General features: G+C 65.4%; 57 protein-coding genes. 21 read left to right on the forward strand and 36 right to left on the reverse strand.

Features of this window, described 5'->3' with window-relative positions; translation table 11 throughout:
• The 5 genes from P3W75_RS09795 to P3W75_RS09815 form a co-directional block, all read left to right on the forward strand.
• A partial coding sequence (locus P3W75_RS09795) for an acyl-CoA dehydrogenase family protein (RefSeq protein ID WP_276227181.1) occupies window positions 1-1,049 on the forward strand: 1,049 nt, incomplete at its 5' end.
• 17 nt (window positions 1,050-1,066) lie between these two features.
• On the forward strand, window positions 1,067-2,518 hold the full coding sequence (locus tag P3W75_RS09800; protein WP_276227182.1) for an MFS transporter: 1,452 nt from the start codon (window positions 1,067-1,069) through the stop codon (window positions 2,516-2,518).
• A complete protein-coding gene (locus tag P3W75_RS09805; protein WP_276227183.1) occupies window positions 2,511-3,056 on the forward strand; it encodes a GNAT family N-acetyltransferase in 546 nt (181 codons plus the stop codon). Before P3W75_RS09800 ends, P3W75_RS09805 begins: the two co-directional genes overlap by 8 nt.
• Before the next feature lie 15 nt (window positions 3,057-3,071).
• Entirely contained in the window at window positions 3,072-4,901 is a 1,830-nt protein-coding gene (locus P3W75_RS09810) for an ABC transporter ATP-binding protein (RefSeq protein ID WP_276227184.1), read from the forward strand.
• A 21-nt stretch (window positions 4,902-4,922) separates the two neighbouring features.
• Window positions 4,923-5,930, forward strand: a complete 1,008-nt coding sequence (locus tag P3W75_RS09815) for an aldo/keto reductase (protein ID WP_276227185.1) — start codon at window positions 4,923-4,925, stop codon at window positions 5,928-5,930.
• A gap of 250 nt (window positions 5,931-6,180) precedes the next feature.
• Here the strand turns inward: P3W75_RS09815 and P3W75_RS09820 are convergent, their stop codons facing one another.
• From P3W75_RS09820 to P3W75_RS09980, 33 genes are all read right to left on the reverse strand, one after another.
• The gene (locus P3W75_RS09820) at window positions 6,181-9,162 is read right to left on the reverse strand and encodes a hypothetical protein (protein WP_276227186.1); all 2,982 of its coding nucleotides are present in this window, start codon (window positions 9,160-9,162) and stop codon (window positions 6,181-6,183) included.
• Window positions 9,152-9,367, reverse strand: a complete 216-nt coding sequence (locus tag P3W75_RS09825; protein WP_276227187.1) for a hypothetical protein — start codon at window positions 9,365-9,367, stop codon at window positions 9,152-9,154. Before P3W75_RS09825 ends, P3W75_RS09820 begins: the two co-directional genes overlap by 11 nt.
• Window positions 9,364-9,594 carry a hypothetical protein gene (locus P3W75_RS09830; RefSeq protein WP_276227188.1) on the reverse strand — a complete coding sequence of 77 codons (231 nt, stop codon included), beginning with the start codon at window positions 9,592-9,594 and terminating at the stop codon, window positions 9,364-9,366. The genes P3W75_RS09825 and P3W75_RS09830 overlap by 4 nt, the downstream gene beginning before the upstream one ends.
• 8 nt (window positions 9,595-9,602) lie before the next feature.
• Window positions 9,603-10,424 (reverse strand): phage BR0599 family protein, encoded by an 822-nt coding sequence (locus P3W75_RS09835; RefSeq protein WP_276227189.1) that lies wholly within the window; start codon window positions 10,422-10,424, stop codon window positions 9,603-9,605.
• Window positions 10,414-12,117, reverse strand: a complete 1,704-nt coding sequence (locus tag P3W75_RS09840; protein WP_276227190.1) for a hypothetical protein — start codon at window positions 12,115-12,117, stop codon at window positions 10,414-10,416. Before P3W75_RS09840 ends, P3W75_RS09835 begins: the two co-directional genes overlap by 11 nt.
• A gap of 2 nt (window positions 12,118-12,119) precedes the next feature.
• Window positions 12,120-13,031, reverse strand: coding sequence for a hypothetical protein (locus tag P3W75_RS09845; RefSeq protein WP_276227191.1), 912 nt, complete (start codon window positions 13,029-13,031; stop codon window positions 12,120-12,122).
• Entirely contained in the window at window positions 13,031-13,870 is an 840-nt protein-coding gene (locus P3W75_RS09850; protein ID WP_276227192.1) for a hypothetical protein, read from the reverse strand. Before P3W75_RS09850 ends, P3W75_RS09845 begins: the two co-directional genes overlap by 1 nt.
• 5 nt (window positions 13,871-13,875) lie before the next feature.
• Window positions 13,876-18,078 (reverse strand): phage tail length tape measure family protein, encoded by a 4,203-nt coding sequence (locus P3W75_RS09855; protein WP_276227193.1) that lies wholly within the window; start codon window positions 18,076-18,078, stop codon window positions 13,876-13,878.
• A 228-nt stretch (window positions 18,079-18,306) separates the two neighbouring features.
• A complete protein-coding gene (locus P3W75_RS09860; protein ID WP_276227194.1) occupies window positions 18,307-18,816 on the reverse strand; it encodes a DUF6631 family protein in 510 nt (169 codons plus the stop codon).
• The gene (locus P3W75_RS09865; RefSeq protein WP_276227195.1) at window positions 18,816-19,574 is read right to left on the reverse strand and encodes a hypothetical protein; all 759 of its coding nucleotides are present in this window, start codon (window positions 19,572-19,574) and stop codon (window positions 18,816-18,818) included. Before P3W75_RS09865 ends, P3W75_RS09860 begins: the two co-directional genes overlap by 1 nt.
• Window positions 19,575-19,577: 3 nt before the next feature.
• Window positions 19,578-19,790 carry a DUF7210 family protein gene (locus P3W75_RS09870; protein ID WP_276227196.1) on the reverse strand — a complete coding sequence of 71 codons (213 nt, stop codon included), beginning with the start codon at window positions 19,788-19,790 and terminating at the stop codon, window positions 19,578-19,580.
• Window positions 19,787-20,242 carry a phage tail terminator protein gene (locus P3W75_RS09875; RefSeq protein WP_276227197.1) on the reverse strand — a complete coding sequence of 152 codons (456 nt, stop codon included), beginning with the start codon at window positions 20,240-20,242 and terminating at the stop codon, window positions 19,787-19,789. Before P3W75_RS09875 ends, P3W75_RS09870 begins: the two co-directional genes overlap by 4 nt.
• Window position 20,243: 1 nt before the next feature.
• Entirely contained in the window at window positions 20,244-20,759 is a 516-nt protein-coding gene (locus tag P3W75_RS09880; protein ID WP_276227198.1) for a gp436 family protein, read from the reverse strand.
• Window position 20,760: 1 nt separating this feature from the next.
• Complete coding sequence (locus P3W75_RS09885; RefSeq protein ID WP_276227199.1) at window positions 20,761-21,114, reverse strand: DUF7681 family protein; 354 nt, start codon at window positions 21,112-21,114, stop codon at window positions 20,761-20,763.
• Complete coding sequence (locus P3W75_RS09890) at window positions 21,114-21,833, reverse strand: hypothetical protein (protein ID WP_276227200.1); 720 nt, start codon at window positions 21,831-21,833, stop codon at window positions 21,114-21,116. The genes P3W75_RS09885 and P3W75_RS09890 overlap by 1 nt, the downstream gene beginning before the upstream one ends.
• A 46-nt stretch (window positions 21,834-21,879) precedes the next feature.
• Window positions 21,880-22,812, reverse strand: coding sequence for a phage capsid protein (locus P3W75_RS09895; protein WP_276227201.1), 933 nt, complete (start codon window positions 22,810-22,812; stop codon window positions 21,880-21,882).
• 11 nt (window positions 22,813-22,823) lie between these two features.
• A complete protein-coding gene (locus P3W75_RS09900) occupies window positions 22,824-23,204 on the reverse strand; it encodes a capsid cement protein (RefSeq protein ID WP_276227202.1) in 381 nt (126 codons plus the stop codon).
• Window positions 23,205-23,207: 3 nt separating this feature from the next.
• Window positions 23,208-24,440, reverse strand: a complete 1,233-nt coding sequence (locus P3W75_RS09905; protein WP_276227203.1) for a peptidase — start codon at window positions 24,438-24,440, stop codon at window positions 23,208-23,210.
• 215 nt (window positions 24,441-24,655) lie between these two features.
• Window positions 24,656-25,264, reverse strand: a complete 609-nt coding sequence (locus tag P3W75_RS09910; protein WP_276227204.1) for a phage virion morphogenesis protein — start codon at window positions 25,262-25,264, stop codon at window positions 24,656-24,658.
• Window positions 25,261-26,511: a phage minor head protein gene (locus P3W75_RS09915; protein WP_276227205.1), complete on the reverse strand. Its 1,251-nt coding sequence runs from the start codon at window positions 26,509-26,511 to the stop codon at window positions 25,261-25,263. Before P3W75_RS09915 ends, P3W75_RS09910 begins: the two co-directional genes overlap by 4 nt.
• Entirely contained in the window at window positions 26,511-27,983 is a 1,473-nt protein-coding gene (locus tag P3W75_RS09920) for a DUF935 domain-containing protein (RefSeq protein WP_276227206.1), read from the reverse strand. The genes P3W75_RS09915 and P3W75_RS09920 overlap by 1 nt, the downstream gene beginning before the upstream one ends.
• Window positions 27,983-29,686 carry a hypothetical protein gene (locus P3W75_RS09925; RefSeq protein WP_276227207.1) on the reverse strand — a complete coding sequence of 568 codons (1,704 nt, stop codon included), beginning with the start codon at window positions 29,684-29,686 and terminating at the stop codon, window positions 27,983-27,985. Before P3W75_RS09925 ends, P3W75_RS09920 begins: the two co-directional genes overlap by 1 nt.
• 1 nt (window position 29,687) lies before the next feature.
• Window positions 29,688-30,263 (reverse strand): DUF3486 family protein, encoded by a 576-nt coding sequence (locus P3W75_RS09930; RefSeq protein ID WP_276227208.1) that lies wholly within the window; start codon window positions 30,261-30,263, stop codon window positions 29,688-29,690.
• A gap of 5 nt (window positions 30,264-30,268) precedes the next feature.
• The gene (locus P3W75_RS09935) at window positions 30,269-30,577 is read right to left on the reverse strand and encodes a hypothetical protein (protein WP_276227209.1); all 309 of its coding nucleotides are present in this window, start codon (window positions 30,575-30,577) and stop codon (window positions 30,269-30,271) included.
• Entirely contained in the window at window positions 30,567-30,956 is a 390-nt protein-coding gene (locus P3W75_RS09940) for a hypothetical protein (protein ID WP_276227210.1), read from the reverse strand. Before P3W75_RS09940 ends, P3W75_RS09935 begins: the two co-directional genes overlap by 11 nt.
• A gap of 3 nt (window positions 30,957-30,959) precedes the next feature.
• Entirely contained in the window at window positions 30,960-31,565 is a 606-nt protein-coding gene (locus P3W75_RS09945) for a lysis protein (RefSeq protein WP_276227211.1), read from the reverse strand.
• Complete coding sequence (locus P3W75_RS09950; RefSeq protein ID WP_276227212.1) at window positions 31,552-31,728, reverse strand: hypothetical protein; 177 nt, start codon at window positions 31,726-31,728, stop codon at window positions 31,552-31,554. Before P3W75_RS09950 ends, P3W75_RS09945 begins: the two co-directional genes overlap by 14 nt.
• 23 nt (window positions 31,729-31,751) lie before the next feature.
• Entirely contained in the window at window positions 31,752-31,988 is a 237-nt protein-coding gene (locus tag P3W75_RS09955) for a hypothetical protein (protein ID WP_276227213.1), read from the reverse strand.
• Window positions 31,985-32,614 carry a transglycosylase SLT domain-containing protein gene (locus P3W75_RS09960; protein WP_430765357.1) on the reverse strand — a complete coding sequence of 210 codons (630 nt, stop codon included), beginning with the start codon at window positions 32,612-32,614 and terminating at the stop codon, window positions 31,985-31,987. Before P3W75_RS09960 ends, P3W75_RS09955 begins: the two co-directional genes overlap by 4 nt.
• Before the next feature lie 2 nt (window positions 32,615-32,616).
• Window positions 32,617-32,913 (reverse strand): putative holin, encoded by a 297-nt coding sequence (locus tag P3W75_RS09965; protein ID WP_276227214.1) that lies wholly within the window; start codon window positions 32,911-32,913, stop codon window positions 32,617-32,619.
• A 606-nt stretch (window positions 32,914-33,519) separates the two neighbouring features.
• Entirely contained in the window at window positions 33,520-34,017 is a 498-nt protein-coding gene (locus P3W75_RS09970) for a hypothetical protein (RefSeq protein WP_276227215.1), read from the reverse strand.
• Between the two features lie 46 nt (window positions 34,018-34,063).
• A complete protein-coding gene (locus P3W75_RS09975) occupies window positions 34,064-34,681 on the reverse strand; it encodes a hypothetical protein (protein ID WP_276227216.1) in 618 nt (205 codons plus the stop codon).
• Between the two features lie 3 nt (window positions 34,682-34,684).
• Window positions 34,685-35,098, reverse strand: a complete 414-nt coding sequence (locus P3W75_RS09980) for a helix-turn-helix domain-containing protein (RefSeq protein ID WP_276227217.1) — start codon at window positions 35,096-35,098, stop codon at window positions 34,685-34,687.
• Between the two features lie 109 nt (window positions 35,099-35,207).
• Here P3W75_RS09980 and P3W75_RS09985 point away from each other — a divergent pair, with 109 nt between their 5' ends.
• Entirely contained in the window at window positions 35,208-35,417 is a 210-nt protein-coding gene (locus tag P3W75_RS09985; protein WP_276227218.1) for a DNA-binding protein, read from the forward strand.
• Between the two features lie 260 nt (window positions 35,418-35,677).
• Here P3W75_RS09985 and P3W75_RS09990 read toward each other — a convergent pair whose 3' ends face one another.
• A complete protein-coding gene (locus P3W75_RS09990) occupies window positions 35,678-35,962 on the reverse strand; it encodes a hypothetical protein (RefSeq protein ID WP_276227219.1) in 285 nt (94 codons plus the stop codon).
• Window positions 35,955-36,239: a hypothetical protein gene (locus P3W75_RS09995; RefSeq protein ID WP_276227220.1), complete on the reverse strand. Its 285-nt coding sequence runs from the start codon at window positions 36,237-36,239 to the stop codon at window positions 35,955-35,957. The genes P3W75_RS09990 and P3W75_RS09995 overlap by 8 nt, the downstream gene beginning before the upstream one ends.
• A 120-nt stretch (window positions 36,240-36,359) precedes the next feature.
• Here P3W75_RS09995 and P3W75_RS10000 point away from each other — a divergent pair, with 120 nt between their 5' ends.
• From P3W75_RS10000 to P3W75_RS10070, 15 genes are read left to right on the forward strand one after another with little or no spacing between them, the layout of a single operon-like run.
• A complete protein-coding gene (locus P3W75_RS10000) occupies window positions 36,360-36,848 on the forward strand; it encodes a hypothetical protein (protein WP_276227221.1) in 489 nt (162 codons plus the stop codon).
• Window positions 36,841-37,071, forward strand: coding sequence for a hypothetical protein (locus tag P3W75_RS10005; RefSeq protein ID WP_276227222.1), 231 nt, complete (start codon window positions 36,841-36,843; stop codon window positions 37,069-37,071). The genes P3W75_RS10000 and P3W75_RS10005 overlap by 8 nt, the downstream gene beginning before the upstream one ends.
• Window positions 37,068-37,379, forward strand: a complete 312-nt coding sequence (locus tag P3W75_RS10010) for a helix-turn-helix domain-containing protein (RefSeq protein ID WP_276227223.1) — start codon at window positions 37,068-37,070, stop codon at window positions 37,377-37,379. The genes P3W75_RS10005 and P3W75_RS10010 overlap by 4 nt, the downstream gene beginning before the upstream one ends.
• A 15-nt stretch (window positions 37,380-37,394) precedes the next feature.
• On the forward strand, window positions 37,395-38,360 hold the full coding sequence (locus tag P3W75_RS10015) for a hypothetical protein (RefSeq protein ID WP_430765358.1): 966 nt from the start codon (window positions 37,395-37,397) through the stop codon (window positions 38,358-38,360).
• 3 nt (window positions 38,361-38,363) lie between these two features.
• Window positions 38,364-40,139 (forward strand): DDE-type integrase/transposase/recombinase, encoded by a 1,776-nt coding sequence (locus P3W75_RS10020; RefSeq protein WP_276227224.1) that lies wholly within the window; start codon window positions 38,364-38,366, stop codon window positions 40,137-40,139.
• Window positions 40,139-41,317 carry an ExeA family protein gene (locus P3W75_RS10025; RefSeq protein ID WP_276227225.1) on the forward strand — a complete coding sequence of 393 codons (1,179 nt, stop codon included), beginning with the start codon at window positions 40,139-40,141 and terminating at the stop codon, window positions 41,315-41,317. The genes P3W75_RS10020 and P3W75_RS10025 overlap by 1 nt, the downstream gene beginning before the upstream one ends.
• A gap of 1 nt (window position 41,318) precedes the next feature.
• Window positions 41,319-41,645, forward strand: a complete 327-nt coding sequence (locus tag P3W75_RS10030) for a hypothetical protein (RefSeq protein ID WP_276227226.1) — start codon at window positions 41,319-41,321, stop codon at window positions 41,643-41,645.
• Window positions 41,642-41,929 (forward strand): hypothetical protein, encoded by a 288-nt coding sequence (locus P3W75_RS10035; protein ID WP_276227227.1) that lies wholly within the window; start codon window positions 41,642-41,644, stop codon window positions 41,927-41,929. The genes P3W75_RS10030 and P3W75_RS10035 overlap by 4 nt, the downstream gene beginning before the upstream one ends.
• On the forward strand, window positions 41,929-42,591 hold the full coding sequence (locus P3W75_RS10040) for a hypothetical protein (RefSeq protein WP_276227228.1): 663 nt from the start codon (window positions 41,929-41,931) through the stop codon (window positions 42,589-42,591). Before P3W75_RS10035 ends, P3W75_RS10040 begins: the two co-directional genes overlap by 1 nt.
• Window positions 42,584-43,216: a DUF3164 family protein gene (locus tag P3W75_RS10045; protein WP_276227229.1), complete on the forward strand. Its 633-nt coding sequence runs from the start codon at window positions 42,584-42,586 to the stop codon at window positions 43,214-43,216. The genes P3W75_RS10040 and P3W75_RS10045 overlap by 8 nt, the downstream gene beginning before the upstream one ends.
• 1 nt (window position 43,217) lies before the next feature.
• Window positions 43,218-43,619, forward strand: coding sequence for a host nuclease inhibitor protein (locus P3W75_RS10050; protein WP_276227230.1), 402 nt, complete (start codon window positions 43,218-43,220; stop codon window positions 43,617-43,619).
• 1 nt (window position 43,620) lies between these two features.
• Window positions 43,621-44,334 (forward strand): HNH endonuclease signature motif containing protein, encoded by a 714-nt coding sequence (locus tag P3W75_RS10055; protein WP_276227231.1) that lies wholly within the window; start codon window positions 43,621-43,623, stop codon window positions 44,332-44,334.
• On the forward strand, window positions 44,324-44,536 hold the full coding sequence (locus P3W75_RS10060; protein ID WP_276227232.1) for a hypothetical protein: 213 nt from the start codon (window positions 44,324-44,326) through the stop codon (window positions 44,534-44,536). The genes P3W75_RS10055 and P3W75_RS10060 overlap by 11 nt, the downstream gene beginning before the upstream one ends.
• Window positions 44,536-45,114, forward strand: coding sequence for a gp16 family protein (locus tag P3W75_RS10065; RefSeq protein WP_276227233.1), 579 nt, complete (start codon window positions 44,536-44,538; stop codon window positions 45,112-45,114). Before P3W75_RS10060 ends, P3W75_RS10065 begins: the two co-directional genes overlap by 1 nt.
• Entirely contained in the window at window positions 45,111-45,479 is a 369-nt protein-coding gene (locus tag P3W75_RS10070; RefSeq protein WP_276227234.1) for a Mor transcription activator family protein, read from the forward strand. The genes P3W75_RS10065 and P3W75_RS10070 overlap by 4 nt, the downstream gene beginning before the upstream one ends.
• A 388-nt stretch (window positions 45,480-45,867) precedes the next feature.
• On the opposite strand, the gene P3W75_RS10075 is transcribed toward P3W75_RS10070, so the two are convergent.
• On the reverse strand, window positions 45,868-46,933 hold a 1,066-nt coding region (locus P3W75_RS10075), incomplete at its 5' end, for a sigma-54 interaction domain-containing protein (protein ID WP_276227235.1).

The following is a 46,933-nucleotide window of genomic DNA, read 5'->3' on the forward strand; positions in this document are numbered from 1 at the left end:
CCGCCGACCGCCTGCTGTGCTTCCGCATCCCCGTCGAGTACGGCGGCGCCGGCGCCAGCGTGCGCGACACCGCGCAGTTCGTCATCGACCTGGCGGCGGTGGACTCCAACGTCGCCCAGGCGCTGCGCCCCAGCTTCGCCTTCATCGAGGGCCTGCTCGCCCGTGGCGACCAGGCCGAGCAGCGCCGCTGGTTCCCGCGCTTCCTCGCCGGCGAGGTGTTCGGCAACGCCGGCTGGGAGATCGGCGGCGCCAACGGCGCGGTGAGCGCGCGCCTGCGCCGCGACGGCGAGGCCTTCCGCGCCAGCGGCAGCAAGTTCTACAGCACCGGCTCGCTGTACGCCGACTGGGTCAGCGCGGTGGCCCTGGACGAGGACGACAAGCCGGTGTCCTTCGTGGTCCCGCGCGACCGCGAGGGCCTGGAACTGCTCGACGACTTCGACGCCATGGGCCAGCGCCTCACCGCCAGCGGCACCACGCGGCTCAACGACCTGCTGGTGCAGCCCGGCGAAATCCGCCCGCGCGTGGTCGAGGAAGGCCAGCGCTCGATCGTCACGCCCTTCCTGCAGCTGTTCCTCGGCGCGGTCGAGGCCGGCATCGCGCGCAACGCGCTGACCGACGCGGTGGTCTTCGCCCGCGAGCACGCGCGGCCGATCAAGCACAGCAGCGCGCAACGCTCGGTGGACGACCCCTACGTGGAATTCGCCGTGGGCGAGATTTCCGCCCGCGCCCTGGCCGCCGAGGCGGTGATCCTGCGCGCCGCCGAACGCATCGACGAAGCCTGGGCGGCCGGTCTCGAACATGACGCGGTGAACCTCGCCGCCGTGGACGTCGCCCAGGCCCAGTACATCGCCGTGGAGTCGGCGCTCAAGGCCGCCGAACTGCTGTTCGACGTCGGCGGCGCCTCCACCACCGGGCGCCAGCACAACCTCGACCGCCACTGGCGCAACGCCCGCACCCTGGCCAACCACAACCCGCGCCACTGGAAAGCCGCGGTGGTCGGCGCCTGGCGCCTGAAAGGCAGCGAGCCGCCGACCTCCGGGCTGTTCTGATGGGCCCTTCGTCGCCCATGCCGAACACCTTGCGTAGCGGCCGCCTGGTGCCGATGATCACCGGCGCCGCGCTGTTCATGGAGCTGCTCGACAGCACCGCGGTGCTCACCGCGCTGCCGCAGATGGCCGCCGACTTCGGCGAGCCGGCGGTGCGCATGAACCTGGTGGTGTCGCTGTACCTGCTGGCGGTGGCGCTGTTCGTGCCGGTCAGCGGCTGGGTCGCCGACCGCTTCGGCCCGCGCCGCGTGCTGCTCACCGCCATCGGCCTGTTCATTTTCGCCTCGCTGGCCTGCGCGGCGTCCACCTCGCTGCTGCAACTGTCCCTGGCGCGCCTCGCCCAGGGCGCCGCCGGGGCGCTGATGGCGCCGGTGGGGCAGGTTTTGCTGCTGCGCTGGTCGACCCCGGAAACGCTGCTGCGCAACATGGCCGCGCTGGCCATCCCGGCGCTGGTCGGGCCGCTGCTCGGGCCGCCGCTGGGCGGCTTGCTGGTGGACCTGCTGTCCTGGCACTGGATCTTCCTGGTCAACCTGCCCATAGGCGCGCTGGGCATCGTCCTGATCCTGCGTTTCGTCCCGGACTTCGCCGGCGATCCGCAGCGGCGCCTGGACCGCCGCGGCTTCCTGCTCAGCGGCTGCGCCCTGGCGGCCCTGGTGTTCGGCTTCGAGGCGCTCGGCCATCGCCTGCTGCCGCTGCCGCTGGTGGCCGCGCTGCTGGCCGCCGGCGCCTGCGCCGCGCTGGCCTACTGGCGCCACGCCCGGCGCCACGCGGCGCCGCTGATCGACCTCGGCCTGCTGCGCATTCCCACCTTCGCCACGGCGATCTGGGCCGGCAACCTGTTCCGCCTGGGCAGCGCCGCCCAGCCGTTCCTGATGGTGCTGATGCTGCAGCTGGGCTTCGGCCACGGCGCCCTGGACGCCGGCCTGCTGACCCTGGCCGGCGGCGCCGGGGCGCTGAGCGTGAAGTTCCTCTCGGTGCGCATCGTCCAGCGCCTGGGCTTCCGCCGCACCCTGGTCGGCAACGCCCTGCTCTGCGCCCTGTCCATCGTCGGCTGCGCCCTGCTGCGCGCCGACACGCCCTGGTGGCTGCTGGTGGCGTTGCTGTACCTCAGCGGCCTGCTGCGCTCGCTGCAGTTCAGCACCCTCGGCGCGCTGACCTTCTGCGAGGTGCCGCGCGAGCTGGCCAGCCGCGCCAGCAGCCTGTCGGCGATGTCCATGCAGCTGGCCATGAGCCTGTCGGTGGGCCTTGCGGCCAGCCTGCTGGCGCTGGTCATGCACGGCCACGGCCACCTGCAGCCGCAGGTCGAGGACCTGTCCCTGGCGATGCTCGCCGGCGCCCTGCTGTGCGCGGTCTCGGCCCTGCCCTTCGGGCGCCTCGGCGAAAGCGCCGGGGCCTCGGTCAGCGGCCGCGCGCGGCCCGCGCGGGCGACCGCCACATCCCCTCTACACCCCAAGGAGACGTCCCATGGCTGAGTCCACCCCCACCCCGGCGCTGATCCGCGAGGCCCGCGAAGGCGACGCCCGGGCCATCGCCGAAGCCCACGTGCAGAGCTGGCAGGCCACCTACCACGGCCTGCTGCCGGAGGCCTACCTGCAAGGCCTGGCCGACAATCTGCAGCGCCGCGTCGACTTCATCGACAACGCCATCCGCAACGGCGGCCGCGACATCCGCGTGGCCGAGCGCGACGGCGTGGTGCTCGGCTGGAGCTCCTTCGGCGCCAGCCGCGACGACGACGTCGAGCCCGGCACCGGCGAGCTGTACTCGATCTACCTGGTGCCGGCGGCCTGGTCCGCCGGCATCGGCAGCGCGCTCTGGCGGGCTTCGCGCCAGGCCCTGGAGGCGGCCGGCTTCGCCCGCGTCACGCTCTGGGCACTGGACGGCAACGCCCGCGCCGAACGCTTCTACCGCGCCGCCGGCTTCACCCCGCAAGCCAGCAGCTCGCGGGTTTTCGAGGAGGACGGCACGGCCTTCCCGGTGACCCGCTACCTGCTGCCCCTGACCCACGCCTGAAGGACCCGATCCGCCATGAGCCATACCCCGGACGACCATCCCGGTGAGCGCCAGGCGCCCGCCTGGAACATCCGCTACCTGCCCGAGGCGCCGGTGCGCTTCGTCACCCATTTCGTCAGCCAGTACCGCTGGGCCTACCTGGGGATACTGCTGCTGCAGATCGCCGCGGTGATCTGCACCGTGCTCATCCCCTGGAGCCTGGGCCAGGTCACCCGCCTGGTGAGCGCAGGCACCCTGCCCCACGCCCTGCCCCACACCCTACTCGGCCCGGTGGCCGGCTTCGCCGTTCTGGTGGTGCTGGAGGTGCTCTTCACGCGCAGCGCCAACACCATCAACATCCGCGTGCTGCCGCGCCAGCGCGCGCGGGTCACCTACACCGTCTACGCCTACCTGCAGCAGCACTCGCACCGCTTCGTCAGCAACGAGTTCGCCGGCGCCCTGGCGCACAAGGTCTCGGAAGTCGCCATGGGGGTGAACCAGACCATGAACATCCTGCTCTTCGACCTGATCCCGCTGCTGATCACCCTGACCCTGGCCAGCCTGGTGCTGGCCAGCGCCTCGGGGCTGCTGGCGGTGTTCATGCTGGGCTGGTCGGTGCTGTTCATCGGCACCTCGTTCTTCCTCGCCCGCCGCAGCCACCCGCTGGCCCAGCAGTACTCGGCGGCGCGCAGCACCAGCACCGGCAAGGTGGTGGACGCGGTGACCAACCTGAGCAACGTGCGCCTGTTCGCCCGCCACTCCCACGAGCTGGACTACCTCAACGGCTACCTCGCACGCGAGCTGGCGGCGGCCGGCCGCTCGCTCGGCTACATGGAGAAGATCCGCTGGTTCCAGAACGGCTGCGGAATGCTCCTGAAGATCGGCATGCTGCTGCTCACCCTGTGGCTGTGGCGCGCCGGCACCATCAGCATCGCCGCCTTCGTCATGGCCACCAGCATGGCGCTGCTGATCATCAACGACGTGGGCAACCTGTCGCGGCGCTTCCTGGAGTTCTTCGAGGCCACCGGCAACATCGCCAACGGCGTGCGCACGCTGATCCATCCCCACGAAGTGGTCGACCGCGAGGGCGCGCGGCGCCTGGAAGTCACCCAGGGCAACGTCGAGTTCCGTGGCGTGCGCTTCGGCTACCACCCCGGGCAGGCGATCTTCGAGCGCCTCGACCTGCGCATCCCGGCCGGCCAGCGCGTCGGCCTGGTGGGCTTCTCCGGCTCGGGCAAGTCGACCCTGCTGAACCTGCTGCTGCGCCTCTACGACGTCGACGACGGCCAGGTGCTGATCGACGGCCAGGACATCCGCGAGGTGACCCAGCTGTCGCTGCACCGGCAGATCGGCCTGATCCCCCAGGAGCCGGGGCTGTTCCACCGCAGCATCCGCGAGAACATCCACTACGGGCGCCTGGACGCCAGCGCCGACGAACTCGCCGCGGCCATCCACGGCGCCGGCGCCAGCGCCTTCATCGAGCGCATGGAACAGGGCTACGATTCGCTGGTGGGCGAGCGCGGGGTCAAGCTCTCCGGCGGCCAGCGGCAGCGCATCGCCATCGCCCGGGTGCTGCTGAAGAACGCGCCGATCCTGGTGATGGACGAGGCCACGTCGAGCCTGGACTCGATCACCGAACGCTTCATCCAGGACCAGCTCGACACCATCATGCAGGGCAAGACCGTCATCGTGGTCGCGCATCGCCTGTCGACGGTGGCGCACCTGGACCGCATCATCGTCTTCGACAACGGCCGCGTGGTCGAGGACGGCAGCCACCAGGAACTGCTGAAGAAACGCGGCCAGTACCACCGCCTGTGGAGCCGGCAGTCCGACGGACTGTTCCAGGAAGAAGCCCAGGCGGTCTGAATTCCCCAACCGGAGACACCCATGAACTACCGTACCCTCGGCCGCTCCGGCCTGCTGGTCTCGCCGCTGGCGCTGGGCAGCATGATGTTCGGCGGGCAGACCGACGCCGCCACCTCGAAGCGCATCATCGACCAGGCGCTGGAGCGCGGGATCAACTTCATCGACAGCGCCGACGTCTACAACGACGGGCGCTCGGAGCAGATCGTCGGCCAGGCCATCGCCGCGCGCCGCGACGACTGGGTGCTGGCCTCCAAGGTCGGCATGGGCCCGGCGGACGCCTGGCCGAACCGTCGCGGCCTCGGCCGCAAGCACATCAGCGCCTCGCTGGACGCCAGCCTGAAACGCCTGGGCACCGACTACCTGGACCTCTACTACCTGCACCGCGAAGACCCGCAGACGCCGCTGGAGGAAACCGTCGCGGCCATCGGCGACGCCATCGCCCAGGGCAAGGTGCGCCACTGGGGGCTGTCCAACTACCGCGGCTGGCGCATCGCCGAAGTGGTCCACGTGGCCGAACGCCTCGGCGTGCCGCGGCCGATCGCCAGCCAGCCGCTGTACAACCTGGTGAACCGCCAGGCCGAGACCGAGCAGTTCACCGCCGCCGAATTCCACGGCCTCGGCGTGGTGCCCTACAGCCCGCTGGCGCGCGGCGTGCTCAGCGGCAAGTACCTGCCCGGCGTCGCGCCGGACGCCGAGAGCCGCGCCGGGCGCCAGGACAAGCGCATCCTGGAGACCGAGTGGCGCCCCGAGTCGCTGGAAATCGCCCAGCGGGTGAAGGCCCACGCCGAGGCGCGCGGCGTCGGCGCGGTGCAGTTCGCCATCGCCTGGGTGCTGCACAACGCCCTGGTCAGCGCCGCCATCGTCGGCCCGCGCACCGAGGAGCAGTGGCAGGACTACCTCAAGGCCCTGGACGTGCGCCTGGACGCCGACGACGAAGCCTTCGTCGACGCCCTGGTCACTCCCGGCCACGCCTCCACCCCGGGCTACAACGACCCCACCCACTTCGTCGCCGGCCGCCGGCCGCGCTGAAGTGCGTTCGTAGGAGCGAGGGGGACGCCTAGTTCTTGCTCGCGAACGGCGCTTCCCGGTTGTTGTAGCGCCGCGCGAAATTCATCGACCTGATGCGCGATAAATCCAGCGTGGCGTTCCTTTCATAGGTGGAAAAGGAATTTCAGAATAGCCCTGCAGGTTCGGCCTGGACATCCCAGCCGAAGATAAGCACCTCCCTCGCGTCACTCCCCTTACCAACGGCACCCTCTCTTCAAGATGGACAGCCTCTTCAGGCTGCTGGCGGCGCCGTTCGATACGGATGGCCGGCCGGAAGGCTACTGGAGAGCCCCCACGCCCATGCCAGGTACCCCTCCAGCTTCTGTCGATCGGAGTCGGACAACGCACCCTGGATGTAGATGACCTCGGCGTAGTCGCCCAGGGACTGCGCCGTGCCATCGCCGACGTGCCCGATAACGACCTGGGAGCCATTGGTCGCCGAAGTATTGCCTGGGGTTTGGAAGCCCGTGAGGACCGTAGGTACACCGTTCAGGCTGAGCGTCGCCTTAGCCCCCGCGTAATCGTTCACGCCGACCATCACCTGCCATGCCGTGCCCTTGTTGCTGGTGTCGTTGACTGTAACGTTTCCATCAGTATCCAGCCGCCGGCCACCAGCGTAGCGCGCACCCGTTGCCAGGAAGCCGGCCGATAGGAGGATACGCGCCTGGGTTGGAGCTGCATTTCGCGCAGCGACGAACATGTGGTTGCCCACGCTCACCGCCGCAGCAGCTGGGTAGTTGCGATGTACGATCGCCGCAGTCAGGCCACTGACGTTGTTGCTCGCCGCCAGGATATCGGTCGCGGTGCAAATGAAGCTCCCCAGCCGCTCGCTGTCAGACCGCCACACGGTTCTGCCTGCGAGGCCACCGCTCACCAGCTTTGCACGGTTCGCCACGGTGCCACCGTAGACCGTGAAGGCATTGCCACGCCCCGAAAGGTCTGCCAGCCCGGTCAGCTCGCTCCCGCTCACGGTGTTCGCCGGGTTATCCGCCTTCACCCACAGTCGAAGGCCAGTCAGTGACGCCGGCGTCCACAATGCCGCGCCCGAGGTGTAATTGAAGATGTGCGCGTGCCGCTGCAGCGCCTGCAGGCCGCCACGCTCGGACCAAAGCTCAAGCTGGACGTTGCCGGAATAGGTCGTACTGAGCGCAACCGAAGTACCAGAAAGGCCACTGGAGCTGGCAAGCACGTCGCCAGTATCCGCCCGAGTCAGACGCGCCGAGTAAGTGGTCCCCGACTCGGGGCCGATGTTGCCGACCGTTGTATCGACGACCTGGTCCGCCTGAGCGACGCGGTCTCTGTGAGCCCAGGAAACAGTCAAGGTACTCGAAACGCTAGCCGGGTAGGACTGGCCCGCGATCTTGAACTGTGCAGGCGGATAGGGCCGACCCTGGCGCCCCTGGAGCGTCAGCGAGTCGGTCCCAGCCAGCGCCGGGTCGAGCTGGGCCTGACTCGTGTTTGTGAGCAGCTTTGCCTGCAGGGTGACGCCCAGCGTGTACGCGGCCTCGTCGATATTCTCGAAACCGCTGTGGAACCAGATGCGAGCGCCCGAGGAATGGCCAGCGGGCACCGAGTCCAAGCAGCCACGCGCGAGGGTGAGCACCGCCGTGTCGTAGTTGACCGCATCGACACGCACCACCTCGTCGTCGACCATCGCGGCCATGCCAACCACCACCTCGTCGAGGCGACTGGCGCCGGTGAGCGTCACAATGGACGGGCCCGGCTCCTTCGCCAAAGCGCCCGCAAGCGCTGCGCTTGGGCACCAGTCTCCGGTCGCCCGCTCAACGAAGGTGCCAGTGGTACCGACACGATCGGTCAGCTCGTAGCTCATGGAGAGCGAGGTCGGAGCGACAGCCAGGGCGGCCATGTAGGTTGCCGTCGGATCAATCTGGGCCAGGTTCGCGGGATCGGTGTTGCCGGCCAGGGAAGCGTATGGCACCTCGATCAGGCGCCGCGTGGTGATCGCGCGGGCCTCACGATCAGGCGGCAACCAGCCGGTGGGCGGCACTGCGATATTGCCGGTCAGTGGCAGCCCGAACACGTCCTGCAGGACGGTGACCTGCACGCGCCCATCGGTCAGCGTGCCATCTTCGAACCGGCCGACGCGGACCACAGTCTCGGGAATACCTCGCCGCACCGATCGCACACGGAACGGCTGACCAGGCGACAGGTTCCGGCCCCGCCGGTCCAGGACGATCTTGAATCGCTTCAGGCCGGCGGTCGCCAGGCGCAGATCCCGCTTCAGCAGTCGTCCGGCAATGTCGCCGGTCGGCGCTCCTGGATAATCGACGACCTGAACCGTCTGGCCGCCATCACGCGCCGCCACGGCACTGTTCACGCCCCGGACCTGCTTGGTCTTGCCATCGATCGCGTCGACGTACTTGACCACCATGATGCTCGGTACCGAGGTGCTGTCGTTGCTGCTGGCCTCATCGCGGGTGATGTCCAGGAGCCCGCTGTCTTCGTCGAACAGCGGCAGGCTGGAGACGACGTAGTCATCGCGCAGCAGGCGAATGCTGAGCAGCGCCTGGCGCCGATCGAGGTAGATCTCTGCGCTGACATGGCTGAGCACTGAGTCACGGAAGTTCTTCAGCGTGTCGCTGCGCTTCCATTCCAAGCACAAGCCGAGGCCCTCGCTATAGGCGGTATCGGCTGCGGCGCGCCACGCGGTGTCATCCAGCCGAGCACGTGGAAGGCCCCGGAAGCGCTTGCCGGTGTAGATCAAGTAGAGGATGTGGATCGGGTTCATCGCCTTGATCTGGCCGTCTGCCAGCCAGATGAACTGCTTTTCGGGGTACCAGGCGCTGTCCGGCGCCCACAGCCGCTCGCCGCCGCGCCGCAGGAACTTCCATGGTTTCGGGTAGGGATTGTTCGAGCAGACCAGGCCGGAGAAGAAGGCCGTGGCCTGCCCCCGGAATGCCGGAACGATGCCGCCCAGCTGAGACAGCATTGCAACCAGCTTCGGCGCTGGCACCTGGTCTTCGTCGCCAAACATCACGTCAAGGGTGCCATCGATGCCGCCTTCGCCCTTGTCTCCGCCGAACAGGTTTGGCGCGTTAATGCGGATCTGGCCGTTGCTGGTGATCGAGCCTTTCCATGCAGACTTGTCGCTCGCCTGGATCTCGCAGATCTCGTCGAGTGGCAGCCCGAGGCCTTGATGGATATCGAAGCCATAGCGAAATCCGGTCGTCTGGCTCCTGCTGCTACTGCCCATCGCTGACCTCCCGAGCATGCTCGACCAGGAGCAGCGCGAGGCCATCGCCAGTGTCCACCAGCAGTTGCTCGTCAATGCCGTTCTGGACGAAGTCCATCCAGTCGAGACCATGCTCGCTGAAGAAGTCACGAGCCTTGCCATGGCAGTAGCCCTGCCGACCATTCCAAGTGGGAACGGTGTGGAGATGCTGGATGGTCACAATCATTTCTTCGACCCCTTGGTGCGAATGGCCTTGGTCCGGTAGTTGCCGACGGTGATGACGAACCAGCTCTCGGACCAGCACTGGCCGAAGACGGCGCCCTTGTCCTCGCCCTCTTCGCAGAGCGGGAAGTCGATGTCCTCGAACGCAGTCGGCTTGGGCGCCTTGGGTTTGGGCGCCAGAGCGGCCTGAAGGATGTAGCTGGCAACAAGAATTGCGACTTGTACCCACATGGTTCACCTCAGAAGACCTGGTTGCCGTCATAGGGAGATTCGCCCTGCAGCTGCGGCTCGCCCCGGAAGTTTGGCTCGTTGTTGAACTTGTCACGGCAGGTCGCGGGCAGGTAGTCGCACCCTGGGTACAGGCGCAGCACCCCCGACGTCGGCATGCCAGAGGTGCCGGCCAAAATCGTCAGGCTGCTGCCCTGATGCTGCTCGATGTGGCGCCGATCGTAGTTCCCGCTCCCTACTGGCCACTCGGCGAAGCCGCCGGTGAAATAGCCGTCTGGATAGGCAGCTGCCGCGCCCGCTGAGATGACCGAGCCAGTCGAACCCTGGATCGGCGCGGACACCATGTACTGGCTCAGGATAACCTTGCAGCGGCTATCGCCCAGCACCGCTATGCAGGTTCGGCTGTAGCAGTCCGTCAGGCCGGGCTGCTGCATGCTGGCTTCGAAGGTGACGCAGGTAATGGTGGAGGAGTCGACGTTCGGCCAGTTCACGCCGGCGATCGAGCCCATCCAGCTCACCAGCGCCTCGTCGTCACCGAAGTGCATGTCGTAGATCACCAGCTCGATCTCGTCGCTCGGCGGCACGCCCCGGAAGAGCTGCGCGACCTCCAGGTCCGCAGGCCCGGTAATGGTCTGTTTGTCCGCCTCGGGATCTCCTGACTGAATGATCCCCGAGTCGATGATGCCGCCACGCACGGTGCGGAAGATCTGATTGTTCCAGGTGATGTCGCGGTCGCTTGTGTTGTAGAGCCAGCGCATCACCCCTCGGCTGAATTGGTATAGGCGAACCGGTTGCCCGGCGGCCAGTGATTGCTCGCGAGCGTCAAAACTCATCGTCGCGGACTCCTCGGAAGGTCAGCGAGCTGCTCGCGACCCCCTCGCTGTCGGTGATGTGCTCGATCTCCACCGTGTCGCTGTTGCCACGGCTGTAGGTCATCCAGCAGATTCGGGCAACCTGACTGGGCAGGACCAATCGTCCCAACGCGGAGTCGATGGCGATGCGCTCGATGTCCTGGTCCAGCTCCGTGGCGTTGGTGATGCGGCGATAGAAAATGGAGCCGTCGAACAGCTCGATGCGGATATCGCGCCGGCCGGGACGGGCCTGGCCGAATCGGGTGTAGCCGATGTTCGCGACGTCCAGAGTGGTCGCCACATCGGCCACTTGCGCAACAAGAGTCAGATCATCAGCGTGGGTCGGAACCCACATTGCCGCCTGACGACCGCGCAACGCGTACACCATTGAGCGCCACGCGGCCCTGGCCGCGCGCCCCATTTCGAGCCAGCCATAGCCCGTCACCGGGAAAGCACGGTCTGCAAGATCCGTGGTCAGCGGGATCGCAAGACCGCTATCGAGCTGGCTCAGACTCGCCTCCATCGAGCTGGTCAGATCGTTGCCCTCATCCGGCCGGGCTTCCAGGACTGGCCGACCTCGATAGACAGCGCTCGGCAGCAGCTCCGGCCAGTCGCTCACCTCAACGACCAGGAAATGGACCTGGGCCCCCTGTGCTCGATCCGTAAGGCGGGTCAGCGCAGGCCGCTCCATCAGCTGCGCAGCGCGCGCCGGGTAGAGTCGAGAGCCCACCGGCCAGTCGCGTTGCGTCGAACGTACCAGGTCGATGCCGCCGGCATCGATGTCCAGGATCTGCACGACCTCATACACCAACGCGGACTCGCCACGGATCATGGCCATGCCTCCCACCTGGAAATCCAGGTAAGCGGTGCTGCAGGCGATCCTGAAGCTGGCCGCCGGCAGCGGCTGCTGCAGGAGCTGGATGTCCGGCCAGATCGGCAACGCCCAGATTCGCGTTCCCCAACCAAACAGCGCCAGGTCCAGCATCTGCCGCTCGCGGCCTTCGGCGTACATCTGGGCTTCGAACTCCCGGCGCGGTGCCAGCCGAAGCGCTCGCCGCTGCTCTACGCCCGTATCGCTCGCCAGGATATCGGTCAGAGAGCTGAGCCGCTCGGTGATGCTGTCGCCCCAGTCCGGGGCGAATGACCAGGCCACAATGCGGTTCGCAGTGACCTCGATGCCAACTTGGGCACCATTCTCGAATGACCAGGTGATTTCAGTGTCGAGCACCGGCTCGCCGTCTGGCGTCACGCTCAACTGCCAGGTGCGCTCTTGGATGGCGGCAAAGGCCAGGGGCGGAGCGGGCTGGCCGCTAACCTGGATGCCTTCGCCCAGGCCGCCGATCGCATCCAGTGTCCGTGGTTCGAGATAGGCGTTCCACAGCGTCACCGGAAATACCTGGGTAGAGACCAGGTTTCCCAGGTCAGCCCGCTGTGGGCTGATGTGGACGCGGTAGTACCAGTCGTCGATGTGAGCGCGCATGCGCTGGCCGCTGAGCGTCCTGGGCGCGGTGGATACGGGCCAGTGGGTTGTCGGCGCCGCATTGCCGGGGGACTGTCCTGCCTCGGACTCGCCGGGCTGCTCGATGAAGACGAACGAGTAAAGGTCACCGGACCATGCCGGACTGTCGATACCACCTTGGGTCGGCAGCACGTGCTGTGCGGAAACGACAGCCACCGTCAGGGGCCCTCGTAGCGGATGGCCCAGCCGAATGTCCCGGAATGCGTGACCGGGGTAGTCGAGGCGGGGCTGCCGTCGCGGCTGATCGTGTTCTTTTGATAGAAGGGGTACACCTTCCAGCGGTCATCACCCAGGGTCACGATCTGGCCTGGCGCATAGTTGTCGACTCGGGTGTAGCGAGCGTGGTCCAGGTCCGCAACCATGCTGACTTTGCTTTCCAGTCGTGTCTTGTAAGCCCGCGCCGGGATCAGCACTGCCTCGCTGTTCCAGGCGTTTGGCAGCACACTGATCAGCGGCGCCATAGCCGCAATTCCCGGACGTAGCCCTTCGTTGCTTGCAGCCCCCAGCGACCAGCCGCCCGCGTCCAGATTGCTGTGGATGTAGTAGTTGCGCGACGCCAGACGAACGGTATCCAGACTGTTGGTCATCCAGAACAGCGCCGGGCAGGCCCAGTCCTGAGACGTACTGGCAGCGCCACCAAAGGTCGCCCCCATGCCGATTCCGTTGACAGCACTGGTCGGGCCAAGGGATGCCGCAACCCACATGCCGGTACCTGGCAGACCTTGGACCGTCGACTTACCGAATGCACACCACTGGTAGAAGTTCACGTTGTAGTTCGCCACCAGGTAGACCTCGGCGTCGAACACGAAAATTTCGTAGGCGATCGGGAAGCTGATGGCCACGCCGCCCAGTGCACCAATCCGCACCACGTTTGGCATATCGCCTGCGCTGGCGCTGGTTCGGCCCAGCAATGTCAGGTAGCCGGAGACGATCTGCAGCCGGAGAAACATCGTCCCTTTGCTCAGCATCTCGGTGCTGCTGTTCCAGCTCCACCCCTCTGCAGTGCATGCATCGACTAGCACCGAGCGCAATGCGCTCATGTCGCTGGCCATCCCGTTGTAATAGGCCATCAGGCGTCGAGCCTCATTGCGTAGAAGTTGGAAAAGCCGGTGCGGCCGACGTCCTGGATCACAACGTAGGTGATGCCGCCCAGCACCACGGTGTTCTCGACCGCGTTGTTGAAGCCGGTGATGTAGTAGATCCCATCGAGGGCTCCCCAGAGGTTGGCCGCGTTGTCGTTCAGCTCGACTGGCAGCAGTTGGACGATACCGCCCGTATCACGCATCTGCGTGGCACCGGCGAGGACATCGTTCTGGTAGGGGTAGCAGTACGGTGCTTTCCAACCGTCGTTGGTTCGCAGCCCCATGCCGGCCCGGTTGCCCCGGTAGGGCATTGCGTGGGCGGTATCCGAAAATCGAGTGGCGGCAGCGCCATCGAGCATGCCGGCGCACACGACGGGGTATGGGTACTGGCTCGGGCGACCATAGGGCAACATCTTGCCGATGTAGGCGCTCTCGTAGACTGGCGTACCGACCTTCATGGCCAGCGCCAGGCGCTGGTCGTTCATGGTCATCCAGTAGTCGATACGGTTGTTGTGTGCAGGAACGCCCGAAAGCCGCGCCCCAGGCTGGGCGTCGAAGGAGTTGCTGGCGACGTAGCCGGTGAACACGCCGGCGAGCAGGTTGTAGTAGTCGGCGTCGACGTTGTGGTAGGTGCGGAAGCCCATGAAGATCTCTTCCTCACCGCTCAGGCCCGGGGCTTTAAGGATCAGCTCGCGGTTCGTCAGCGAGGTGTCGTAGCGCAGTACCTGGTAGCCGTTGTCGGCCGCGAAGTCGCGGATGCGGGCAAGCATGTTGTAGTGGGCGAGCGTCCCGCCGGCGTTGTCCACGTAGTCGATCGAGTAAGGCATAGGGCTTATCCCAGCTTGAGGATTGAGCGGAACCGAGATGGGTCCCGCGAGATCTGCACGTAAAACTTCTCCAGCCCGGCCTCGCTGAACGCCGAGTCCTGAATGCGCCCTGGGTCGTCGACCAGGTAGAAGTGCTGGTCGCTCTTGAGAGTGGCGTTCATCGAGCTGGCCGGCTCGGCGATCCCGCCGGCGGGCATCGTCGGGCGTGGCATCGCCGGTGCCGGCACGCCGGCCAGGCCGCCAGTGGCGTGGCGTACACGCATCGACCAGTCATCCAGGGCGGACATCCCGTAGGCGTTGAAGTTGTGTAGGAAGTCCAGCGCACCGGGCTGCTGAACCACAGCGGCGCGAGTCACGAACTCGTAGTCGGAGAGCGCGGCAGGGATGGAGTCGCTGGTCGTGGTTCCAGGGCCGCGCACGTGGCCGCCCGTCGAGGCAAAGAGCATCGCGGCGCCAGTACTGGCGCCGGCATCTGCCCCGAAGATCGAGGTGAAGATCGAGGACATGCCTGCACCGCCGCCAGCACCGCCGAACAGGCTGGAGAAGATGCTGCTGAACATGTCGGCGCCGCCGCTGAAGATCGAGCCCAGGGCGCTGGAGAAAATGTCGCTGCCAGCACCTGACGCCGAGGTAATCGCATCGCCCATGGCTGCAGCGCCGCCCGCCGATGCGGAGCTGATGGCATCGGCAGAGGCCGTGGCTGCATCGGCACCTGGCCAGCTCACAACGTCGGTAGGCGCGCCGAGACCATCTACGATGCTCTGAATTCCACCATCGGTCGCCCCGCCAGCACCCGCCACTGCCTTAGAGCCGCTGGCAGCAGCCAGTGCGGCGGCAGCGGTGGAAATGGCAGCGGCTCCCGTCACCAGCGTGGCGCCTGCAGCTGACAGCTGAGTCGCCGAGGTGGAAACAGCGGCAGCGCCGACGGTCATCGACGTGCTGCTGGACTCGTCGCTGAACAGCTTCGTCAGCTTGTCCGACGCCATCTGGGCCAGCGTCTGCGATGCCAGGCCGGCCATGCTGCGCGCGATCCCCTGCAGGAAGCTGACGGCGGCTTCCTTCAGGTTCTCGGTTCCGGTGGCCAAGCCTTCCAGGGCGCTCTGCAGGCCATTCTCGATGCCGCTCTTGAGCGACTGCTCCCACTGGTTGCTGGTGGTGCGCAGCTCCTGCAGGCGCGCCTGCAGGTCCTTCACGCGCTCGATCGCGTCCGGGTTGCCGGTGGCCAGCGCCAGAGCCTGCATCTGCGGCAGCAGCTTCTCCACTTGGTCGGCCGTAGCCTTGTGGAGATCGAGCAACTGCTGGCGAGCCCCCAGCTCGCTGATCAGACCAGCCTGTTGCTGAGCCTGGACCGACTGCTCCTGTCGGGATTGGTCGGAGAACACGCGTTCGATTTCACTGCTGACCTGGTCGAGCTGGGCCTTGGCCTGGCTGACGTTGATCAGGCGCTGCACCAGGTCGGCGCCGGCGGTGTCGCTGCGGGCCTGCAGGCGCTTCAGCAGCTCACCATACTGCTGCTCGATCTTCAGGCTGGCCGCCGCTGCCTGTTGCCCCTGTGCGTCGAGGAGCTGGACCTGGGCGTTGGCCAGTTGCTTGGCGTCTGCGTCAGCCTGGCGCTTCTGCTCGTCTGCGGCGAGGACAGCCAGCGCCGCCTCGGCACGAGCGCGCAGGGTGCCGGTCAGCCCCTTTTCGGCCAGGTCGTAGGCACGGGTCTCGGACGTTGACTGGCCCTGGGTTGCGGCCTGGCGTTCCAGGCCACGGACGAAGTTCTCCTGCTGATCGGCCGATTGCTTGGCCTGGCGAGCGGCTGCCTCCGCCTCCTGGCGGGACTTGCGTTGCGCCGCTTCGTGGTCGCGCTCGGCCTTGGTGGCGGCGTCGACCGCGGCCTTCTTCTCGTCGGCGGCCTTGGCGGCGGCGAGCATGGCCTGGCCCTGGCTGCTCGTTTCGGCGATGCCCTGCTGCTGCATCACCTGGTGCGCTTTTTCGGTCTCGGTCAGCTTCGACAGGCTCTCGACCTGAGCCTCGGCGGACTTGATGAAGGAGTCGGCGGCGGCCTGGCGCTTAGCCTCGGCCGCCGAGTCGACGGAGTTCTTGGAAGCCTCGGCCGCGGCCTGCTGTTTCTTCTGCAGAGCCGCCAGCTGGCTGCTGAGCTGATCGATCTGCTGCTGGGTGTCGGCCGAGGGTTCAAACCCAGTGCCCACCGTGCTCTTCAGGTAGGCGATCTTGTTGGTCAGCTCGGTGATGCGCTGGGAGTCGTCGGTGATACGGCCGATGTTCAGGAGGCCATCCCAGGTCTCGGTGGCCGCGGTCTTGATTGCCCGCCAGGAGCGCTCGATGGTGCCCAGGTTCTCGGTGATCTGCGGGGCGCGATCAGCGATCATCGCCGCGTAGACGCGCATTGCCTCCGTGGCGGCCGCCTGCTCACCCTGCTGCAGCTGCAGGGTGCGAATCTGTTCCAACTGGGCGGCAGTGAGGAAGTGCTGGGTCTCGTTGAGCTTGAGGATGGCGGTGATCGGGTCCTTCGCCAGACCGGCGAACTCTTCGACGGTCTCGGAGACGGCCTTCCCGATTGCCACGCGCATCTGCTCGGCGGCCACCGCCACCAGCTGGATCTGGTCGCCGGCGATCTTGCCGCTGCCTGCTACCTCGGTAAGCGCCGCCGCAGCGCTCCCCTGCGACACGTCACGCATGCCGTCCATTTCGCGGGCCAGGGCGGCCAGCTGGCCAGCGGTCACGCCGGCGTAGTTGCCGGTCAGGATGAGGGCCTTGTTGTACTCGTCGGCCTCGGCACTGCCCTGGTGCCATGCCAGCGCGACGGCGCCCGCGCCGGCGGTGATGGCGGCGATCGCGACGGTCAGCGGGTTGAGCAGCGAGACCAGGGCGCGGGCGGCGTTGCCTACGCCGCCGAACGAGTCCTTGATCTGCCCGCCTTGCTGGATCGCCACCATCCACAACGGCATGCCGCTGGCCAGGCTGGTGGTGACGTCGGTGAGCTGCATGGGCAGCTGCCGCATGGCCTGCTGGTACTGGCCGGCGGAGATCCCGGCCGTGCGCATGCCGTTGCTGGACTCATCCAGGCGCTGCCGCTGCTCGCGCAGCTTGGTGTTGAACTCGTCGAAGCTTTCCGCATCGAGCAGCTTGCCCTGGAACCCCCGCAAGCGTTGCTCCAGATCGTCGAGGCGCTCCAGTTCGCGGATGGTTGGGTCGATCTGCCCCAGGAGCTTGCCGAGTTCCGCTTCCTGTTCGCGCAGCGCCTGAGTCGCGGCCTCGGCCGAATCCGCAGCCTGCTGCTCGGCCTCCGCCTGCTGAACGAGAGCCCGCTCGGCGTTGTGGTAGAGGTTGGCCGCTTCCGTCTGCGCCCGGGCATTCTCCTGCCAGTTTGCATTGACGTTGGCCAGCGTTGCACTGAGTTGCTCGTTGCTGACGGCGGCGGCATCGACCGCTGCCTTTTGCTCCAGGCTAGCCGCGACCATTCCGCGAATGCGCTCGGACTGCTGATCGGCCGTCTCACCGACGACCGCGAGCTGACGGCTGGTCGCAGCAGCCTGGTCCATCACCACCTGCAGGATCTGGTCGAGCTGCGAGGCAGCAGCCTGAGCACCGGCAGTTGTCGCCTGCAGCGCCGTCTCGATGGTGCCGATGGAGGCAGCGGCCGAGGTGCCGCTGCTGCCCAGCTCGTCCACCGCCGCCGCCGCGCTGCCGATCTCCGCGGCGCCCTGTTGGCCCGCCTGGCCGACACCTTGTAAGGCGGCCTGAGCGGTCGAGAGCGAGGACGTTGCTTCGGCGCTATCGGCTGCCAGGTTGTCGATGGCGACCGCAGCTGCGGTTACCTGGCCGGCGCCTTGCTGGCCACTCTGCCCGACGCCCTGGAGAGCGCTCTGCACGGCAGCGAGACCAGCGGCCGCCTGCGCACCGTCGGCGGCGAGTCCGTCCACGGCTGCAGCAGCAGCGTCGATCTGCGCAGCGCTCTGCTGGCCGCCTTGCGCCACGCCCTGCAGGGCGTTGTCGATGGCCACCAGGGCAGTGGCTGCTGCTGCGCTGTCGGCCTGCAGGGCATCGACCGCGCGACCGGTTTCGGTCAGATGAGTGTTGGTTTGCTGGGCGGCGTCGCCGACTTCGACCACGGATTGCCCGAGGCCTTCGAGGGACTTCTGCCCATCGGCGAGGTCAGCGCGGACGCGCAGCGCGAGATCGAGTTCTTTGCCGGCCATGTCGGATCACATCAAGGGGGATGTGCTGCATGGTCTCGCGCGCGCGCGAGTGGGTCTTTTCGGCTGGACGAAAAAAAGCTCCAGGAGGTCAGTCCTGGAGCTTCTTCAGCATACCCTCTGCGGTCTTGCCGCCAACGTAGGCTCCGTTGGCATCGAGGAGGTTCTCAGACCGTTCTACTCGTCTGCGCCGAAGTTCGGCCTCGTAGAGCAGCAGGACCTGACGCTCGGTCAGTCGACCGATGGCGGCTGCGGTTCCATACCCTCCGGCAATGAGGACTGCGTAGACGTCCGCCCAGCGCGCGCTCTTTCCACCGCCGCGGCCGCCTCGGCCCTTATCCGGTCCACCACCGCGCCGACAAAGAAAGGGCCGTTTACGGTCCACCAGGCATACAGCAGCATCTGACCTTGGCGCGAATCCAGCTGGCGAATCCACTCCAGCTCGACGTCGGCCGACTGGGCTATCAGCTGGGCGACTAGCTCGTAGTGCGTGCCGAACACGACCATGATCTCTTCGAGCGGCGGTAGCTCCTGGCGGCCTTTGACCAAGGCATAGAGATCGTCCAGGAAGGGCTGCATCAGAGGTCGAAGGCCGAGCCCCTCGACGAACCCGTACTCGCGAACGGTGACGCTGCAGCCGGCGATCGACAGCGTGCGATCGGGATGCAGCACCTGGAGATCATCGGCCCCGGCCTTCTTGGCCGGGGACGACTTCGCGGGGGCAGCGACCTTCCTGGCCATCAGCTATCCGCCTTCAGGACGAAGCGGCCGAAGCCACCCAGCTCGTCGTCGGCAGCGTTCAGCTCGTCGTAGAGCACGCTGCCGGAGAGCTGGAAGTTGCCGTAGTCGTCGTTGATGAAGGCCAGGTCGCTCACCGGGTCGAACTTGCAGCGGTACAGCGTGACGACCACCGGCTCGTTGGTCTCGGTGTTGACGCCATCCAGCAGGATGTAGCGCTCCGGCGGGGGCGCGGTGAACATGGTGAAGGCCTCGGCCGCCTCGGTCGCGTAGGCGGCCTTGATCGGCTGGGTCTTGCCGGTGATGTTGAGCAGCTGGATCAGACCGGCAGTCGCCGACTCGACTTTGTAATCGGTGCCCGCCACCAGAGTGGCCGGAGTCGGGTTGCTGTCGGTCAGCACGACCGAGGACACGAACTGGCCATCGAGCTTCACGAAATCATCAGCGGCCAGGCCAGTCTCGAAGACTTCGCCGGTCACGGTGTCCGCCGCCAGCTGCACCTGCGACGCCCAGATCGCAAGAGCGATGTTCTTGGGCAGCCATTCGTCGAAGGTGATGTCCAGCTGTGCAGTGGTGCCTTTCTGCAGACGACCGTACTGCAGGCGCTTGCCCGAGAAGGACTCGGTCTTGTTGGTCGCGTCGGTGGACAGCTTCAGGCTCAGCGCCGGCACGTTGCCTGCCCAGATGGGGCGGCTGAGTTTGCCGTTATCCAGGCGCTCGCCGGCCCAGACTTTGCCCTGGAACGAAAACAGCTTCGACATGGGTTACTCCTTGGCGGCCGGAGCCGCGTCCTGGCTCTCGCCGGCGATCTTCTTGTGCCGCTGCAGGAACTCCTTCTCGATCGAGTTGACCTCGATCTCATCGCCTGCCTGGCGCTTCTTGCCAGCGTGTTTGTGGGGGGCGATGAGCTTCACCGTCTCCAGTTTCGGCTCGTCGGCAGGCGCTTCGGCCTGCGTTTTCTTGGTGGAGGTGTTCATGAGGTTCTCCCGATGGAGTGTTGCGTCAGATAAATGTCGGTCCAGACCAGTGTGTTGCTGTCGTAATCGACGACCTCGCCATGCACCAGCTGGCAGTCACGAGCACCGGTGAGCCCTTCCGGCACCCACCCGATCAGCTCGTCGCGCACCTTGCCGAGGACAGGGTGCAGATCATCCGCGGCGTTCTGGCCCTTGCTGTCGCGGTAGTTGCGGACGGCGACGACCACGCCGAACTTCACGGCCACCATCTGCCGCTTGGCAGCCCCGGGCGCACCAGATTGCCGAGGGATAGGGGTTTCGACGGCCAGAATCACGTAGGCACTGGGAGTCCTGAAGTCTCGAACCGTTTTGATGGCGGCGAAGTCAGCAGCACCGCCAACGCTCTGCAGCTCCGGGACTTTTTCCTTCAGCCTGGCGATGACCAGGTTGTGGTCGAACGGCGCGCTGGACATGTCAGAAGTCCTTCAGCGTGTCGAGACTGAAAGTGCGACCAGGAGTGGTCACCTGCGGCGCGCCGCTCGACGGCGTGGCCACCGGATCGTCCTGGCCGAGGCTGAACTTGCCGTCGGCGGTGAGCTGCAGGAACTTCACTGCGTCCCGGTAATCGCGGACGATCGGGTCCTTGTCTTCACCCGGGCCCAGCCGGTCCTTGTGCAGCAGGTAGCGCGCGATCGCCCTGGCCCAGCCGGTGACGATGCCGTAGCGCTGCTGCAGCGGCAGGTAACCGCGCTGCTGCAGGAAACCGTCGATGTAGGCCTGGGCGTCGTTGACTGCGCTGACGATCACGTCCAGGGCCTGAGCACCGATCTCGATGTCCTCGGGCGTCCAGTCGCTGAGTGGGTCACCGCGCAGCATGGCGTCCAGGAGGTCGGCGTCGACGGCGTGGAAGCGCCGAGGAGTCGCCACCTGCGACAGCTCCTCGGGGCCCGGCCGGTCGGCCAGTTCCGGCAACGTGATGTACAGCGACACCTCAGCAGCCCTCCGGCTGAGCGACGGCACGTACCAAGGCCATGATGCCGGTCTGGATATCGGTCTTGCCCAGCGCGGCCCAGCGCAGCGGCTCAGCTGCCAAGAAGCGCCTGAACTCGATGCACTCATCGGTGGCGCCGGTATGTTCGTTGTAGGGAGTGCCGTTGAACTCCCTTCCAGCGACGGAGCGAATGGCGGCCGCGCGTTTGCCTTCCAGGTCAGTACTGAGCCTACCGGCCAGTTCGGCCTGCAGCGCGAGCAGTTCGGCGCCTTTGACCTTGATGCGGTTCATCAGGTCGACTTCTTCCTGCGACAGCTCGCGGTAGCCGGCGATCTTGCGGTGCTGGTTTTCCATCACACCACCTCCGGTGCGATGGCGCCGATGGCCAGCAGCTGGCGAGCGTGCTCGTCGTCATCGAACTGGATGAGATCGCCGAGGGCGTAAGACTCGTCGTTGTGATCGAGGCGCTCACGCCGAACGATGTAGCGACTGGTGTCGGCCGTGCCGCGCTGAATAGCCTCCATCGCAAGTTCGGCGCGAGTGAGGTCCATGCCGATGAACTGAGCGCCACCCAGGCCAGGGGGTGCCAGGTGCAGGCAGGCAGCGGCAAGCTCGACCAGGTCTTCCGTCGACAGCTCTTCCAGGTACGCCAAGGAGCCATCGGTGAGCAGCACCTGGTAGCGGCCATCCTCACCGGCGAGATGCGGCGGTGCATCGCTGGTGACAGCCGAAGGAGAGCTGGACGAACCGTCACCATCACCGATGTCGGCCAGATCATCGCCTTCATCGACCAGGACCTTCTCGGCCTGGATCGCGGCGACGAGCTGTTCGATCGGCAGCGAGTCGGCGCCGTCGATCTCCAGGTCGGTGGCCATTTTGCGCAGATCGGCCTCGGGCAGCTCGGCCAGGGGGACAACCGTACCGTCCTGGAGCTGGACGCCTGCCAGTTGGCCCTCGACCAGTTGGGACTGACTTTGCTCAGTAGCGCCGACCTGAGACGCTGCAGCCGACTCTACCGACTTGGCCGGGGTGTTTTCTTTCGATGCGCGAGGTGCGCGAGGTGCTTTTGCCATGGAAGAGGACTCCATGGGCGGCCGGTGCCAGCCGCCCAGGTCAAGGTCAGGAAGCGGAGACCGCGTTCTCGAAGAAGTAGCCCAGGTCCGATGCCGAGATCAGTTCCTTCACCGACTCACCGACACGTACACGCTGACCGCCTCGCAGACCGATGTCCGGGTCCGGGATGGAACCGGCGATGCGACCACCCCATTGCGCGGTGAAGCCGAAGGTGGTGCCGTTGCGGGAGTCGGCCAGGCGATCGCGGTAGATAAAGGAAGCGTGCGGCCCCCAGGCGCGAGCCAGGACCGGGTTCTGACCGGGCTTGGCGGTGTTGATACGGGCTTCACCGACCAGGAGCTGTTCCAGCTCCAGGAGATCCTGCAGGAACGCCAGCGGCACCATGCCGTCGTCCCCCAGGCTGCCGTTGTAGGCCTTCACGATCTTCGGGTGACGACGCAGCATGGTGGCGGTGCGGCGACCGAGCACGCCGATGTTCGGGCGCATGACCAGGCTGTCCAGGGCATCGGTGATCACCGGCAGCGGGCTGCTGGTGGGGTCGCTCCATTGGGCAGTACCGGAAAGGGTGGTTTTGTTGCCAGCGGCATAGCTGCTGTTGCTGAACACAAGGCCGGAGGTACGCACCTCGCGATCGAGGATGATCAGGTTGGTGACCTGTTCGGCGGCACGCCCCAGGGGGTTGTAGTTGGCGGGGGCGTTGTCGATGTCGGCCTTCGGTACCGGCGAGTCCAGGCCATGGTCATCGGTACTGGACGGCACGTCGGTGGCATCGAACTCCACTTCGTTGGGCTTCGACTTGCGGCCCACCAGGGTGCTCGGGACGGTGAAGCCATCGGCCAGGTCGTACTTCCAGTACTTGAACTCCTGCTTGCCCACCAGTACGCGCGGCAGCACGTCGTCGGCGATCATGCGGCCGTTGCGGTAGGCGATAGCGATCGCCGTCAGCTCGGGGTCAATGGGGAACGGTGCGTTGCTCATGAAGTGCTCCTTTAGGCGCTGACCGGCAGCACGGCCGGGGCGATGAGGACGGAACCGATGTCACCGAGCACACCGCTCTCTTCGGCGAAGCCGATGATGTAGGTGGTGGCGATGGGCGGAATGGTCGCGGCGATCGCTCGCCCCTGGGCATCGGCCGTCAGCGGATTGCCGCGGGTGACGTTGCCGCCGTATTCCACGGGCGCGAGACCGCCGCGAATGACATCGAACGGCTGGCCGTCGGCGGCGGGAATGTCGGTACTGACGCCGATCGGCAGAGCGGTGCTGGCCGAAGCCTGGGCTGCCAGGCCATCGGAGGTGCCATTCACGCAGAGGCGGCGCGCGGCGACGGCGCCGACGGCGCGCTTGGCGGTGGTGAGTCCGGGGATGTTCATGGGCTACTTGGCTCCCTTTGTGATGTGGCCGACAGCCTCGGTCGCGCTGATGTGGTTCCCAGCAGCGCGTTGTTCGGCCTGGTAGGTCTGGGCTCGCGCGGCGATGGCGCCGGCATCGGCGAAACCGAGATTGGCGTCGCCGCCCGACTTCTCGGAGAAGTCGACCTGCTTGGGCAGCGAGGTGAGCAGCTCGCGCAGCACGTCGTCGGCCGGCTTGCTGACCTGAGCTTCGCCTTCGGCGAACTCCAGCGGCGATTCGGTGGGCAGGTTGAGCAGCAGCTCGATCACCGGCGCCTTCTGGCGAGGCAGCAGCTTGCCGGCGACGACCAGGCTCTCGGCGAACTCGGTGACTTCGTTGCGATGCTCTTGGGCTTGCTGCTTAGCCACTTCCGCCTCGCGGGTGGCCAGCTGTTGCTCGCGCTCGTCGAGCAGGCGTTGGCGCTCCTGGAGCGCAGCTTCATCAGGCATGGTCGGGTCCTGCTGTGGTTGATGGGTGGCCCGTTCGGCATCTGCCGCCGGCGAGGCCTTGCCGCCATCGATGGCGGCAGCAGTAGACTCGGCCGCAGCGGCGGCAGATGCCGCTGTGGCGTCATCGCCTTCCGTGGTGTGGTATTCGGAGAAAGAAGCGAGGGATTGGTCGGGGGAGTCGCGGCGCAGGTCTTCCTCTATAGAGGAGAGCTGCCACTGGGGGATCAGCTGGTCGGCCTTCTCGACGCCTTCGCGCTCCACGAACCAGTCGCGCACGCGGCGCAGCACGTCGACCATCGACGACCAGGCATAGGATTCGCTGAACTCGACCGCCAGCGCGCCATCGTTCTCGGAGAACTCCAGGGCGGCATCGGGGATGCCTTTGATGGCCGGCGGCACAGCGCCGAGGAAGCCGATGTGGCGCAGGTAGTGCTTGCCCGGTACAGGGTTGCCCGGCGAGTTCGGCAGATACAGCGAAGCGCTGCGCTTCTTGTACATCTTCCGGTTCGCCGCCTCGGCGAACTCCGGGACCACCTGGTGCGGTTCGGCGTAGAGCATGCCGTCGCGCACTTCCAGGCTCTTGGCCCAGCCGTAGGCTGGAGCATTGAGCTTCGGGTGGCCAATGACGAGCGGGGCCTCATGCAACGCCGGATTGTAGGTCTCGGCGATTTCGCGCAGATCGGCCTCGGTGAATTCCACCGGGCGACCGTCGAGAGCGACGTGACTGCCGGCAGGAAGGATCGGGAGAGTGGCGGTTGGCTTGTTCATGCCGCCAGAGTGAGGCGGCTTGCGCGGGGAATCTTTTCGGGTGGCCGAAATTCGATTTAGGCGGGGTGGCGGGCTTTTTCTACGAAACCACGCCCGGGTTGATGCTGGCAAGCCTGCCAGGGCGATTTATAAACGCCCCAAACGGCGCGAACGGCATCCACGACGGGCAAGGGTAGCCCCGAAGGCCTTACAGGGGCTCTACGGGGCTCGTATCGCTAGATTCCCATTGCGGTCGTGATCAGGGTCATTACGCGCTGCAGCAGCGTGCCGTCGTCGGTGGCGGACGTGCCCAACCAAGGGCGGGCCGGCATCGTGATTTCGTGCGCAGCCACTTCGTAACTCCGCTCCACGTAGCGCTTGTGGGCGCTCGTGCCACTGCTCCGGGCAAACACGGCCAGATTGGCGTGGTCGGCCTGGCGCAGCAACGCCCCCTTCGCGTCCGTACGCAAACGCAGTGTTCCGCGCGAAGCGGCGCGCTGGATCGTGCCGCCAAACTGGTGGATGGCGCCATAGGGTCGGTCGGTACCGAACAGCAAGGTATCGCCGTCGACCTGGCCGCGCAGATCATTGCTCAGCTGGCCGCTCGCGACGAGGATCTTGTCCTGGTTCCGCTCTTTGCTGCGCAGATAGCGCGGCGACAAGGCCTTCCATGGCACACCGTCAGGCGAGGTTTTCGCCTTGAATCGCGCTCGGTGGATGCGAAGCAACGGATCGATCAGGTCCGCCAGGACCTTCTCTGGTGCTCCCAACACGGCAGCACCGGCGCTGAGCGCCTGCGTCACCTGCAGGTGATCGAACTCCAGCTCGATGCGCACGCCACTCATAGACCACCCTCCACAAGTACGAGCTGGCCGGCTGCGACCTGTTGGCCGAGCTGCTCGACGTCGACCAGCGCCCCCGACTGCACCGTGTTGCTGCGCGCAGCACCCTGCAGCGCGCAATTGACCTTCATCGCGACCTTGGCGCCGGCGCGGCCGGAGTCGAACACATAGATCAATGTGCGGGTCGCGACATCGAGGAGCACAGCCTCGGGCTGAGAAATCATCTGCGGCAGCTGCGCCAGTTCGGCGAGCGTCAGCACGGCGGATAAGGTGCTGCTCTGCGGCTCAGCCTGAGCCGCCTGGACCATTGGTACCAGATGCCTGTCCTCCATGCTGACCAGAGCGGTTTCCGCGTCGGCGCCGGCCTTGGCCATGGCGGTGACCGTCTCGGGGCTGAGCGTGCCGACATTGCGGGCGGCGCCCTGGACGACCGGCTCGGCTGCCACCTCATCCATCCAGTTCGACCAGGAGCCCTGCAGGGCCTCCTCGACGCTGTCTTCGTCCAGCAGCTGCTTGTTCATCCGGGCCGCCGGCTCGGCCGGCAACGGCGCGGTCTTCTCCAGGGTCAGTTGGACCTGGTTCTCGAAAGCAGCACGACCTGGCGCGTAATCCCAGCCCGGATCGACGCCCTCAGGCACTTGGACGGTTTGGCCGTGGAACGAGATGTTGCGCATGCGCCCGGTCGGCGGCGCATCGGGGCCGCTCTTACCCAGGGCATGAATTTCGTCGAGGCTGTAGGCGGTGACACCGCATTCGCAGCCGAAGCCGTTGGGTGGGTAGTGCGACTGCCACCAAGGATCGTCGGCATGGATGATCAGGCCGTCCCATTCCAGGTGCAGTTCGCGCGGATGCTCCACCGCGTCGCTGTGGTGATATCCCCAGTAGGGACGAGTCGCCTTGACGGCCTGCAGCTGGGCATAGCGCCCCGCGGCGTAGCTGGTGCGCAGATTGGTTCGATAGATCACCCGGGCACGCCAGGCACGGCCGCCGGCAGGCTCCCAGCCGTAGTTGTCCAGGACGGCGTAGTAGTCCTTGCGAAACTCTTCCAGGGTCAGCCCATCGCGTATTGCCTGGCGCACCACGGCGAACAGATCCGCGACCAGGTCGGCACGATGGGCGCCGGCGCTGACGAATGACTGCTCATGCGCAGCGCCGCGCACCGTGGCGTAATTGACCGAGGGATTCTTGGCCTCGAAGAAGTCGACCTGCTGCTGGAACGACAGGCTGCCGTAGCTGGCGGCGGTGGCCATCAGGAAGTTCCTCGCGGGGCCAGCTCGTCCTGGACGTCAGTGCGCCCGGCCAGATTGGCCGCCTGCAGGCCGAGCGCCATCGCCGCAGCGTACTGATCCAGGCTCAACTCGGGGGCGAGCTTCAGCAGCTGGTCCTGCAGGGCGTCGAGGCTGGTGGCGTTGTCGACCAGGGCGCGCAACTGGTCACTCCAGTCTTTCACCGCAGGCTGCACAGTCTTGGCCAACTGATCGGTCATGGCCGCTGCAGGGTCGTTGCCACCAACACCCTCCGCGAACTCGGCGGGTGCGGCGGGCACGGAGCTATCGGCAGTCGGCTGGACCTCCTCCTGGACTTCGACGCCGTAGGTCTCCTGGACATAGCCCAGGGTCGGTTTGAATCCGGAGAAGCGGAACACCTTCTCGTCGCGGCTGGCCTTGGCGTCCATGTCCTCGGGCTCCTCGACCACGCGGTACACGCGAGGCGGCTTGGCGCCGGGGAAGTTCCACTCGGTCAACCAGCGCACCGGCCCGAGGTTGAAGGACTCGCAGATCAGGTCCGCATCAGCCTTGACCAGGTCGAGGCGCACATCCGCCTGCAGGTCGTCGTTGCCCAGCCGACCGGGCGTGCCCTGGCTGCTTGCGACCTGGCCCAGCGTCACCTTGGCGATGGTCTCGTCCATGGTGTCGTGGAGGATCTTGTAGTCGGCGGTACCGGAGCGGGAGGCCTCCATCAGCTCCAGCATCATGTCCTCCGGCATGATGATGCCGGTATCGGTCTGGATCGCCTGCGTGGCGGCCAGCAGCTTGTTCTTCTCCTCCTGGGTGGCGTTCTTCCCGAACTTGCCGACGGCGGTCGGCATGCCGAACTTGTCCAGGAAGGTCAGCCAGAACTTCACCCCGTTGCGCTTGAAGAACACCGGCCAGTAGAGCCAGTGCGCGAGGCCGAGGCCGTAGGGTTCGTCGTCGTTGTCGGCGCCGGTGCAGAAGTGCCAGAAGTACGGGGCCGGGCACGGCTCGCCCTCGAACATGTTCTGCGGGGTCAGCAGGCGCAGGCCGGCCTCCTGGTCGTAGCGGAAGCGGCGCCGATTGCGGACCTTGATCGCCTCCAGGGTAATGTAGCGGTCGTCTCGGCCGTAGATCAGCTCGGCCACGGCGTGGCCGTAGTACACCCCGTAGAGCATGCCGTTGGTGATCCGATCCCAACCGACGTTCTGCAGCTGCTGCCGCAGGTGCTCGGCCGCAGCCTTGTCGATTCGGCGATCGCCGCCGGCGTCCACCTGCCATTCCTTGCTGACCACCGCGAGCTGACGCTGGCCCCAGGTCGCCTTGACCTGCCCATCGCGCAGCACCTCTTCGTAGATGCGCAGGTCGTTTCCGCCGCGGCGTTGCAAGATGTAGTCGCTGGGCTGCTGCAGGCCGGACAGGAATGGGCGGGTGATATCGCGGCCATCGCCAGTAGTGGCGATCTCCTGGCCGAGCTTGGGCGATTGCATCAGTAGTCTCCGAGGTCGTTGCGGCCGGCGACGGTGCCCCAGCCGCGGGTGGTGATGGCGCGGCTGCCGGCGAGATCCTGCTGCGCAGAAACTCGGGGGCCTGCAGACTGGGTCTCGATAGGCTGGCGGCGGCCAGTCATGTAGCTGGCCCGAATGGCCATTGCCAGACTCACCGCGCTGTCGCCGTGGCGCTTTTTCTTGCCGCCGGGGGACTCCAGATCCGCTTTGCGGCCCTTGTCGATCACAGGTACGCCGTTCTCCACCTTGATCGAGAGCAGATCATCGAGCGTGCTCTGATGCCGGGATAGCTCGATGTTGAAGGCTTCGAACTCCCCTTTGAGTTTGGGCATCCACTCGGCATACCAGGCCAGGTTAAGGCTCACCCGATCAACTACCGACAGCCCGTATTTCAGAGCAGCTTGCTCCGCCAGGTAGCCGCCGTTGCCAGTGGCATCGAATGCCATCCCCACGACACGCGGCAAGCGATCGCAGATGAAGAACATGATGTCGCGCTGGGCTTCATAGGTCAGATTGCGCAGCTCGACGCGGAATGCCTCCCGCTTCCGCAGGGTCGGCGAGATCTGCAACGGAGTGAACACCGTCAAATCGCCGCTGCGCGCGAAGTCTTCGCCGAAGCTGTGGGTGTTTTCCGGGTCTAGCCTGGCCAGCTCCGGCAGCAGGTTTTCTTCGCACCAGGTGTTGATCTCCTCCACGCGCATCTCCGGCGTCCAACCTTCGAAGCCATCCGGGGCGGCGTAGCGGTAGATGCGGATCGAGTGGTCGGCAACCATCGCCTGCTCGATGAGCACGCGCGACAGATAGGCGCCGCCGGACTTCTTCGGGACGCAGCCATACTCTTCCTCGGCCGACTCGATGTTGGGGGCGTTCTTGTAGAGCCCGTCTCGCCATTTCTTCTCGGCTTCCGGCGACCATTCCTGGCCAGTGACGTAGCAGATCCGCTGGTAGAGGCCGTCGGCGATCGCATCATCCAGGGTGATCCGGTGGATGCTGTAGTCCTTCCGGCCCTCGCGGGCGTCCTGGATGTACTGATTGAACGGGTTGTCGACGCCGTTGTGGGTGCTGATCAGGCGGACCTTATTGCCCCACATGTTGAGGGCCAAGGCGGCCTTGAGCAGCTCCTCCAGGGACTCGTGGAATGCGGCCTCGTCGATCACGACGTCGCCCTGCAGGCCGCGCAGGTTGCTCGGACGGCTGCTCAGCGCCTGGATTTTCCGCCCCGACTTCGGGAAGCGGATCATGTAAGTGAGGATCTCTTCCTTCTTGCCTTCGTCCCAGAACGTCTGCTCGTAGACGTCTGCCTCGGCCAGCTCGTTGAAAGCGCGGGCGAACAGCGCGCAGGCGGCGATGTACTCCAGCGCCATCTCCTGCTTGCTGCCGACGTAGAAGGTGTGGCATCCGCCACGGCGGCGTGGCTTTGCCGCGTTCATCACGTTGCGCCCCGCCTCGGCCCAGGTCAGGCCGGTGCGGCGGGACTTTTCCGCGATCATGATCGGGCTCTGGTCCTCGAACCAGCGCTGCTGGTAGCCAAGGAACACCGCCTCGTTGGCTGGCTGGGCCTCGGCGATTTCCTGGGGCACGTCGACGCCGAGCAGCTCCATTTCCTCGGCCAGGTCGATCTTGCGTGGAGTGCTGATGGCCTTGAGGTGTTCGCCCAGTTTGTCTGACGTCGCGAGCATGGCCATGTCAGGCTTTCCCCAGCAGGATGCCGCGGATGCGGTTTTCGAGCTGCTCGCTCATGCCATCGCTGCCACGCATCTCTTCCAGGCGTTGCTCCTGCTCCTGGAGCTGTTTCTCTCTGCCACGCTGCTCGGCTTCGGCCTGGAACTTCTTCAGCGTGACGGAGCTGCGAGTCAGGGTGGCGATGTTCTTCGCTGCCGAAGCAAGGAGGCCGACGCGCTCGCCCGGGTCCATTTCTTCGTCACCAGCTTCCTGCAGCGCAATGATCGACTCGAACAGCTCCGATTGGATCATCGCCGTCAGCGCTTCGCTGCGCGCGTCCATCTCGTCGCCGGCCTGGGCACGGATGATCTTCGCGGCCTCGGTGCTGGCCTTGATCGCAGCGAGGCGCCGTTCCAGCTTCTGGCCGTACCGGTGTACCGCGGTGCGGCTGGGCAACTCGCCCGACTCGGCCTGACTGGGGAACTGTGCCTGCAGGTTGGCGATCAGCTCGTCCAGCGTCAGCCGCCCCTCGGCCAGCTTGCCCTCGATGTAGGCCCGGACATTATCCGGCAGTCGCGAGATGGAGGATTTCCGCCCCATGGCCGTCACCAGTACTTCACGGGACGCGCGATGCCAGGCTCGCAGTCGATGGTGTACTCCGCGATGTCGGTGCCGTAACGGGTCAGGTCCGCGAACCAACGGCCAGAGGGCTCTTTGACCAGCTTCACCAGGTCGCGATCGCTCAGGTAGTCCAGCTCGCGGCGGATTTCAATCGGGGTAGCGTCCGGGTACTCGCTCTGGGCGACCGACAGGATCGGCATCTCGTAGCTGCCCACCGGCCGGGCGTTGTTCAGGGTCAGCAGGATCAGCCAGCGCAGGGACTCCCGGCGGATCTTGGGCATATCAGTTTGCATGGTTCGCTCCCATCAGGCTGCGCAGTTGCGCGTTTTCGATTTTCACGGCCAGGCCGTCGAGCTTCGCCTCCAGCACGCTCTGGCCGCGGATGTAGTCTTCGCGGCGCACGTACTGGAGCGGCAGGTCGGCCTTCAGGCTCATCAGCTCGCGCTCGACGCGCTGCCACTGGTTGGTTTCTTCCCGGGCAGCCTGTTCGATCGCTTCCAGGCGGCGGGAGAGTTGCTCATGGTTCGCCACGCGAACCTGATCCTGGCCTTGGAAGCGGGCGTCCAGGTGCTTCTGGATCTGGCTCAGCAGCAGCTTGCCGCCCCCGGCACTGGCACCGAGGAATGCGACGAGCAGGCTGATCAGCTGCCACAGCTCCAGCTCGATCTTCATCCGTTACTCCCCTTGATCGATGAGGGCGTTGAGCTGCGCGAGATTGCGCTGAGCCCAGGCGCCGTAGTCCTTGGCGAAGGCCAGGATGTCAGCCGGGCTGACGCCGCTTTCCAGTAGTTCGGCGTCAGAACCGGGGGTGGGCCAGGCCGCTGCTTGAGCGCCGGCCGCAGAGGTACTCGCTCCTGCGGCGGGCAGGCCGGCGCCGAGGGCGATGTTGAAGTCGCGCAGGAAGCCACGAGTGAACACGCAATGAGGAATGGCAACAGGCGCAGCTGCAGGAGCCGGCCGGTAGACGGTCGTGACATGGGGGATTCGCTCCTGGAGCTGGTGCTGGGCATCGGCGAGCTGTTGCTGGGCTTCCAGCATCCGCTGCTCGGCCAGGTCGGCGCGGGTGATCTGTTGCCTCAGCTGCACCAGGTTGTCCTGGGCCGCCTTGGCGGCTTCCTGGGAATGCTGCTCGCGCAGCTCGGCCAGAGCCGCGTCGCCCAGGGCCTTGGCCTTGCTGAAGCCATCGTCGTAGCGGGCCTGACCATTGACGATCATCGCGACAACGATGAAGCCGCCGAGCAACATGGGCCAGATGCGGCCCAGCCAGCTAAGCACGGCCATAGTGGGCCCTCCGGCGCTTGTACTGGCGCGCCTTGCGCTTGCCCTTGGCAACGCCCGACTTGCCGTGGCGCTCGCGTGGTACCGGCGAGTAATACAGCTCCTTGGCGGTGAGGAAGTTGGCGGAAGCGGCCACCATGGCGACCGACGAGAGTGCATGCGCCATCAGGCCTCCGAGATAGAGGCGCGTCATTCGGACACCTGCAGGCGCACGTTCAACTGAATGTTCTGGCTGAAACCAGTCGCCAAGCCCTTGCCGAACGTAAGCCCCAAGGCATAGAGCGCGACGGACAAGGCGACGATGCGCAGGGCGTCCTTCAGCATTGGCCCGGTGGAATCCTTCAGCCATTCCCGGAACCAGAACCAGCGATGTGGATCGCGCATGCGGAACAGCGCGCGCACGTCGGCGAACGAAGTCTTGCTCATAGCACGTACCTCTCGGCGCATACGCCGTCGCCCCATTCGCTGTAGAGGCGTTCGTAGCGCAGCAGAATCAGTCGGGGGTAATTGCGGTTCTCGCGGAAGTTCGCGGCCGAGCGCCCCGCGTTGAAGCGCTCGACGGAATCGAACCAGGCCAGCTGATCGGCGCCGGATGCCGATGCCAGTCTGCGATCGCGATTTACCCACCCCTGGCCGCCGTTGTAGGCGGCAAGGACGAATCCCCAGCGATGGCACTCGCTGGTGGCCTGGTTGCGGGCGTAGAGGTAGCGGTCGTAGGTCACAAGGGCGCGGAGGGCCCAGCCCGGGTTCAACGGCTGGTTTGCGCCCAAGGCTGCGGGGTACAGGCCCGAAACCCATTCCGCGGTGCTCGGCATGAACTGCGACAGGCCGACGGCGCCGACGGGCGAGCGGGCATCCGCACGCCAGCGGCTTTCTTGGTGGACCTGGGCTGCGAATGTGGCGATCGGAGCATCGAGCCCCCATTCGACATGGGCAGCGCGTACCAGCGTGCGGCGGTACTGCTCGGCCTGCACAGGGATGGTGTCGGCCGCGAGGCCAATCTGGCCCATGAGAGCCAGCGCCACGGCGCTTCCGATGATCAGGATTCGCATGTTCAGAGCCCCAGCGTCAGGCCGAGGATGCATGCCAGCACGATCAGGGCGCGGCGAATCCAGGCGCCGACAATGGCGACGAAGCCGACGCATTCGTGCGGGCGTGCTTCGACCAGGAACAGAGTGCGATCGATCCAGTAGCCGGCGACGGCACCGAGGGTGACCAGGAGGAGTTTGTAGGAGACGACCTGGAGCTGCTCGGGCCGGATGGCCGCCAGGATGATGAGCAGTACCAGGGTGACCAGCGTCCAGCTGGTCATGCGCGGCGCGCGGCGACGCCGGGTTTGCTGCGATGGCATGACGATGCTCCCGAAGGTGGCCATCCCTGGCCTATGGTGGTCGTCCTGCTCCTGCAGGACGCCCGACCATCATCGTCGCGCGCGCGCGTGCTCTCTTTTCGGAGAGCCGAAAATCTACTCGAAGGAGAGGTGAAGCATGACTTCCCGTGCCGCGTAGATGACCGACTTACCCTCTACGGAGCATGCAGCTGTCGCTCCAAGCCTGGTCAATCAGAACACGTTGCTCTTGATCAATCATGAGCATCCCAGGACTTCCAAAGAAACGCTGCTGCCCGGTATACACACCAAGCCCGTTCTTCGCATTGAAGTAACCGCATACCACTGGCACTCCAGACGGCGTACTGGATGTCACTAAAGCGCCTACCCACACGTCGCCGAACTGCACGCTTGCTGGGTCCTTGGCTCTGCGCCGTATCTCTTCCTTGGCCAGGCTCATCAATTCGTATTTCGATGGAGGAGACGGCGGCCGGTCTGCTCTGACCATTGCGCCGATTATCACCAGAGCGAACCCGACAATCGCGATCAGAGCAGCAACAGCCCCTGTAGACATCCCGTGCATTTCCTTTCGCATAGCACTCGCATTCCTTGAGCCAGATGCCCTGCCACTCACTGGCCAGTAATCTCTCGATATCGACGCTGGTACTCGTCATAGGGAAGCTGCTGGCGATTCAGCGCGTCGAGCTGCGCCTCGACTGAGCCGCCTGCCGAAGCTGTTGCTGGAGCTGGTGCGTAGGCCTGCGGCGCCGCGTACTGCCGAGCCGGTGCCGCGCTGGCATAGGAGCAACCCTGCTGCATCTTCGCCGCGCTGAGCTGGGCCATGCGCTGGTTGGCACTATCAACGGCGGCGTCCTTCTCCATCATGTTGCCGATGCCGAAGTCACCGAGGAAAGACAGCACCGAGCGGCCGTCGAACTCGCTCTCTTCACGGACATGGGCCAGGAACCCCTGGACCTTGGCTTGCTCCAGGTCGATCTCCCGACACGTCATTGTCTGCTGCTCGAACGAGGTCAGCTCTGGCTGGCGGCCGTAGTTCTTGGTGGAGCAACCTGCAACCGAGAGGCCGGCCAGCAGGAAGGTGGCGGCGAGGCGAACGTCTTTGTTCATTGGGTGTTGTCCCTTTGGGTGTTGGCTTGTAGTTGTTGGCGTGCAGCTAAACGATCTTCCCCAGGATCATCAGCACCAGGGCAATGGCCCCGCAGTGCATGGGGTAGGTAGTGACGAACTCTTTCAGCCCTGACAGGAAGCCGAGCCCTTGGCGAGCGATCGGCTCAGAGACTGCAGGAGCGGGTTGCTCTTGGGCTGGGGCGATAAGGAAGTCCTCGACGAACGCCAGGACGAGACGGAGCTGCTCCGTTCCCATGGCATTCAGATGCTTCTCGCCGAACTGGCGCAGGCACCAGGCATCCCGTTCGTTGTAGATGCCTTTTTCCTTGGTGAGGTTGGTGATCCTGGCCACCATCAAGCGGATATTGGCCTGGCGCCGATGGTTGTCTCGATAGCAAACCAAGGCATCCTGGGCATCGTGGAAGCTGTCACGGAGGATCTCGTTGATGCTGTCAACGCCAACCCGGGCGTGCACCACTTCCCGCCAGACAAAGCGGGGCTCCTTCTCGCACTCCTTGGCGATCTCCTCCACCAAAGCGTTCAGCACCTGTCGCTGGGCGGATGACAGCAGCACGGGCTGTTCAGGCCTCGGCGCCTCTATGAAGTTTTTGATGTCACCCGCAGCGACCTGGTCGACCCGCTCGTGGAACTGCTGACTGCTCATACATCATTCCTTCGACTTTCCATGGTTCACGACATCGCCAGTGGCCACGCTGCCCACTGGACCGTTGAACTGTTGCCCTACGCCCTTCTTTACCTTCTGGACGTTGTGAGCACCTGCGGAGCCTGCTGCGCCAGCAGCCATCATCGCCGCCTTCACCGCCAGCGGGGCCGCACGGAAGTTCGCGAGTAGCTCCTGCTCGTCTGGCGTCAATGAGCCCGCTGCCCGCTCACCGGTAACGACGTACTGCACGTCGAGGCCAATGCGCGCAACCGCTGCTAGATACCCCGCCTTCGGCTGAGTCAGGTCCTTCTCGTAATCGATCTGGCTCTTCTTCGTGGTGCCCGCAATAGCAGCTAGCGCCGGCTGCGTGAAGCTCAGCCGCTCGCGCTCCTCCTTCAGGCGTTCGCCAATGGACACAAAAAACTCTCCTATAGGCTTGACGGGTAACTATTTAGTGACCATCATCAGCCCTACAAACACCAAATAACCCCAATCAACTTCAAACATTCGCCGAGGAGCCACCGCCATGGCCACCCAGCAAAAACCCAAGACCACAGAGCAGGTGAAACAGGCTTTTCGGGCCTCCGGAACCACCGTCACCCAATGGGCCTTGGCCAACAACTTCCCACCGAACGCCGTTTACCAGGTGCTGAACGGCTTCTCCAAGGGCCATTACGGCCAGGCGCACGAAATCGCCGTTGCCCTCGGCCTGAAGCTCGCAGCCGTAGCGGCTTGAGCCATGCCCTGGATGACTACCAACCGCCTGCAGCAACGTAACGCTGCTGGCAAACGGCTAGCGCAGTGGTACGCAAATGTACCACGGAGCAGCCATGGCACCACCCATCTGACCACCAAGGTCGCATGAGGATCTCCGCCATGTCGCAGATTCCCACCGAACACATTGACCTCATCCCGCACCCGCTGGATGCCTGGCGCGCTGCCCTTGATGCGGTGATCGCCTGCGCCCCTGGCGATGCTGTCGATGTCGCCTGGCATCTAGCCGACGCGCAGGTCCAGGTACAGCTGTCGCTTGATCGCAACGCAGCGACCGCCGGTGTTCGCCAACTGATCGATCGACTGATGCTGATCACAGCCGGACGCCTGATGGGCGAGCAACTCCAGGCCTCTACCAGTGACGCTGAGTCCCTGGTCCGCAAGGTAACCCCCCGGCTCACCGTGGTGGTGAACGGCGTGGACCGCGACGTGTCGGCGCTGACCGGCGTTCTGGTCGGGGACATCATCCGCCTCGATCCGAACAACCTGCCACCGGTGCTCAATCATCACGGATTTTCCCCGACTGGATTTGCGTTTCGATCTCCTCGCGGCCAAGCCCCCGGACATGCAGGTAGTTCCGTAGTAGCTGGTCAGCCAGATGCTCTATCTGCTCCAGGACAACGGGGTGCGGCGAATCCAGCTCCTCGGCGCGACTTCGAATCCTCGCCTGCAGCAGCTGGCCATCCAGCAGCCCCTGCTGATTCAGCAGCGCGCCCAGCACCAGGAACGCCTGACCAAGTCCTTCCATCTGTGCTGCCAACGCCTCGACGTACTGATCGGTCATGACCATGTCCTCGCTTGTGAATGTGCCTGAACAGGCTGGCCGATGGATGCAGCCGCTGCCAACAGATGGATCGAGAGAATTTTCGGACGCCGACTTTGCGTCCTTGGGGAGTGCCTTCCAATGAGCCGTCGCAATTGGAAAACCTGGGTGCCGCGCTCGCCGGCGGAATCCATCCGCGGCTGCGTAGATGCCGCCCGCGAGATCCGCAACCGCAGCGCAGACCACCTGTCTTTCGACTACCTGGCCCTGAACAACGGCTCCAGCCTCTACAAGTGGCAGGGCGATGGCCGCTTGCCTCTCGCCCTTGTGCTGCCGTTGGAGCACGCCTGCGGCCAGCCGCTGATCACCCGGTACTTAGCCGCAGCCCACGGGAAGCTGCTGGTGGACATTCCCTCTGGCCGCAGTAGCTCGGCCGAGGACATGCAGCGCCTGCAGCAGGTCCTGCACGAAGCCGCTGGTGCCCTGATGGCCTTCTACGGCGGCCGCCAGAGCGCCCAGCAAACTTTGGAGGCGATTCGCGCAGGCCTGGAAAGCCTGGCCTGGCACCACGGCAACGTCATCCAGCACGACCATCCGCAACTTGACCTTGGGAGCACCGAGCATGAGTGAAGCCCAGCGTATCCATGCCGAACGCTTTGCCGTCGGCAACCCGCGCAGCCCCGAGTACAAGGCTGGCGCCCTGTACTGCCTCCGCTACCACGCGGGTGAGACCCCTAAGGCTGACTGCCCCTATCGCATAGGTACCGCACAGGCCGATGCCTGGTTTGCCGGCTGCTGGGAAGGGACCGACCTGTGGCGAGCCGCCCAGGATGCCAAGGCTGGTGCCGCATGAGCACAACCAACCGCCCCACCAGCAGTGCGGCGCGCGTCCTGCGCGTGCTCAAGGCCCTGCGTGGTCACACCTTGCGCGGCCTTTCCAACACCGAGTTGGCCCAGGCCCTGGGCGAGAGCCCGGCGAACATCACCCGGTACATGGACCTGCTGATCGAGGAAGGCTTCGCCACTCGCCTCGATACCGGTCGCTTCGCACCGAGCATCGCGCTGCTGCAGATCGCCCAGGCCCACGCCAACGAGATGGCTTCGGCCCAGCAACGCATCAACGAGATCAACCAACGCGTGCTGGCGGGAGCCAGCCTCTGACCAAAGGAGTAAGACATGGGACGCAAAGCTCAGCCGGCCGCTGAACTGGTGCAAGACGCACCGCTGAACAACGAGGCCCTGGCCCTGGTGCAGAACGCATCCGCCCTGGCCTCGGACATGGGGGAAGAACGCGACCTGGTTAACCAACTCCTCGGCCAGGCTCAAATGGCAGATGCCTTCGCCAAATTTTCGGTAACGGTTACCAGTTCCAAGATGGCATTCGTCAAGGAAAACAAGCTCTACCGGGCACTTGCTGGCAAGCAAAGTGGTAACGGTTACCAGCTCCAGGGGACTTGGGAAGAGTTCTGCGGGCTCCTTGGAATGTCGAGAGAAAAAGCCGACCAGGATATCGCTAACCTCCGCACCTTCGGTGAGGAAGCCCTGGAATCCATGTCCCGCATGGGTATCGGCTACCGCGAACTGCGTCAGTGGCGCCGCCTGCCGGCCGACTCGAAGTCGGCCTTGATCGAAGCTGCCAAACAGGGAAACCGCGAAGCGGTCGAGTACCTCGCCGAGGAACTCCTCGCCATGCATGCCCAGGAGAAAGCCGAGCTGAAGAAGCAGGTCGATGACCTGCAGGCCGACTACGACGCCCAGGGCGAGGTCCTCGCCAAGAAGCGCGCCGACCTGGACGAGACGACCCAGCAGCTGGCCAAGGCCCGCCGCCGCATCGAGACCATGGCCGCGGACGAGGCAGAGAAGGAACTGCGCCAGGAGGTCATCGGGATTGCCTTTGAGGCCGAAGCCGACATCAGCGGCAAGCTCCGCGAGGCTTTCTCGGTGATGGCGGCCCATGCGGAGCAGACCGGCACCGACCATCGGGGCTTCCAGGCTGGTCTGGTGCGCCAGCTCGAACTGCTGCTCCTGCAGATCCGCGAGGAGTTCCAGCTGCCCGAAGGCGAGGCGGCCGGCGGCGCCGAGGACTTCGGCTGGCTGAACCAGCCGGGCGTGACTCCGCTCACCGCAGACGTCGAGGGCTAAGCCATGAGCGCCGTCATCACCCACTCCCTTGTGGACCTGGAGCGCGCGCTGCGTGAAGCCCCGCGCGGCCAGCGTACCCTACTGGTCGAGGCGGCGGCGCAGCGCCTGGGCATGTCCACGGCCTCTATCTACCGGAAGCTCGGGGACGTCGCCGTGGATGCGCCGGCCCGGAAGCGCCGTGCCGACGCAGGCAAGAGCGCCCTGAGCCGCGAGGACGCCCTGCTTATCAGCACAACGCTGATGGAGTCCGCGCGCCGCAACGAGAAGCGCCTGTATAGCCTCGGCGACGCCGTCGACGCACTGCGCGCCAGCGGCATGATCAAGGCCGACACCTTCGACCTGGACTCGGGCGAGATCCGTCCGCTCTCGCTGAGCGCCATTGGCCGCGCCCTGCACGGCTACAAGCTGCACCCGGACCAGCTGATGCAGCCGGCGCCGGTCACCGAGCTGGCCAGCCGGCACCCGAACCACGTGTGGCAGATCGACGCCTCGCTCTGCGTCCTCTACTACCTGAAGCCCGGCGCCGATCCCAAGGCCAACGGCCTGCGCGTGATGGAGCACGACCAGTTCTACAAGAACAAGCCGCGGAACTTGGCGCGCATTGCCGCCAACCGCGTCTGGTCCTATGAGATCACCTCGCACGCGGCCGGCTGGATCTACCTGGAATACGTCATGGGGGCGGAGAGCGGCGAGAACCTCTGCAACGTGCTGATCAACGCCATGCAGGAGCGCGGCGGCGCCGACGTCATGCATGGCCGCCCCGAGATCCTGATGATGGACCCCGGCTCGGCGAACACCTCGGCTATGGCTCGCAACCTGTGCCGCTCGCTCGGCATCAAGGTCATTGCTCACGCACCTGGTGCAGCGCGAGTGACAGGCCAGGTGGAGAACGCGCGGAACATCATCGAACGGAAGTTCGAGGCGGGCTTGCGCTTCCAGCCGGTGTCCGACCTGGACGAGCTGAACGCCATGGCCAAGCGCTGGCGGGAGTACTTCAACGCGACCGCCGTTCACTCGCGCCATGGCATGAACCGCACCGCGGCCTGGCTGCGCATCCGCGAGCATGAGCTGGTGAAGGTGCCGAGCGTCGAAGTGTGCCGCCAACTCGCGGTTGCCGAGCCGGAGAGCCGCAAGGTTTCGACCAAGCTGCGCGTCAGCTTCCAGGGCGCTGAGTACGACGTCTCGACCGTGCCCGGCGTGATGGTCGGCGACAAGCTGATGATCACCCGAAATCCCTGGCAAAGCGATGCCGCCCAGGTGGTGGCCACCGACGCGAACGGCCGCGAGACCTTCTACGTCGTGCCGAAGCTGGAGCGCGGCGAATACGGCTTCGCCAGCACTGCGGCGGTGGTTGACGAGGAGTTCAAGCGTCACGCCGACACGCCCGCGCAGATTGCCCGCAAGGAAGCCCAGCGCCTGGCCATGGGCGCTGAGAGCGAGGAGGAAGAGAAGCAGGCCCGCAAGGACCGCGCTATCCCCTTCGGCGGCCAGCTGAAGCCGTACCAGCGGATCGAGGATGCCCAACTGCCGACCTTCATGCCTCGGCGCGGCACCCAGCACGACCTGGTGCTGCCGGCGATCGAGATTCCCCCCCTCAACCACATCGAGGCCGCCAAGCAGCTGCGCGCGCGCCTCGGCGACGCATGGACCTCCGAGTCCATGGCCTGGCTGAAGGAGACCTATCCCAACGGCGTGCCGGAGGAGCAGCTCGACGCCATCACCCATCAACTGCGTAGGCCCGCCCGGCCTGGCCTGCGCGTTGTAGGAGGTAACTCGTAATGCTGAAGCTCAAGGAGGTGCTGGCCAGCGTCAGCAAGACCCAGGCGGACCTGGCGCGAGCTGTCGAGCTGAGCCCGGCGGCGATCGCCCAGCTGATCAACCACGGCCAATGGCCGAAGTCGCTGAACCAGCAGCAGCTGGCCTGGCGCATCACCGAATACCTGATGGGCCAGGGCGCGCAGTTCGACGACGTGCGCCAGGCCTTCGAAGAAGTGGAGCCGCCGCGCGCCAACGCGGCGGCTCCGGCATCCCCGACCGAAAACGACCAAGTAACCGACCAGGAGTGCGAAGCCATGCTAATGCCGAAACAACCCCTGCTGCCAGCGACCAAGCAGGCGTTTGAACTGTTCCGCGACCCGTTCGACGAGATGCACGACGCTGACGACATGTATGTCACCCAGGAAATGCGCTACATCCGGGAGTCGATGTACCAGGTCGCGAAGCACGACGGTTTCCTTGCCGTGATCGGTGAGTCTGGCTCCGGCAAGTCGAGTCTGCGCAAGGACCTGGAGCTGCGCCTAAGGCGCGAAAGTTCTCCGGTCATCGTCATCAAGCCCCATGTGCTCGGCTCCGAAGATAACGATGTGAAGGGCAAAACCATGAAGTCCCTGCACATTGCCGAGGCGATCATGAAGGCGATCGCCCCGTTGGAAAAGCGCAAGTCCAGCCCCCAGGATCGCTTCGACCAGGTGGAGGAAGCGCTGAAAGCCAGCAACGCTGCTGGCCAGCGCCACCTGCTGATCATCGAGGAGGCTCATAGCCTCTCGGTTCCGCTGCTCAAGCATCTGAAACGATACCGCGAGCTGGAGGACGGCTTTACGAAGCTGATCTCCATCATCTTGATTGGCCAGCCCGAGCTGGCGGTAAAGCTTTCGCCTCGCAACGCCGACGTGCGTGAGGTCAGCCAGCGCATCGAAATCACTTGGTTGCGTCCCCTTGCGGTCAACCAGGTGGAAGGGCATCTGACTCACCGCCTCTGCCGTGTCGAGAAGAAGCTCAGCGATGTGATGGACGGCAGCGCCGTGCAGGCCGTGATCGATCGCCTGAGCACCAGCGGCAAGGACAAGACGAGCCAACTCTACCCGCTAGCGATTTCCAACCTGGTCAAGGCCGCCATGAACCTCGCCGCCAGCCTGGGCGCGGGTCGTGTCACCGCCGAAGTGATCGAGGGGGTGTGACATGGGGACCGTCCACCAGCTCCAGCCTCTGCAGCAGCCGGCCGCGCCGGCGCTGCTCTACCTGACGACCGAGCTTGCCCAGCACCTCGCAGCATTCAATGCCATGACCCGCGCGCTTCGCGACGCGGGCATCGAGATCGAGGCCCTGGTCGAGAAGGACAACCGCATCTTCATCCGCGCCGAGGACTCCGACCTGATCAAGACCAACTTCCTGTCGGAGGTCCGCGGCATGCGGTACCGCACCGTCGGCAAGACGACCCACAACGTCGTCACCATCCGCGGCGTCGACGTGGCCTGGCTCACCCCGGTGAAGGAGCAGGACCAATGACGAGTGCAGCCCCACGGGTACCCATTTCCGCGGCGCACCTTGCCCAGCTCGGCGACCAGGAGGTCCGCGTCCTCGCCGAAGAGGCGATGGCAAAGCTGTTCCGCCAGGACCAAAAGATCTACCAGCTGCAGGTGGACCAGAACCGCCTCAACCAGTTGCTGGTGAAGCTGCTGGACCTGTTCATCGCCGACAACTTCTCGAAACTGCACTCCGAGATGCGTTACCTCGCGGAGAACCTGCAGGAACTGCGTGCTGCCAAGGCTGCAGCAAAGAGGGTGCACTGATGAACAACGTACCTGTCAGTGCCCAAGACCTAGTCATTCGCCTCGGCACCATGGCTCGCGGACTGGAGCGCGACCGAACCGAAGTGGACCTCCACGCCATGATCAATGGCGTGCGCTTCCCCCTGACTCGCGGAAACTTCCAGGTCGACGACGACGGCACGTTGCTGTTCGACCTGGTCACCGGTCTCCCGGCAGCCGGAGTGCCGGCCATGTTCGTCGGCATGCTGCTGGACAAACTCCTGTGGTACCGCGGCTGCGATTTCGTCCGGATGGGCGACGTCGAGACCGCAATCGTCGAGGCCGCCTCGGCAACTGGGCAGCCCGGCACGCTCGCGGCCTATCACTTGGTCCTGCTGGAGCGCCTCCGGCAAATCTACGAGGAAGGCTTCTCCCTGGAGCACGACGACGAACACCACCAGGGCGAGCTGGCGATAGCTGCCGCCTGCTACGCGGAGGAAGCCTTCTGCCAGCTTCGTGATCCCGATCGCCTACCCGAGATCAGCCAGATCGTTCCCCAGCTCTGGCCGTGGGAACCCAGTTGGTGGAAGCCCTCACTCGATGCGCGCCGCAACCTGGTGAAGGCCGGCGCACTGATTCTTGCGGCGATCGGCGTGGTCGACCGTGCCATCGAAACCGAACTGAAGGAGCCGAACCATGGCTGAGAATCAAACCGCTACCACCGACATCCCGGCCGGCTACCGCAAAGACGCGCTCAACCGCCTGGTCCCGGAAGCGGCTATCAAGCCCAGCGACCTGCTTCGCGACAAGGTGGTCCTGGTCGCCGTCGAGAAGGCCAAGCTGCTCAGCGAACAGCTGGCAGCGTTCAAGCGTGAGACCTTCGGCGAGATCGAGGCCCTGGAGCAGATCAGCGCCGAGCAGTATGGCGTCAAGTCCCGCGGCACGAAGGGCAACCTCACCCTGACCAGCTACGACGGCCGCTACAAGCTACTGCGTGCAAATCAGGATCTGATCGAGTTCAACGAGCACCTGCAGTCCGCCAAGGGCCTGATCGATGAATGCCTCCGGGAATGGACCGAGCACGCCCACCCCGGCCTGCAGGTAGTGATCAACGACGCCTTCCGCGCTGACCGCACTGGGCAGCTGCGAACCTCGCGCATCCTCGCGCTGCGGCGGCATGACATCGACGATCCCCGCTGGAAGCGCGCTATGGAGGCCATCAGCGACGCGATCCAGGTGAACGGCAGCCGCAGCTACATCCGGCTGTACGAGCGGGTCGGCGACTCCGACCAATACGAAGCGATCAACCTTGACCTGGCGGGGGTGTGACATGGCCAATACCACTATCAGCGTTGACGCCATCATGGAGCAGGCCCAGGTCTTTGCTAGTGCTTGGTCTCTGGTTGGCGGCCCGTTCGATCAGGGGAATGCCCTGGAGAGCGCGGAGGAGGCCAAAGCCGAGCTGTACGAGATGCTCGAGGACTTCTGCTCCAACACCGAGCTGAAGCGCGTTGCCGAGCTGCTGATCACCTGGCACCAGAACAAGATGGGCAACATCGAAAAGGTGCTGGGTATGCCCAAGGATGCCGAGATCCACCTTGGCGAAAGCGACCCCATCATCCTGACTGGCGAGAAGCTGAAGGGCTTCCGCATCGGCCTGGTGATCGCCCAGGAGTGGTTCGGCAAGTTCCCTCTGCAGCTCACCCGCAACGAGCCGGCCGAGGAGGACTGACATGGCCACGGTCCTCAGCCAGATTGCCCTGGAGGCCCTTGACCGGGCGCATCGCCGGATGCGCCACCGGCAGGCGTGCCGGAATCGCAAGGCCTGGTCTGACGATGAGGTGGAGCAGCTCCGTCGGCGGTATGCCGACGAGCCCACTGAACTCATCGCCACGGATTTCGGCCGCTCAGTCCGAATGCTTTACAGCAAGGCCAAGCAACTCGGCCTCAAGAAGTCGGAAGCCTTCCTCGCAGGTTCGTTGTCGCATCGCTGGGATGGCTCCCAGGGCGTCGGCCACCGATTTATCAAGGGAGCAATCCCATGGAACAAGGGCCGCAAGGGACTGCCATCAATCGGGCGTAGTACGCAAACCCAGTTCAAGCCAGGCAGTAAGCCTGGCAACTGGTTGCCGATCGGTAGTCACAGACTCAGCAAGGAGGGCTACCTGCAGCGCAAGGTCACCGATACCGGCTATCCCCCCAAGGACTGGATCGCGGTCCATACCCTGCTATGGGCGGAGCACAACGGCCCGGTGCCGGAGGGCCATTGCCTGTGCTTCCGGGACGGCAACAAGCAGAACATCGTCCTGGAAAACCTCGAACTCATCACCCGCGCCGAACGCATGCGGCGCAACACCATTCACCGCTATCCGCCGGAGCTGAAAGACGCAATCCGTGCAGTTGGCCGGCTCAAACGCACCATCCGGGAGATTGAGCATGAAGAATAAAGTTGAAGACCTCCGCAACCATCTGTTCGCCACCATCGAAGGGTTGCTGGATAAGGATGAACCGCTGGATATCGAACGAGCCAAGGCGATTGCGCAGGTGGGCACGGTGATCATCGAGTCGGCCAAGGTCGAGGTAAAGGCCATGGAGCTGCTCGACGCTGATCGCAGCAAGTTCCTCCAGATAGGCGAGGAGCCCAAGTAATGGCCCTCGCGAAAGCACTGCTCAGCAAGATCCACATCGCCCGCCAGCAACTCGGCCTGGCCGACGATGTGTACCGCCAGAAGCTCCAGGGCATGTTCGGCAAGGGCTCGTCGAAGGATCTGAGCCTGCGCCAGGCGGAGGCGCTGCTGAAGGAGTTCGAGCGCCTGGGCTGGAAGCCGCAGCCCAGCAAGCGTGCCGCCGGCAAGCCGCACAACTTCGCGCAGCTCCCGTCCGAGGTTCAGGTCATCGAGGCGCAGCTGGCTGACATGAAGCTGCCATGGAGCTACGCAGACAAGATCGCCAAGCAGATGTTCGGCGTGGCAAAGGTCGCCTGGCTGGCGAAGAAGCCGGACCAGGTCAAGGCGGTGCTGGCGGCGCTTCATGTCGAGCAGGAGAAGCGGAACCTGCTTGCGGAAGTCGGTCGTCTTTGCCAGCGCCTTGGCATCGAGCATCCGGAGCAGGCCGCTGGCTTGGATCAACTTCCGAAGGGCTGGCAGCGGCAGCGTCCAATCCTCAAAGCGCTGGTGGATGCGCTGAACGCTGCTGTCGAAGCCCGGGGGAAAAAGGAGGGGGTATGAAGATCCGCTCGCAACAGATTCGTCGCCGCAATGGCATGTTGAGAGACCTGGCAGACCTGATGATTCGCCGGATGGAGCGCTTGGGGGTGTCGAAAGAGAAGGCCACCAATGAGGCCGAGGAGATCGCGTTTGAACTCCATCGCCTCTGGGCTGGCATTACGTTCACCTTTCCGGCAAAGGACGAGCTAGCCCAGCAGCGCCTCAAGCTACATATAATAGAAAGGTACGACGGATCGAATGCTGACGATCTGGTGCGCGAGTTCAACGTGACCGAGGATTGGATCTACGCAGTGATTCGCGAGCATCACCGTAGCAAGGTCGATAAGAACCAGCTGAGATTCGACCTCGAAGAGCCGGCGGACTGACGCCGGCTTCTCTTTTCACCTACGGAAACTCTTTTCCACTTCCCATCCCGGTTTATTCCCGCCACCCTCGCTATATCCCGGAATTATCGCGCCCCGCCCCCCTGGAATATCTCACCCCCTCTCAGGTTGTGCCAGTGCATTGGGCCGACTCCGCCCCTCTCCCTAACCCTCTCCCTGAAGGGAGAGGGGACCGTTCGGCGTGCAGAGAGATTCCGCAGTTAGCCGGCTAGCACACAGTATCCGGCTTAGGCCATTCTTCCCGTTGGCACGGACAAGCCCCCTCTCCCTTCAGGGAGAGGGCTGGGGAGAGGGTGCTCTTGGTCCAGGCACTGTAGCCGTGGTGATGGGTATCGCTTCGCTCAACACCATCCTACGAGGGGGCTCCCCCTCAAATCGACAGCTGCAGCTCGCGCCCCGTGCGCACCGGCGTCGGCAGCCGGCGCTTGCTCACCACCAGCTCGCCGAGGGCGATCAGCCGCGCGCGCACGATGTTGCGGCTGAGCCCCAGCAGCTCGGCGGTGTGCACCTGGTTGGCCTGGCAGAACTGGTAGGCCTCGCGCACCATCAGGCTTTCCACGTGGCCGTGGAGGTCCTTGCCGCGCTCGGCGAACAGCTGCGCGAAGGCCCGCTCCAGCTGCGCGTCCAGGGTTTCCTCGGGATACCCGGCGGCCTCCCCGCGCGGCCGCTCCGGGCGCGGTCCTGACAGCCGCAGGTCGTCGGCCTCGATGCGCCCGTCACGGCACACCAGCAGGGTGTGGTGGATGACGTTCTCCAGCTCGCGGATGTTCCCCGGCCAGTCGTAGCCCTCCAGCTTGCGTACCGCCGCCTCGGCCAGGCCGACTTCCTCGAAACCGAGCCGGCCGCCATAGGTGCGGATGAAATGCCGGGCCAGCGGCAGGATGTCACCGGGACGCTCGCGCAGCGGGTGCAACTGCAGGGTGACCACGTTCAGCCGGTAGTAGAGGTCCTCGCGGAAGTGTCCGGCGTTGATCGCCTTCTCCAGCTGCACGTTGGTCGCCGCCAGCACCCGCACGTTGATCGGGATGCTCTTGCGCGAGCCCAGGCGCACCACCTCGCGCTCCTGCAGCACACGCAGCAGCTTGACCTGGATGGCCATCGGCAGGTCGCCGATCTCGTCGAGGAACAGGGTGCCGCCGTTGGCCTCCTCGAACCAGCCGGCCTTGGCGCTCAACGCGCCGGTGAAGGCGCCCTTCTCGTGGCCGAACAGCTCGGCTTCCACCAGCGAAGCGGAGAAGGCCCCGCAGTTCACCGCGACGAAGGGCCGGTCGCGGCGCCCGCTGAGGTTGTGGATGTGACGTGCGACCAGCTCCTTTCCCGTACCGGTCTCACCGTTGATCAGGACGCTGGCCTCACTGGGGGCGACCTGTTGCAGATGGGAGAGAAGCGCCTGCGATTTCGGGTCTTCGAAGACCTGTGCGGTTGCCCGGATCGAG

Origin of the sequence: Pseudomonas citronellolis, assembly GCF_029335315.1 — a bacterium.
Classification (GTDB): domain Bacteria; phylum Pseudomonadota; class Gammaproteobacteria; order Pseudomonadales; family Pseudomonadaceae; genus Pseudomonas; species Pseudomonas citronellolis_A.

What these genes read in the sequence shown, in the direction of transcription:
- P3W75_RS10010 (WP_276227223.1), top strand. Translation starts at nt 37,068, where the DNA reads ATGAGCACAACCAACCGCCCCACCAGCAGTGCGGCGCGCGTCCTGCGC.
- P3W75_RS09910 (WP_276227204.1), bottom strand. Translation starts at nt 25,264, where the DNA reads ATGAGTGGCGTGCGCATCGAGCTGGAGTTCGATCACCTGCAGGTGACG.
- P3W75_RS10050 (WP_276227230.1), top strand. Translation starts at nt 43,218, where the DNA reads ATGGCCAATACCACTATCAGCGTTGACGCCATCATGGAGCAGGCCCAG.
- P3W75_RS09855 (WP_276227193.1), bottom strand. Translation starts at nt 18,078, where the DNA reads ATGGCCGGCAAAGAACTCGATCTCGCGCTGCGCGTCCGCGCTGACCTC.
- P3W75_RS09835 (WP_276227189.1), bottom strand. Translation starts at nt 10,424, where the DNA reads ATGAGTTTTGACGCTCGCGAGCAATCACTGGCCGCCGGGCAACCGGTT.
- P3W75_RS09815 (WP_276227185.1), top strand. Translation starts at nt 4,923, where the DNA reads ATGAACTACCGTACCCTCGGCCGCTCCGGCCTGCTGGTCTCGCCGCTG.
- P3W75_RS09955 (WP_276227213.1), bottom strand. Translation starts at nt 31,988, where the DNA reads ATGAGCAAGACTTCGTTCGCCGACGTGCGCGCGCTGTTCCGCATGCGC.
- P3W75_RS09895 (WP_276227201.1), bottom strand. Translation starts at nt 22,812, where the DNA reads ATGAGCAACGCACCGTTCCCCATTGACCCCGAGCTGACGGCGATCGCT.
- P3W75_RS10025 (WP_276227225.1), top strand. Translation starts at nt 40,139, where the DNA reads ATGCTGAAGCTCAAGGAGGTGCTGGCCAGCGTCAGCAAGACCCAGGCG.
- P3W75_RS09935 (WP_276227209.1), bottom strand. Translation starts at nt 30,577, where the DNA reads ATGCAAACTGATATGCCCAAGATCCGCCGGGAGTCCCTGCGCTGGCTG.
- P3W75_RS09890 (WP_276227200.1), bottom strand. Translation starts at nt 21,833, where the DNA reads ATGGCAAAAGCACCTCGCGCACCTCGCGCATCGAAAGAAAACACCCCG.
- P3W75_RS09830 (WP_276227188.1), bottom strand. Translation starts at nt 9,594, where the DNA reads ATGTGGGTACAAGTCGCAATTCTTGTTGCCAGCTACATCCTTCAGGCC.
- P3W75_RS10020 (WP_276227224.1), top strand. Translation starts at nt 38,364, where the DNA reads ATGAGCGCCGTCATCACCCACTCCCTTGTGGACCTGGAGCGCGCGCTG.
- P3W75_RS09885 (WP_276227199.1), bottom strand. Translation starts at nt 21,114, where the DNA reads ATGGAAAACCAGCACCGCAAGATCGCCGGCTACCGCGAGCTGTCGCAG.
- P3W75_RS09930 (WP_276227208.1), bottom strand. Translation starts at nt 30,263, where the DNA reads ATGGGGCGGAAATCCTCCATCTCGCGACTGCCGGATAATGTCCGGGCC.
- P3W75_RS09915 (WP_276227205.1), bottom strand. Translation starts at nt 26,511, where the DNA reads ATGGCCACCGCCGCCAGCTACGGCAGCCTGTCGTTCCAGCAGCAGGTC.
- P3W75_RS09825 (WP_276227187.1), bottom strand. Translation starts at nt 9,367, where the DNA reads ATGATTGTGACCATCCAGCATCTCCACACCGTTCCCACTTGGAATGGT.
- P3W75_RS09995 (WP_276227220.1), bottom strand. Translation starts at nt 36,239, where the DNA reads ATGACCGATCAGTACGTCGAGGCGTTGGCAGCACAGATGGAAGGACTT.
- P3W75_RS09990 (WP_276227219.1), bottom strand. Translation starts at nt 35,962, where the DNA reads ATGATTGAGCACCGGTGGCAGGTTGTTCGGATCGAGGCGGATGATGTC.
- P3W75_RS09920 (WP_276227206.1), bottom strand. Translation starts at nt 27,983, where the DNA reads ATGCAATCGCCCAAGCTCGGCCAGGAGATCGCCACTACTGGCGATGGC.
- P3W75_RS09860 (WP_276227194.1), bottom strand. Translation starts at nt 18,816, where the DNA reads ATGGCCAGGAAGGTCGCTGCCCCCGCGAAGTCGTCCCCGGCCAAGAAG.
- P3W75_RS09845 (WP_276227191.1), bottom strand. Translation starts at nt 13,031, where the DNA reads ATGGCCTATTACAACGGGATGGCCAGCGACATGAGCGCATTGCGCTCG.
- P3W75_RS09900 (WP_276227202.1), bottom strand. Translation starts at nt 23,204, where the DNA reads ATGAACATCCCCGGACTCACCACCGCCAAGCGCGCCGTCGGCGCCGTC.
- P3W75_RS09800 (WP_276227182.1), top strand. Translation starts at nt 1,067, where the DNA reads ATGCCGAACACCTTGCGTAGCGGCCGCCTGGTGCCGATGATCACCGGC.
- P3W75_RS09950 (WP_276227212.1), bottom strand. Translation starts at nt 31,728, where the DNA reads ATGGCGCATGCACTCTCGTCGGTCGCCATGGTGGCCGCTTCCGCCAAC.
- P3W75_RS09905 (WP_276227203.1), bottom strand. Translation starts at nt 24,440, where the DNA reads ATGAACAAGCCAACCGCCACTCTCCCGATCCTTCCTGCCGGCAGTCAC.
- P3W75_RS09925 (WP_276227207.1), bottom strand. Translation starts at nt 29,686, where the DNA reads ATGGCCATGCTCGCGACGTCAGACAAACTGGGCGAACACCTCAAGGCC.
- P3W75_RS09970 (WP_276227215.1), bottom strand. Translation starts at nt 34,017, where the DNA reads ATGAACAAAGACGTTCGCCTCGCCGCCACCTTCCTGCTGGCCGGCCTC.
- P3W75_RS09940 (WP_276227210.1), bottom strand. Translation starts at nt 30,956, where the DNA reads ATGAAGATCGAGCTGGAGCTGTGGCAGCTGATCAGCCTGCTCGTCGCA.
- P3W75_RS10065 (WP_276227233.1), top strand. Translation starts at nt 44,536, where the DNA reads ATGGCCCTCGCGAAAGCACTGCTCAGCAAGATCCACATCGCCCGCCAG.
- P3W75_RS09820 (WP_276227186.1), bottom strand. Translation starts at nt 9,162, where the DNA reads ATGGGCAGTAGCAGCAGGAGCCAGACGACCGGATTTCGCTATGGCTTC.
- P3W75_RS09965 (WP_276227214.1), bottom strand. Translation starts at nt 32,913, where the DNA reads ATGCCATCGCAGCAAACCCGGCGTCGCCGCGCGCCGCGCATGACCAGC.
- P3W75_RS10045 (WP_276227229.1), top strand. Translation starts at nt 42,584, where the DNA reads ATGGCTGAGAATCAAACCGCTACCACCGACATCCCGGCCGGCTACCGC.
- P3W75_RS10030 (WP_276227226.1), top strand. Translation starts at nt 41,319, where the DNA reads ATGGGGACCGTCCACCAGCTCCAGCCTCTGCAGCAGCCGGCCGCGCCG.
- P3W75_RS10035 (WP_276227227.1), top strand. Translation starts at nt 41,642, where the DNA reads ATGACGAGTGCAGCCCCACGGGTACCCATTTCCGCGGCGCACCTTGCC.
- P3W75_RS09810 (WP_276227184.1), top strand. Translation starts at nt 3,072, where the DNA reads ATGAGCCATACCCCGGACGACCATCCCGGTGAGCGCCAGGCGCCCGCC.
- P3W75_RS09960 (WP_430765357.1), bottom strand. Translation starts at nt 32,614, where the DNA reads ATGCGAATCCTGATCATCGGAAGCGCCGTGGCGCTGGCTCTCATGGGC.
- P3W75_RS09985 (WP_276227218.1), top strand. Translation starts at nt 35,208, where the DNA reads ATGGCCACCCAGCAAAAACCCAAGACCACAGAGCAGGTGAAACAGGCT.
- P3W75_RS10000 (WP_276227221.1), top strand. Translation starts at nt 36,360, where the DNA reads ATGAGCCGTCGCAATTGGAAAACCTGGGTGCCGCGCTCGCCGGCGGAA.
- P3W75_RS10015 (WP_430765358.1), top strand. Translation starts at nt 37,395, where the DNA reads ATGGGACGCAAAGCTCAGCCGGCCGCTGAACTGGTGCAAGACGCACCG.
- P3W75_RS10055 (WP_276227231.1), top strand. Translation starts at nt 43,621, where the DNA reads ATGGCCACGGTCCTCAGCCAGATTGCCCTGGAGGCCCTTGACCGGGCG.
- P3W75_RS10040 (WP_276227228.1), top strand. Translation starts at nt 41,929, where the DNA reads ATGAACAACGTACCTGTCAGTGCCCAAGACCTAGTCATTCGCCTCGGC.
- P3W75_RS09865 (WP_276227195.1), bottom strand. Translation starts at nt 19,574, where the DNA reads ATGTCGAAGCTGTTTTCGTTCCAGGGCAAAGTCTGGGCCGGCGAGCGC.
- P3W75_RS10060 (WP_276227232.1), top strand. Translation starts at nt 44,324, where the DNA reads ATGAAGAATAAAGTTGAAGACCTCCGCAACCATCTGTTCGCCACCATC.
- P3W75_RS09805 (WP_276227183.1), top strand. Translation starts at nt 2,511, where the DNA reads ATGGCTGAGTCCACCCCCACCCCGGCGCTGATCCGCGAGGCCCGCGAA.
- P3W75_RS09875 (WP_276227197.1), bottom strand. Translation starts at nt 20,242, where the DNA reads ATGTCCAGCGCGCCGTTCGACCACAACCTGGTCATCGCCAGGCTGAAG.
- P3W75_RS09975 (WP_276227216.1), bottom strand. Translation starts at nt 34,681, where the DNA reads ATGAGCAGTCAGCAGTTCCACGAGCGGGTCGACCAGGTCGCTGCGGGT.
- P3W75_RS10005 (WP_276227222.1), top strand. Translation starts at nt 36,841, where the DNA reads ATGAGTGAAGCCCAGCGTATCCATGCCGAACGCTTTGCCGTCGGCAAC.
- P3W75_RS09870 (WP_276227196.1), bottom strand. Translation starts at nt 19,790, where the DNA reads ATGAACACCTCCACCAAGAAAACGCAGGCCGAAGCGCCTGCCGACGAG.
- P3W75_RS10070 (WP_276227234.1), top strand. Translation starts at nt 45,111, where the DNA reads ATGAAGATCCGCTCGCAACAGATTCGTCGCCGCAATGGCATGTTGAGA.
- P3W75_RS09945 (WP_276227211.1), bottom strand. Translation starts at nt 31,565, where the DNA reads ATGGCCGTGCTTAGCTGGCTGGGCCGCATCTGGCCCATGTTGCTCGGC.
- P3W75_RS09850 (WP_276227192.1), bottom strand. Translation starts at nt 13,870, where the DNA reads ATGCCTTACTCGATCGACTACGTGGACAACGCCGGCGGGACGCTCGCC.